Annotated in this window: 50 protein-coding genes and 2 pseudogenes (1 of these 52 only partly in view); 27 read left to right on the top strand and 25 right to left on the bottom strand. The window is 71.2% G+C overall.

What is annotated here, in order from left to right; genetic code table 11:
* The 16 genes from H305_RS0102295 to H305_RS0102220 form a co-directional block, all read left to right on the top strand.
* A protein-coding gene (locus H305_RS0102295) for an ABC transporter ATP-binding protein (RefSeq protein ID WP_028798981.1) crosses the window boundary here: on the top strand, positions 1-959 show its 3' portion. The gene continues 79 nt to the left of window position 1, outside the view; only the last 959 of its 1,038 coding nucleotides appear in the window; its start codon lies beyond the left edge, outside the window; its stop codon occupies positions 957-959.
* A 37-nt stretch (positions 960-996) separates the two neighbouring features.
* Positions 997-2,196 carry an ABC transporter substrate-binding protein gene (locus H305_RS0102290; protein ID WP_028798980.1) on the top strand — a complete coding sequence of 400 codons (1,200 nt, stop codon included), beginning with the start codon at positions 997-999 and terminating at the stop codon, positions 2,194-2,196.
* A 9-nt stretch (positions 2,197-2,205) separates the two neighbouring features.
* The gene (locus tag H305_RS0102285) at positions 2,206-3,096 is read left to right on the top strand and encodes an ABC transporter permease (protein ID WP_028798979.1); all 891 of its coding nucleotides are present in this window, start codon (positions 2,206-2,208) and stop codon (positions 3,094-3,096) included.
* Positions 3,097-3,106: 10 nt separating this feature from the next.
* Positions 3,107-3,922 carry an ABC transporter permease gene (locus H305_RS0102280; protein ID WP_028798978.1) on the top strand — a complete coding sequence of 272 codons (816 nt, stop codon included), beginning with the start codon at positions 3,107-3,109 and terminating at the stop codon, positions 3,920-3,922.
* A gap of 66 nt (positions 3,923-3,988) precedes the next feature.
* On the top strand, positions 3,989-5,146 hold the full coding sequence (locus H305_RS0102275; RefSeq protein ID WP_028798977.1) for an NAD(P)/FAD-dependent oxidoreductase: 1,158 nt from the start codon (positions 3,989-3,991) through the stop codon (positions 5,144-5,146).
* Complete coding sequence (locus H305_RS0102270) at positions 5,143-5,442, top strand: (2Fe-2S)-binding protein (RefSeq protein ID WP_028798976.1); 300 nt, start codon at positions 5,143-5,145, stop codon at positions 5,440-5,442. The genes H305_RS0102275 and H305_RS0102270 overlap by 4 nt, the downstream gene beginning before the upstream one ends.
* Positions 5,435-6,928 carry an NAD(P)/FAD-dependent oxidoreductase gene (locus H305_RS44235; protein WP_078628832.1) on the top strand — a complete coding sequence of 498 codons (1,494 nt, stop codon included), beginning with the start codon at positions 5,435-5,437 and terminating at the stop codon, positions 6,926-6,928. Before H305_RS0102270 ends, H305_RS44235 begins: the two co-directional genes overlap by 8 nt.
* 134 nt (positions 6,929-7,062) lie before the next feature.
* Positions 7,063-7,971 (top strand): dihydrodipicolinate synthase family protein, encoded by a 909-nt coding sequence (locus tag H305_RS0102260; RefSeq protein ID WP_028798975.1) that lies wholly within the window; start codon positions 7,063-7,065, stop codon positions 7,969-7,971.
* A gap of 22 nt (positions 7,972-7,993) precedes the next feature.
* Complete coding sequence (locus H305_RS0102255; protein ID WP_028798974.1) at positions 7,994-8,995, top strand: proline racemase family protein; 1,002 nt, start codon at positions 7,994-7,996, stop codon at positions 8,993-8,995.
* A gap of 107 nt (positions 8,996-9,102) precedes the next feature.
* Complete coding sequence (locus H305_RS0102250) at positions 9,103-9,792, top strand: GntR family transcriptional regulator (protein WP_028798973.1); 690 nt, start codon at positions 9,103-9,105, stop codon at positions 9,790-9,792.
* Positions 9,793-9,901: 109 nt separating this feature from the next.
* A complete protein-coding gene (locus tag H305_RS0102245; RefSeq protein ID WP_199791319.1) occupies positions 9,902-10,900 on the top strand; it encodes a LacI family DNA-binding transcriptional regulator in 999 nt (332 codons plus the stop codon).
* A gap of 154 nt (positions 10,901-11,054) precedes the next feature.
* The gene (locus H305_RS0102240; RefSeq protein ID WP_028798971.1) at positions 11,055-12,410 is read left to right on the top strand and encodes an ABC transporter substrate-binding protein; all 1,356 of its coding nucleotides are present in this window, start codon (positions 11,055-11,057) and stop codon (positions 12,408-12,410) included.
* An 8-nt stretch (positions 12,411-12,418) separates the two neighbouring features.
* Positions 12,419-13,378 (top strand): carbohydrate ABC transporter permease, encoded by a 960-nt coding sequence (locus tag H305_RS0102235; RefSeq protein WP_028798970.1) that lies wholly within the window; start codon positions 12,419-12,421, stop codon positions 13,376-13,378.
* Positions 13,375-14,250 carry a carbohydrate ABC transporter permease gene (locus H305_RS0102230; RefSeq protein ID WP_028798969.1) on the top strand — a complete coding sequence of 292 codons (876 nt, stop codon included), beginning with the start codon at positions 13,375-13,377 and terminating at the stop codon, positions 14,248-14,250. Before H305_RS0102235 ends, H305_RS0102230 begins: the two co-directional genes overlap by 4 nt.
* 27 nt (positions 14,251-14,277) lie before the next feature.
* Entirely contained in the window at positions 14,278-15,888 is a 1,611-nt protein-coding gene (locus tag H305_RS0102225; protein ID WP_028798968.1) for a glycoside hydrolase family 13 protein, read from the top strand.
* A gap of 58 nt (positions 15,889-15,946) precedes the next feature.
* Positions 15,947-16,180, top strand: a complete 234-nt coding sequence (locus H305_RS0102220) for an IclR family transcriptional regulator domain-containing protein (protein ID WP_028798967.1) — start codon at positions 15,947-15,949, stop codon at positions 16,178-16,180.
* Here H305_RS0102220 and H305_RS0102215 read toward each other — a convergent pair.
* The 7 genes from H305_RS0102215 to H305_RS0102185 all read right to left on the bottom strand — a co-directional run bounded on the left by H305_RS0102215 (position 16,131) and on the right by H305_RS0102185 (position 20,440).
* Positions 16,131-17,066, bottom strand: coding sequence for a PDR/VanB family oxidoreductase (locus tag H305_RS0102215; protein WP_028798966.1), 936 nt, complete (start codon positions 17,064-17,066; stop codon positions 16,131-16,133). The genes H305_RS0102220 and H305_RS0102215 overlap by 50 nt on opposite strands.
* Positions 17,063-17,233 (bottom strand): hypothetical protein, encoded by a 171-nt coding sequence (locus H305_RS53880; RefSeq protein WP_199791318.1) that lies wholly within the window; start codon positions 17,231-17,233, stop codon positions 17,063-17,065. Before H305_RS53880 ends, H305_RS0102215 begins: the two co-directional genes overlap by 4 nt.
* On the bottom strand, positions 17,230-18,294 hold the full coding sequence (locus H305_RS0102205; protein ID WP_028798965.1) for an aromatic ring-hydroxylating dioxygenase subunit alpha: 1,065 nt from the start codon (positions 18,292-18,294) through the stop codon (positions 17,230-17,232). Before H305_RS0102205 ends, H305_RS53880 begins: the two co-directional genes overlap by 4 nt.
* Before the next feature lie 244 nt (positions 18,295-18,538).
* Positions 18,539-18,745, bottom strand: coding sequence for a hypothetical protein (locus tag H305_RS44230; RefSeq protein ID WP_037762002.1), 207 nt, complete (start codon positions 18,743-18,745; stop codon positions 18,539-18,541).
* Between the two features lie 89 nt (positions 18,746-18,834).
* Positions 18,835-19,158, bottom strand: coding sequence for a hypothetical protein (locus H305_RS44225; RefSeq protein WP_234020599.1), 324 nt, complete (start codon positions 19,156-19,158; stop codon positions 18,835-18,837).
* The gene (locus tag H305_RS0102190; protein ID WP_037761999.1) at positions 19,155-20,147 is read right to left on the bottom strand and encodes a metallophosphoesterase family protein; all 993 of its coding nucleotides are present in this window, start codon (positions 20,145-20,147) and stop codon (positions 19,155-19,157) included. The genes H305_RS44225 and H305_RS0102190 overlap by 4 nt, the downstream gene beginning before the upstream one ends.
* Positions 20,144-20,440 (bottom strand): cupredoxin domain-containing protein, encoded by a 297-nt coding sequence (locus H305_RS0102185; RefSeq protein WP_028798963.1) that lies wholly within the window; start codon positions 20,438-20,440, stop codon positions 20,144-20,146. Before H305_RS0102185 ends, H305_RS0102190 begins: the two co-directional genes overlap by 4 nt.
* Before the next feature lie 881 nt (positions 20,441-21,321).
* Between H305_RS0102185 and H305_RS0102175 the strand changes: the two genes are divergently transcribed.
* From H305_RS0102175 to H305_RS0102150, 6 genes are all read left to right on the top strand, one after another.
* Positions 21,322-21,924 (top strand): sigma-70 family RNA polymerase sigma factor, encoded by a 603-nt coding sequence (locus tag H305_RS0102175; RefSeq protein ID WP_078628830.1) that lies wholly within the window; start codon positions 21,322-21,324, stop codon positions 21,922-21,924.
* A 25-nt stretch (positions 21,925-21,949) separates the two neighbouring features.
* Positions 21,950-22,738 carry an anti-sigma factor family protein gene (locus H305_RS0102170; RefSeq protein WP_028798961.1) on the top strand — a complete coding sequence of 263 codons (789 nt, stop codon included), beginning with the start codon at positions 21,950-21,952 and terminating at the stop codon, positions 22,736-22,738.
* Positions 22,739-23,717: 979 nt separating this feature from the next.
* Positions 23,718-24,152 carry an ATP-binding protein gene (locus tag H305_RS44220; RefSeq protein WP_234020598.1) on the top strand — a complete coding sequence of 145 codons (435 nt, stop codon included), beginning with the start codon at positions 23,718-23,720 and terminating at the stop codon, positions 24,150-24,152.
* Positions 24,149-24,754: a hypothetical protein gene (locus H305_RS0102160; RefSeq protein ID WP_234020597.1), complete on the top strand. Its 606-nt coding sequence runs from the start codon at positions 24,149-24,151 to the stop codon at positions 24,752-24,754. Before H305_RS44220 ends, H305_RS0102160 begins: the two co-directional genes overlap by 4 nt.
* An 804-nt stretch (positions 24,755-25,558) precedes the next feature.
* Complete coding sequence (locus H305_RS0102155) at positions 25,559-27,610, top strand: phosphocholine-specific phospholipase C (protein ID WP_028798959.1); 2,052 nt, start codon at positions 25,559-25,561, stop codon at positions 27,608-27,610.
* 52 nt (positions 27,611-27,662) lie between these two features.
* Positions 27,663-28,517, top strand: coding sequence for a phospholipid scramblase-related protein (locus H305_RS0102150; protein ID WP_028798958.1), 855 nt, complete (start codon positions 27,663-27,665; stop codon positions 28,515-28,517).
* Positions 28,518-28,678: 161 nt separating this feature from the next.
* Here H305_RS0102150 and H305_RS0102145 read toward each other — a convergent pair whose 3' ends face one another.
* Together H305_RS0102145 and H305_RS44215 are read right to left on the bottom strand one after the other, a co-directional pair.
* A complete protein-coding gene (locus H305_RS0102145) occupies positions 28,679-29,635 on the bottom strand; it encodes a hypothetical protein (protein ID WP_028798957.1) in 957 nt (318 codons plus the stop codon).
* Positions 29,632-30,603: a phosphatase PAP2 family protein gene (locus tag H305_RS44215; RefSeq protein ID WP_078628829.1), complete on the bottom strand. Its 972-nt coding sequence runs from the start codon at positions 30,601-30,603 to the stop codon at positions 29,632-29,634. The genes H305_RS0102145 and H305_RS44215 overlap by 4 nt, the downstream gene beginning before the upstream one ends.
* Positions 30,604-30,886: 283 nt before the next feature.
* Here H305_RS44215 and H305_RS0102135 point away from each other — a divergent pair, with 283 nt between their 5' ends.
* Positions 30,887-31,504: a TetR/AcrR family transcriptional regulator gene (locus H305_RS0102135; RefSeq protein ID WP_028798956.1), complete on the top strand. Its 618-nt coding sequence runs from the start codon at positions 30,887-30,889 to the stop codon at positions 31,502-31,504.
* A 182-nt stretch (positions 31,505-31,686) separates the two neighbouring features.
* On the opposite strand, the gene H305_RS0102130 is transcribed toward H305_RS0102135, so the two are convergent.
* Genes H305_RS0102130 through H305_RS44210 form a run of 3 tightly spaced genes read right to left on the bottom strand, consistent with a single transcriptional unit; the run spans position 31,687 to position 35,158 of the window.
* Entirely contained in the window at positions 31,687-32,616 is a 930-nt protein-coding gene (locus tag H305_RS0102130; protein ID WP_028798955.1) for a DUF2510 domain-containing protein, read from the bottom strand.
* Between the two features lie 54 nt (positions 32,617-32,670).
* The gene (locus tag H305_RS0102125) at positions 32,671-33,825 is read right to left on the bottom strand and encodes an anhydro-N-acetylmuramic acid kinase (protein ID WP_028798954.1); all 1,155 of its coding nucleotides are present in this window, start codon (positions 33,823-33,825) and stop codon (positions 32,671-32,673) included.
* A 4-nt stretch (positions 33,826-33,829) separates the two neighbouring features.
* On the bottom strand, positions 33,830-35,158 hold the full coding sequence (locus H305_RS44210; RefSeq protein WP_051370322.1) for an MFS transporter: 1,329 nt from the start codon (positions 35,156-35,158) through the stop codon (positions 33,830-33,832).
* Between the two features lie 260 nt (positions 35,159-35,418).
* Here H305_RS44210 and H305_RS0102115 point away from each other — a divergent pair, with 260 nt between their 5' ends.
* Positions 35,419-38,085: an ATP-binding protein gene (locus H305_RS0102115; RefSeq protein ID WP_028798953.1), complete on the top strand. Its 2,667-nt coding sequence runs from the start codon at positions 35,419-35,421 to the stop codon at positions 38,083-38,085.
* Between the two features lie 47 nt (positions 38,086-38,132).
* Here H305_RS0102115 and H305_RS49980 read toward each other — a convergent pair whose 3' ends face one another.
* The 7 genes and pseudogenes from H305_RS49980 to H305_RS52020 form a co-directional block, all read right to left on the bottom strand.
* Positions 38,133-38,294 carry a hypothetical protein gene (locus tag H305_RS49980; protein ID WP_324608083.1) on the bottom strand — a complete coding sequence of 54 codons (162 nt, stop codon included), beginning with the start codon at positions 38,292-38,294 and terminating at the stop codon, positions 38,133-38,135.
* Positions 38,291-39,433 carry a 3-oxoadipate enol-lactonase gene (pcaD, locus tag H305_RS0102105; RefSeq protein ID WP_028798952.1) on the bottom strand — a complete coding sequence of 381 codons (1,143 nt, stop codon included), beginning with the start codon at positions 39,431-39,433 and terminating at the stop codon, positions 38,291-38,293. The genes H305_RS49980 and pcaD overlap by 4 nt, the downstream gene beginning before the upstream one ends.
* Positions 39,430-40,776, bottom strand: a complete 1,347-nt coding sequence (pcaB, locus tag H305_RS0102100) for a 3-carboxy-cis,cis-muconate cycloisomerase (protein WP_037761995.1) — start codon at positions 40,774-40,776, stop codon at positions 39,430-39,432. The genes pcaD and pcaB overlap by 4 nt, the downstream gene beginning before the upstream one ends.
* Positions 40,773-41,336 (bottom strand): protocatechuate 3,4-dioxygenase subunit alpha, encoded by a 564-nt coding sequence (pcaG, locus tag H305_RS0102095; RefSeq protein ID WP_028798950.1) that lies wholly within the window; start codon positions 41,334-41,336, stop codon positions 40,773-40,775. The genes pcaB and pcaG overlap by 4 nt, the downstream gene beginning before the upstream one ends.
* Positions 41,333-42,109, bottom strand: a complete 777-nt coding sequence (pcaH, locus tag H305_RS0102090) for a protocatechuate 3,4-dioxygenase subunit beta (protein WP_028798949.1) — start codon at positions 42,107-42,109, stop codon at positions 41,333-41,335. Before pcaH ends, pcaG begins: the two co-directional genes overlap by 4 nt.
* 13 nt (positions 42,110-42,122) lie before the next feature.
* A pseudogene (locus tag H305_RS49975) lies at positions 42,123-42,278 on the bottom strand (3-oxoadipyl-CoA thiolase); the annotation flags it as partial.
* Positions 42,279-42,285: 7 nt separating this feature from the next.
* Positions 42,286-42,492, bottom strand: a pseudogene (locus H305_RS52020) (CoA-transferase); the annotation flags it as partial.
* Between the two features lie 349 nt (positions 42,493-42,841).
* On the opposite strand from H305_RS52020, the gene H305_RS0102080 reads away from it, so the two are divergent.
* Positions 42,842-43,306 carry a MarR family winged helix-turn-helix transcriptional regulator gene (locus H305_RS0102080; protein ID WP_028798947.1) on the top strand — a complete coding sequence of 155 codons (465 nt, stop codon included), beginning with the start codon at positions 42,842-42,844 and terminating at the stop codon, positions 43,304-43,306.
* 29 nt (positions 43,307-43,335) lie between these two features.
* Here H305_RS0102080 and H305_RS0102075 read toward each other — a convergent pair whose 3' ends face one another.
* Together H305_RS0102075 and H305_RS0102070 are read right to left on the bottom strand one after the other, a co-directional pair.
* Complete coding sequence (locus tag H305_RS0102075) at positions 43,336-44,340, bottom strand: DUF3048 domain-containing protein (RefSeq protein WP_028798946.1); 1,005 nt, start codon at positions 44,338-44,340, stop codon at positions 43,336-43,338.
* Positions 44,341-44,684: 344 nt separating this feature from the next.
* Positions 44,685-45,755 carry an ATP-dependent DNA ligase gene (locus tag H305_RS0102070; RefSeq protein WP_028798945.1) on the bottom strand — a complete coding sequence of 357 codons (1,071 nt, stop codon included), beginning with the start codon at positions 45,753-45,755 and terminating at the stop codon, positions 44,685-44,687.
* 74 nt (positions 45,756-45,829) lie between these two features.
* Between H305_RS0102070 and ligD the strand changes: the two genes are divergently transcribed.
* Complete coding sequence (ligD, locus tag H305_RS0102065) at positions 45,830-46,846, top strand: non-homologous end-joining DNA ligase (RefSeq protein WP_028798944.1); 1,017 nt, start codon at positions 45,830-45,832, stop codon at positions 46,844-46,846.
* 60 nt (positions 46,847-46,906) lie between these two features.
* Here the strand turns inward: ligD and H305_RS44205 are convergent, their stop codons facing one another.
* The 3 genes from H305_RS44205 to H305_RS0102050 form a co-directional block, all read right to left on the bottom strand.
* Entirely contained in the window at positions 46,907-49,003 is a 2,097-nt protein-coding gene (locus H305_RS44205) for a HEAT repeat domain-containing protein (protein WP_037761991.1), read from the bottom strand.
* 100 nt (positions 49,004-49,103) lie between these two features.
* Positions 49,104-51,329, bottom strand: a complete 2,226-nt coding sequence (locus H305_RS0102055) for an OmpL47-type beta-barrel domain-containing protein (RefSeq protein ID WP_199791317.1) — start codon at positions 51,327-51,329, stop codon at positions 49,104-49,106.
* Positions 51,329-53,758 carry a ThuA domain-containing protein gene (locus H305_RS0102050; protein WP_028798942.1) on the bottom strand — a complete coding sequence of 810 codons (2,430 nt, stop codon included), beginning with the start codon at positions 53,756-53,758 and terminating at the stop codon, positions 51,329-51,331. The genes H305_RS0102055 and H305_RS0102050 overlap by 1 nt, the downstream gene beginning before the upstream one ends.
* Positions 53,759-54,032: 274 nt before the next feature.
* Here H305_RS0102050 and H305_RS0102045 point away from each other — a divergent pair, with 274 nt between their 5' ends.
* A complete protein-coding gene (locus tag H305_RS0102045) occupies positions 54,033-55,001 on the top strand; it encodes a multicopper oxidase domain-containing protein (RefSeq protein WP_028798941.1) in 969 nt (322 codons plus the stop codon).
* Between the two features lie 333 nt (positions 55,002-55,334).
* On the opposite strand, the gene H305_RS0102040 is transcribed toward H305_RS0102045, so the two are convergent.
* Entirely contained in the window at positions 55,335-56,222 is an 888-nt protein-coding gene (locus H305_RS0102040; RefSeq protein WP_028798940.1) for a hypothetical protein, read from the bottom strand.
* Positions 56,223-56,375: the final 153 nt, after the last annotated feature.

Raw genomic sequence — 56,375 nt, 5'->3', positions numbered from 1 at the left:
ACATCACCGACGGCGAGTTCTTCTCCATGCTCGGGCCGTCCGGTTCGGGCAAGACGACGGTGCTGCGGATGATCGCGGGCTTCGAGACCCCGACCGCCGGCCGCATCGAACTGGCGGGTCAGGAGGTCACCGGCCTCGCCCCCTTCGAGAGGGACGTGCACACCGTCTTCCAGGACTACGCCCTCTTCCCGCACATGACCGTCGAGCAGAACGTCGCCTACGGCCTCAAGGTGCGCAAGGTGCCCAAGCCGGAGCGGCTGGTGCGGGCCCGCAAAGCGCTCGCCGACGTACGGCTCGAAGGGTTCGGCAAGCGACGCCCCGCCCAGCTCTCCGGCGGCCAGCGCCAGCGCGTGGCACTCGCCCGTGCCCTCGTCGGCCGCCCCCGGGTGCTGTTGCTCGACGAGCCGCTCGGCGCCCTCGACCTCAAACTGCGCGAGCAGATGCAGGTCGAACTCAAGGCGATCCAGCGCGAGGTCGGCATCACCTTCGTCTTCGTCACCCACGACCAGGAGGAGGCCCTGACGATGAGCGACCGCATCGCCGTCTTCAACCAGGGCCGTGTCGAACAGGTCGGCACCCCGGCCGAGATCTACGAACGCCCCGCCACCGGCTTCGTCGCGGGCTTCGTCGGCACCTCCAACCTCCTCGAAGGGGCCTCGGCGGAGCAGGTCGTCGGCGCTCCCGGCACCTACAGCATCCGGCCCGAGAAGATCCGGGTCCTCAAGGAGTCCGCCGAAGCCGACGAGCCGGAGCACTCCACCGCCACGGGCACCGTCGTCGAGGTCGTCTACCTGGGCGACTCCACCCGCTTCCTCGTGGACCTCGACGCGGGCGGTCGCCTCACCGCCCTCCAGCAGAACCTGGAGACCTCTTCCGAGGACGTCGCCGCCCTCCGCGGCACCCGGGTCCGGCTCCAGTGGCACCGCCGTCACGCCTTCAAGGTCCCCGACCCCCGCTGACCCCCACGCTCAGTCCCCGTCACGTATGGAGTACGTCGTGCGCCTCACCCGAACCCTCCCCGTAGCCGCCGCCGTCGCGGTGCTCCTCGCGGCCACCGCCTGCGGGTCGTCCGACTCGGGCGGCTCCTCCTCGTCCACCGGACTCAACCCGCCCGACCTGAAGGCGCAGTCGAAGCTCGGCAGGACCGAGGGGCAGGTCAACCTGATCGCCTGGGCCGGCTACGTCGAGGACGGCTCCAACGACCCGAAGGTCGACTGGGTGAGCGACTTCGAGAAACAGACCGGCTGCAAGGTCAACTCCAAGGTCGCGGCCAGCTCCGACGAGATGGTCAAGCTGATGAAGACCGGCCAGTACGACGCCGTGTCCGCCTCCGGCGACGCCTCGCTGCGCCTCATCGCCTCCGGCGACGCGGCCCCCGTCAACACCGGCCTCGTGCCGAACTACAAGAACGTGTTCAGCGGCCTGAAGAACGGCGGCTGGAACTCCGTCGACGGCCAGATGTACGGCATCCCGCACGGCCGGGGCGCCAACCTCCTGATGTACAACACCGAGAAGGTCACGCCCGCTCCGGCCTCCTGGTCCGCCGTCTTCGACGACGCCGCCGCGCACAAGGGCCACGTGACCGCGTACGACTCGCCCATCTACATCGCCGACGCGGCGCTGTACCTGAAGTCGGCCCGGCCCGAACTGAAGATCAAGGACCCGTACGCCCTCGACCAGAAGCAGTTCGACGCGGCCGTCGACCTGCTGAAGAAGCAGAGCGCGAACGTGGGGGAGTACTGGAGCGACTACCTCAAGGAGATCTCCGCGTTCAAGAGCGGGGACTCCGTGATCGGCACGACCTGGCAGGTCATCGCCAACCTCACGCAGGACGAGGGCGCGAAGGTGAAGGCCTTCGTGCCCAAGGAGGGCTCCACGGGCTGGTCCGACACCTGGATGCTCTCCGCCGAGGCCAAGCACCCCAACTGCGCCTACAAGTGGATGGACTGGATCATCTCACCGAAGGTGAACGCCCAGGTCGCCGAGTACTTCGGGGAGGCCCCGGCCAACACGGAGGCGTGTGCCGAGACCAGCGACAAGTCGTTCTGCGACACCTTCCACGCCGCCGACGAGGGCTACTGGAAGAACATCGCCTTCTGGAACACGCCCATCGAGCAGTGCCTCGACGGCCGCACCGACGTCAAGTGCGTCCCGTACGCGAAGTGGGTCCAGGCCTGGACCGAGATCAAGGGCTGAGAGACACCCATGACCTCCACCGCGCAGGCCGCCGGACGGTCCCCCGTCCGGAGGCTCGCCGGGACCCTGCACCGCCGGCCGCGGCTCAGGCTGTCCCTGCTCCTGACCGCGCCCCTGCTCTGGCTCGCCGTGCTCTACCTCGGCTCGCTGGCGGTGCTGTTCGTCTCGGCCTTCTGGACGACCGACTCCTTCACCTCCGAGGTCGTCAAGGTCTGGTCGACCGACAACTTCCACGAACTGTTCACCACGCCGGTCTTCCGGCAGGTGATCCTGCGCAGCGTCGGCGTCGCCCTCGCCGTCACCGCCCTCTGCGCGCTGATCGCCTTCCCGGTCGCCTTCTTCACGGCCCGGATCGCCAGGCCCAGGTGGCGTCCGCTGCTCGTGGTCGCCATCCTCACGCCGCTGTGGGCGAGTTACCTCGTCAAGGTGTACGCCTGGCGGCTGATCCTCTCCCAGGGCGGACTCGCCGACTGGATGCTGGAGCCGTTCGGGCTGAGCGGACCCGGCTTCGGACTTCCCGCGGCGGTCATCGCACTGACCTATCTGTGGCTGCCGTACATGATCCTGCCGATCCACACGGCGCTGGAGCAGCTGCCCGGCAACCTGCTCGACGCGTCGGCGGACCTGGGCGGGCGCCCCGCGCGCACCTTCCGCTCGGTGGTGCTGCCGATGGTGCTGCCGTCCGTGGCCGCGGGCTCGGTCTTCACCTTCTCCCTCAGCCTCGGCGACTACATCACCGTGCAGATCGTCGGCGGCAAGACCCAGCTCATCGGCAACCTCGTCTACTCCAACATCGAACTGAACCTGCCCATGGCCGCCGCGCTCGGCACCGTCCCCGTCGTGGTCATCGTGGTGTACCTGCTCGCGATGCGCCGCACGGGTGCCCTGAGCAGCCTCTGAGGAGCCCGCAGTGCAACTCTCCCGTCCCGCGCGCATCGCGCTGCGCGTCGCCGCCGGGCTCGGCTTCGCGATCATCTACGTGCCGCTCGCCCTCGTCCTGGTCAACTCCTTCAACCCGGACCGCAGCGCGAGCTGGCCCCCGCCCGGCCTCACCACCCACTGGTGGTCGACCGCCTGGCAGAACGAGGGCGCCCGCGCGGCCCTGTGGGTCTCGGTGAAGGCGGGTCTCGGTGCCACCGCCATCGCCCTGATGCTCGGCACGCTGATCGCCTTCGCGGTGGCCCGGCACCGGTTCTTCGGCCGCGACGCGATCTCCTTCGTGGTCGTCCTGCCGATCGCGCTGCCCGGCATCGTCACCGGCATCGCGCTCAACTCGGCCTTCGGCACGGTGCTCGAACCGCTCGGTGTCGGCCTCGGCATGTTCACCGTGATCGTCGGACACGCCACCTTCTGCATCGTGGTCGTCTTCAACAACGTGGTGGCGAGGCTGCGGCGCACCGCGGGATCGTACGAGGAAGCCGCCATGGACCTGGGCGCGAACACCTTCCGTGCCTTCGCGGACGTCACCTTCCCCCTGGTGCGCTCCGCCCTGCTCGCGGGCGGAATGCTCGCCTTCGCGCTCTCCTTCGACGAGATCGTGGTGACGACGTTCACCGCCGGACCCGGCATCGAGACCCTGCCCATCTGGATCTTCAACAACATGACACGGCCTCAGCAGGCCCCGGTCGTCAACGTCGTGGCGGCGGTGCTCGTCCTGCTCTCGGTGGTTCCGATCTACGCGGCGCAGCGGCTGTCGGCCGACACGGCGACCGGGAGCAGGATCTGAGGGTGCCGTGGGGATCCTCTCCACGGCACCCTGTGTGCGCATAGAAGTATGTGACATAGTACTGGTGTGGCCAAGCCATTTACCTGCGATGTCGTGGTCGTCGGAGCCGGAATGGTCGGCGCTGCCTGTGCGCTGTACGCGGCCCGCGCGGGCCTCGACGTCACCGTGGTGGACCGCGGCTCTGTGGCCGGCGGCACGACCGGCGCCGGCGAGGGCAACCTGCTGGTCTCCGACAAGGAGCCCGGACCCGAACTCGATCTCGCCCTGCTGTCCGGGCGGTTGTGGTCCGAGCTCGCCGCGGAGGACGGACTCGGACCGGCGATCGAGTACGAGGCCAAGGGCGGCGTGGTGGTGGCCGCCACGCCCCGGGAACTGGCCGCCCTGGAGGCCCGCGCGGACGGCCAGCGGGCGGCCGGGGTCAGGGCGGACCTGGTCGCGGCGGACCGGCTGCACGACCTGGAACCGTACTTGGCCCCGGACCTGGCGGGCGCCGTGCACTACCCGCAGGACTCCCAGGTGATGCCCGCCCTGGCCGCCGCCCACCTCGTACGCGCCTCGGGAGCGCGACTGCTCACCGGGCGGACCGTGACCGCGGTGCTGCGCGCGCCGGCCGGACCGGTCCGCGGCGTACGGACCGACCGGGGCGACATCCACGCCCCGGCCGTGGTGAACGCGGCCGGGACCTGGGGCGCGGACGTCGCCGGTCTCGCGGGCGCCCCGCTGCCCGTGCTGCCCCGGCGCGGATTCGTCCTCGTCACCGAGCCGTTGCCGCGCCGGGTGCGCCACAAGGTGTACGCGGCCGACTACGTCGCCGACGTGGCCAGTGACTCGGCCGCCCTTCAGACGTCGCCCGTCGTCGAGGGGACGGCGGCGGGGCCGGTCCTGATCGGGGCGAGCCGCGAACGGGCCGGATTCGACCGCTCGTTCTCGCTGCCCGTCGTCCGGGCAGTGGCCGAGGGCGCGACCCGGCTCTTCCCCTTCCTGTCGGAGGTCCGCGCACTGCGGACCTACCTGGGCTTCAGGCCGTACCTGCCGGACCATCTGCCCGCGATCGGCCCCGACCCCCGGGTCCCCGGACTTCTGCACGCCTGCGGGCACGAGGGCGCGGGCATCGGACTCGCCACCGGTACCGGGCAGTTGATCGCGCAGGTCCTGACGGGCGCGCCACCGGGCCTCGATCTCACCTCGTTCCGGCCCGACCGCTTTCCCGAGGAGGCCGCGTGAATCCGCTGCGACGAGCCGGGGCCCGGCCGGGCCCCGCATTCACCGTCACCCTCGACGGCCGGGAGATCGAGGCGCTGCCCGGCCGGACCGTGGCCGCCACGCTGTGGGCGGCGGGCGTCACGTCCTGGCGCACCACACGCGCCGCGGGTCGTCCGCGCGGCGTCTTCTGCGGCATCGGCGTCTGCTTCGACTGCCTGGTCACCGTCAACGGCCGCCCCAACCAGCGGGCGTGCCTGGTCCCGGTGGCACCCGGCGACGAGATCCGTACGCAGGAGGGCACGGGCCACGATGACTGACCACCCCCGCCTCGCCGTCGTCGGCGCCGGCCCGGCGGGCCTCGCCGCGTCCCTGGCCGCGGCCTCCCGCGGCATCCACGTCACCCTGGTCGACTCGGCGGCACGGGCGGGCGGACAGTTCTACCGCCGGCCCGCGGCGGCACTGGGCGCGCTGCGGCCCCAGGCGCTGCACCACGAACGGCACACCTGGGAGAGGCTGCGCGACGGGCTTGCCGCGGCGGACTCCGTCGAGCACCTGCCGGACCGTCATGTGTGGTGCGTGGAACGGCGGTCCGACGACTTCGTGGTGCACGCCCTGCTCGGCCCCGACGAGCGGGAGTCCGAGTCCGTGCGGGCCGACGCCGTGCTCCTCGCCACCGGCGGATACGAGAAGGTCCTGCCCTTCCCGGGCTGGACGCTTCCCGGGGTGGTCACCGCGGGCGGGGCGCAGGCGATGCTCAAGGAGGGACTCGTGGTCCCGGGACGGACCGCCGTCGTCGCCGGGACGGGTCCGCTGCTGCTGCCCGTGGCGACCGGACTGGCCGCGGCGGGCGTCGAGGTGGCCGCGCTCGTCGAGTCCGCCGACCCCAGGGCGTTCGCCCGCCGGGCCGGGGCGCTGGCGGCCCTGCCGGGCAAGGTCGCCGAAGCCGCCGGGTACACCGCCCGCCTCCTGCGGCACCGTGTCGCGCTCATGCCCCGGCACACCGTGGTGGCGGCCCACGGCGAGCGGCGGGTCGAGGCCGTGACCGTCGCCGCGCTCGACGGCGAGGGGCGGGTCGAGGCCGGCACCGAACGGCGCATCCCGTGCGACACGCTCGCCGTCGGGCACGGCATGCTGCCGCACACCGACCTCGCCGAGTCGCTCGGCTGCCGCGTCGAGGGACTGCGGGTGCATGCCGACGACGAGCAGCGCACCGACGTGCCGGGCGTGTGGGCGGCCGGCGAGACCACTGGTGTCGGCGGCTCGGCGCTGGCCCTCGCCGAGGGACACATCGCGGGCCGCTCGATCGCCGCCCGGCTGACCGGCCGGGTGCCCGACCCGCGGGAGTGGGCGCCTGCGGCGAAGTCCCGCAGGCGCCTGCGGGACTTCGCCGCGCTGCTCGACACCCTGTACGCGCCCTCGGCGCACTGGACGGACCAGGTCACCGACGACACCGTCGTGTGCCGTTGCGAGGAGGTCTGCGCCGGGGAGATCCGCGCGGCCGTCGCGGAACTCGGCGCGGGTGACGTCCGGACGGTGAAGCTGCTCACCCGTGCCGGGATGGGCTGGTGCCAGGGCCGGATGTGCGAACCCGCCGTCGCGGGCCTCGCCGGGTGCGAACACACCGCCGCGCGGCGGCTGTTGGCCCGGCCGGTGCCGCTCGGAGTGCTCGCCCGGGCGGGTGAGCCGCAAGAGGTCCGCGGCGGTGAGCCACGGCAGGTCCGCGACGGCGTGCCCGAGAAGGACCGGGGCGGTGAGCCTCGGGAAGCCCCCGGCGGCGAGCCGGGGGTGGACCAGGGCGGGTGAGCCGCCGTCGGCCGGGGCGGGTCGGTCGCCCGAGGGCCGGCCTCGTGCGGAGCTCCGCCGCCCGCCGGGAGTCCGGCGGGTACCGATGAACCGAGTCAGTGATATGTCACACCGTACCGAGAGAGGACCTGTTCATGACCTCCACCGAGAACCGTCCCTGGCGCGGAGTCCTCGTCGCCACCGCGCTCCCGCTGAACGACGACCTCTCCGTGAACTACGCGAAGTTCGCCGACCACTGCGCCTGGCTCGTCGAGAACGGCTGCGACGGCGTCGTACCGAACGGCTCGCTCGGGGAGTACCAGGTACTCACGCCCGAGGAGCGCGCCAAGGTCGTCGAGACCGCCGTCGCGGCGATCGGCGGGGAGCGCGTGATGCCTGGCGTCGCCGCCTACGGCTCCGCCGAGGCACGCCGCTGGGCCGAGCAGGCCAAGGACGCGGGCTGCCGGGCCGTGATGCTGCTGCCGCCGAACGCCTACCGCGCCGACGAGCGGTCCGTCCTCGCCCACTACGAGGCGGTCGCCGGGGCGGGCCTGCCGGTCGTCGCGTACAACAACCCGATCGACACCAAGGTCGACCTGGTGCCCGAACTGCTCGCCAAGCTGTACGCCGCCGGATTCGTCCAGGGCGTCAAGGAGTTCTCCGGAGACGTGCGGCGCGCCTACCGGATCGCCGAACTCGCCCCGGAACTCGATCTGCTGGTCGGGGCCGACGACGTCCTGCTGGAACTCGCCGTCGCCGGGGCGAAGGGCTGGGTGGCCGGCTACCCGAACGCGCTGCCCGCGGCGAGTGTCGAGCTCTACCGCGCGGCCGTCGACGGCGACCTCGACACCGCGGGCCGGCTCTACCGCCTGCTGCACCCGCTGCTGCGCTGGGACTCACGGGTCGAGTTCGTGCAGGCGATCAAACTGTCGATGGACGTCGTCGGCCGCCACGGCGGCCCGGTCCGTCCGCCGCGCGTCCCGCTGCTGCCCGAGCAGGAGGCCGCCGTGCGCTCCGCCACCGAGCAGGCCGTCGCCGCCGGGCTCGTCCGCGCCCACGGCTGAGCCCCCGACCCCCAGGAGAGCCATGCGCAGCACACTCGTCCTGCACGCCGTCGACTCGCACACCGAGGGCATGCCCACCCGGGTGATCACCGGAGGGATCGGCACGGTCCCGGGCGCCACCATGAACGAGCGGCGGCTGTACTTCCGCGAACACCGCGACGACATCAAACAACTCCTGATGAACGAACCCCGGGGTCACTCGGCGATGAGCGGGGCCGTCCTCCAGCCGCCGACCCGTCCCGACTGCGACTACGGCGTGATCTACATCGAGGTCTCGGGCTACCTGCCGATGTGCGGGCACGGCACCATCGGGGTGGCCACCGTGCTCGTGGAGACCGGCATGGTCGAGGTCGTCGAGCCGGTCACGACGATCAGGCTGGACACACCGGCGGGCCTCGTCGTGGCCGAGGTGGCGGTCGAGGACGGCGCGGCCCGCGCGGTCACGCTCAGGAACGTGCCGTCGTTCTCCGTCGGCCTCGACCGCAAGGCCACGCTCGCCGACGGCCGCACGGTGACCTACGACCTCGCGTACGGCGGCAACTTCTACGCGATCCTGCCGCTGGAGCAGTTCGGCCTGCCCTTCGACCGGGCGCGCAAGGACGACATCCTGAAGGCCGGCCTGTCGCTCATGGACGCCATCAACGCAGCGGGCGAACCCGTGCATCCCGAGGACCCGTCCATCCGGGGCTGCCACCACGTCCATCTGTACGCGCCCGGAGCCACCGCCCGCCACTCACGGCACGCGATGGCGATCCACCCCGGCTGGTTCGACCGCTCGCCCTGCGGCACGGGGACCAGCGCGCGCATGGCCCAGTTGCACGCCCGCGGCGAACTCCCGCTGCACACCGAGTTCGTGAACGAGTCCTTCATCGGGACCAGCTTCACCGGACGGCTGCTCGGCACGACCGAGGTCGCAGGGATTCCCGCGGTGCTGCCCAGCTTCACGGGCCGCGCCTGGATCACGGGAACGGCCCAGTACCTGCTCGACCCCACCGACCCCTTCCCGGCGGGCTTCGTCCTGTGAACCGGACCCCTCGCCGTCGCGGCACCCGCCGCCGCGTAGATACTGGGCCGTAGTACGTGACATGGCACCAGCCGGCGGAGGACGCTCGGCCCGTACGAGGAGAACCCATGGCCGACCGGCGCAGCAGCGCACCCTCCGACCCTCCCGTCCTGCCCACGCTCGGCGGGAAGAGGAGCAGCTACCGCGAGCGCGTCGCCGACGCGCTGCGGGCCGCGCTGATCGCCGGTGAACTGCGCGCGGGAGAGGTCTACTCGGCGCCCACGCTGGCCGCCCGCTTCGGGGTCTCGGCGACGCCGGTGCGGGAGGCGATGCTCGATCTCGCCAAGGAGGGCCTGGTCGACCCGGTGCCCAACAAGGGGTTCCGGGTCACCGCCGTCTCCGAGCGGCAGCTCGACGAGTACACCCACATCCGCTCGCTCGTCGAGATCCCCACCACGGTGGGGCTGGCCGCCACCGCCGACCCGGTGTCCCTGGACGCCCTGCGCCCGGCCGCCCGGGAGATCGTGACCGCGGCGGCGGCCGGCGACCTCATCGCCTACGTGGAGGCGGACACCCGCTTCCATCTGGGCCTGCTGGCCCTCGCCGGCAATGCCCACCTGGTCGAGGTCGTCGGCGACCTGCGTAAACGCTCCCGGCTCTACGGCCTGAACGCCCTGGTCGAGAGCGGCCGTCTGGAGGCGTCCGCGGAGGAGCATCTGGAGCTCCTCGACGCGCTGCTCGCCCGTGACGAGGCCGCCGTGCGCGAGGTGATGACACGTCACCTCGGGCACGTCCGCGGGCTGTGGGCGGCTCACTGAGCAGATCGCCCGCCCCCGCGGGTGACCCCGGGGCCGAGGCGGCCCGGGGCGACCGGCACCCGCCCCCTTTACGCAAGCCGCTTGCATTTCTTGCGCTATTCTTGCGCGCATGACGCGACGACTTGCTCAGGTGGCGAAGAAGGTCGGGGTCAGTGAGGCCACGGTCAGCCGGGTCCTCAATGGCAAACCCGGGGTGTCCGAGGTCACCCGGCAGGCGGTGCTGTCCGCGCTGGACGTCCTCGGCTACGAGCGGCCCACCCAACTGCGCGGCGAGCGCGCCCGGCTCGTCGGCCTCGTCCTGCCCGAGCTCCAGAACCCGATCTTCCCGGCGTTCGCCGAGGTGATCGGCGGGGCACTCGCACAGCTGGGCCTCACCCCGGTGCTGTGCACGCAGACCAAGGGCGGGGTCTCCGAGGCGGACTACGTGGAACTGCTGCTCCAGCAGCAGGTCTCCGGCGTGGTGTTCGCCGGCGGCCTGTACGCGCAGGCCGACGCCCCGCACGACCACTACCGGCAGCTCGCGGACCGCAACATCCCGGTGGTGCTGGTCAACGCCGCCATCGAGCACCTCGGCTTCCCCGGCGTGTCCTGCGACGACGCCGTGGCGGTCGAACAGGCCTGGCGGCACCTCGTCTCGCTCGGACACGAGCGGATCGGCCTCGTGCTCGGACCCGCCGACCACATCCCCTCGGGCCGCAAGCTGGCGGCGGCGCGGGCACTGGCCCCCGATCTGCCCGACGAGCACATCGCCCGCGCCATGTTCTCGATCGAGGGCGGGCACGCGGCGGCCTCCCGGCTCATCGACCGCGGGATCACCGGTTTCATCTGCGCCAGCGACCCGCTCGCGCTCGGTGTCGTCAGGGCCGCCCGGCGCAAGGGGCTCGACGTGCCGGCGCAGGTGTCCGTCGTCGGCTACGACGACTCCGCGCTCATGAACTGCACCGAGCCGCCGCTGACCACCGTCCGCCAGCCCATCGAGGCGATGGGCAGAGCGGCCGTGGAACTGCTGAACGCGCAGATCGGCGGGACCAGCGTCACTCCCGAAGAGCTGCTGTTCGAGCCGGAGTTGGTGGTCCGAGGTTCCACCGCGCAAGTGCCCCGCCACTGAGAGCACGTGGCTGTCGAATAATTACAGATTATGCGCGAGATCTTGCGCCGTAATGTCGGTGGTGCTTGAGTGTGCGGCGCCAGACACGGACGCCGCACCCCCTCGGGTGCGGCGCCGTGGGCCTTCCCTGCGCCTGCCCAAGAGGGGTCCACCGATGAGAAGTCCCGGGTTCCGCCGCACCAGCACCACGCTCATGGCCTCCGCCCTCGCCCTGACCGCGATCACGGCCTGCGGCTCAAGCGACGACGACGGATCCGCGGGTGGCAAGACGCGCATCACGGTCAACTGCATGCCGCCCAAGAGCGCCAAGGTCGACCGTTCGTTCTTCGAGGCCGACGTCAAGGCGTTCGAGAAGGCCAACCCGGACATCGACGTCGTCACGCACGACGCGTTCCCGTGCCAGGACCCCAAGACCTTCGACGCCAAGCTCGCGGGCGGTCAGATGGAGGACGTGTTCTACACGTACTTCACCGACGCCAAGCACGTGGTCGACGTCAACCAGGCGGCCGACATCACCACTTACGTCAAGGAGCTCAAGAGCTACAGCACCATCCAGCAGCAGCTGCGCGACATCTACACCGTCGACGGCAAGATCTACGGCGTTCCCCGCACCGGCTACTCGATGGGCCTCATCTACAACAAGAAGCTCTTCGCGCAGGCGGGCCTCGACCCCGATAAGCCCCCGGCGACCTGGGAGGAGCTGCGCGCCGACGCCAAGAAGATAGCCGCGCTCGGCAAGGGCACCGTCGGCTACGCCGACTACAGCGCGCAGAACCAGGGAGGCTGGCACTTCACCGCCGAGCTCTACTCGCAGGGCGGTGACGTGGTGAGCGCCGACGGCAAGAAGGCGAACATCGACACTCCCGAGGGCAAGGCCGTCCTGCAGAACCTCAAGGACATGCGCTGGAGCGACAACTCCATGGGCAGCAAGCAGCTGCTCGTCATCAACGACGTGCAGCAGATGATGGGCTCCGGAAAGCTCGGCATGTACCTCTCCGCCCCGGACAACATCCCGATCCTGGTGAAGGAGAAGGGCGGCAACTACAAGGACCTGGCGCTCGCCCCGATGCCGGGCGGCAAGGGCACGCTCATCGGCGGCGACGGCTACATGTTCAACAAGAAGGACACCCCGGCGCAGATCAGGGCCGGCCTGAAGTGGCTCGACCGCATGTTCCTGACCCCCGGCAAGGGCTTCCTCGGCGACTACGCCCGCGCCAAGCAGAACGACGCGCCGGTGGGCCTGCCCGAGCCGCGCCTGTTCACCGGCGCCGCCGACGCGAAGGACCAGGAGGTCAAGAAGGCCAACGCCAACGTCCCCGTCGAGAACTACCAGGCCTTCCTCGACGGCAACCAGAGCCTCCAGATGAAGATCGAGCCGCCGCAGGCCCAGCAGATCTACTCCGTCCTCGACGGCGCCGTATCCGCGGTCCTCACCAAGAAGGACGCCGACGTCGACCAGCTGCTGAAGGACGCCTCCGGCAAGATCGACTCCATCCTGGCCCGGGGCTGACCGCTTCCATGAAGACCGCATCGAAGCCCGCGGCACCCCCTTTGACCGTACTCGGCGTGCCGCAGGGGGAGCCGCGCCGGACCGGGGGACCGTGGCGCCGGCGCCTGGCCGAACAGTCGCGGGCCTACGCCTTCCTGATCGGCGGACTGCTCTGCTTCGCCCTGTTCTCCTGGTATCCGGCGATCCGTGCCGTGGTGATCGCCTTCCAGAAGTACACGCCCGGTTCCGGCGGCGAATGGGTCGGAACCGCCAACTTCACCCGGGTCTTCCACGACCCCGAGTTCAGCGCGGCCTGGCGCAACACCCTGACCTTCACGCTGCTCGCTCTGCTCATCGGCTTCGCCGTCCCCTTCCTGACGGCGCTCGTGCTCAACGAACTGCGGCACGCGAAGGCCTTCTTCAGAGTCGTCGTCTATCTGCCGGTGATGATCCCGCCGGTCGTCAGCGCACTGCTGTGGAAGTGGTTCTACGATCCCGGGGCCGGCCTCGCCAACGAGGCGCTGCGGTTCGCGCACCTGCCCACGTCGAACTGGTCCAACGGCGCCGACACCGCCCTCGTCTCGCTGGTGATCGTCGCCACCTGGGCCAACCTCGGCGGCACCGTCCTCATCTATCTCGCCGCGCTCCAGAGCATCCCCGGCGAGCTGTACGAGGCGGCGGAGCTGGACGGCGCGAACATCTGGCAGCGAGTGCGCCATGTGACGATCCCGCAGACCCGGTTCGTCATCCTGATGCTGATGCTCCTCCAGATCATCGCGACCATGCAGGTCTTCACCGAGCCGTTCGTGATCACCGGCGGCGGCCCGGAGAACGCGACCGTCACGGTGCTCTACCTGATCTACAAATACGCCTTCCTCTACAACGACTTCGGAGGGGCGTGCGCCCTGAGCGTCATGCTGCTCGTGCTGCTCAGCGTCTTCTCCGCGGTGTATCTGCGGCTGACGCGCTCCACCGGGGAGGACACATGAGCGTACGTACGCTGGTCTCGCCGCTCACCCTGGCCCGTCCGCGCGGCCGGGCCGTCTACTGGACCGTCTTCACTGGCGTCGTGCTGCTGTTCGCGCTCGCCTTCCTCTTCCCCGTGTACTGGATGGTGACCGGCGCCGTGAAGTCGCCGGACGAGGTGGTGCGCACCCCGCCGACCCTCGTACCGCACGCGTGGCACCTGAGCGGCTACACCGACGCCTGGGAGCTGATGGACCTGCCCACCCACCTGTGGAACACGGTGGTGCAGGCCACGGGGGCCTGGCTGCTGCAGCTCGTGTTCTGCACCGCGGCGGCGTACGCCCTGTCCAAACTGCGGCCCGCCTTCGGCAGGGTGATCCTCGGCGGCATCCTCGCCACCCTGATGGTCCCCGCGCAGGCGTTCGTGGTCCCGAAGTACCTGACCGTCGCGGACCTGCCGCTGATCCACACCAGCCTGCTCAACGACCCGCTCGGCATCTGGCTGCCCGCCGTGGCCAACGCCTTCAACCTCTACCTGCTCAAGCGCTTCTTCGACCAGATTCCGCGAGACGTCCTGGAGGCCGCCGAGATCGACGGCGCCGGACGTCTGCGCACGCTGTGGTCGATCGTGCTGCCGATGTCCCGTCCCGTCCTGGGAGTCGTGTCGATCTTCGCCCTGGTCGCCGTCTGGCAGGACTTCCTGTGGCCGCTGATGGTCTTCTCCGACACCGGCAAACAGCCCATCAGCGTGGCACTCGTCCAGCTGTCCCAGAACATCCCGCTGACCGTCCTCATCGCCGCGATGGTGATCGCGAGCATCCCCATGGTCGCGATGTTCCTGGTGTTCCAGCGGCACATCATCGCCGGGATCAGCGCGGGCAGCACGAAGGGCTGACGACACCCCTCCAGAAAGGCATTCACCGTGGGACAGCCTTCCCCTGCCCGCACGCGCAGCGACTGGTGGCGCTCCGCCGTCATCTACCAGGTGTACGTCCGCAGCTTCGCGGACGGCGACGGCGACGGCACCGGAGACCTCGCGGGCGTGCGCGCCAGACTGCCGTACCTCGCCGAACTCGGCGTGGACGCCCTGTGGTTCAACCCCTGGTACCTCTCACCGATGGCCGACGGCGGCTACGACGTCGCCGACTACCGTGCCATCGACCCGGCCTTCGGGACGCTCGCCGAGGCGGAGAAGCTCATCGCCGAGGCGCGGGAACTCGGCATCCGCACCCTCGTCGACATCGTGCCCAACCACGTCTCCGACCAGCACCCCTGGTTCCGGGCCGCCCGGGCCGCCCCCGTCAAAAGCCCCGAACGCGAGCTGTTCCACTTCCGTCCCGGACGCGGCGAACACGGCGACATCCCGCCCAACGACTGGCCGTCCCAGTTCGCCGGCTCCGCCGAACCCGTCTGGACCCGGCTCCCCGACGGCGACTGGTACCTCCACCTGTTCACCCCCGAGCAGCCCGACCTCAACTGGGCGCACCCCGCCGTCCGTCAGGAGCACGAGGAGATCCTGCGCTTCTGGTTCGAGCGGGGCGTCGCGGGCGTGCGCATCGACTCGGCCGCGCTGCTCGCCAAGGACCCGGAGCTGCCCGACTTCGTCGAGGGCCGCGATCCGAACCCGTTCGTCGACCGCGACGAACTCCACGACATCTACCGCTCCTGGCGCGCGGTCGCCGACGCCTACGACGGCATCTTCGTCGGCGAGGTCTGGCTGCCCGACACCGAGCGCTTCGCCCGCTACCTGCGCCCCGACGAACTGCACACCGCCTTCAACTTCTCCTTCCTGTCCTGCCCCTGGGACGCGGCACGGCTGCGCACCTCCATCGACGAGACCCTCGCCGAGCACGCCCCGGTCGGCGCGCCGGCCACCTGGGTGCTGTGCAACCACGACGTGACCCGCACCGTCACCCGCTACGGCCGCACCGACACCGCCTTCGCCTTCGCCACCAAGGCCTTCGGCACCCCGACCGACCTGGCCCTCGGCACCCGGCGGGCGCGGGCCGCGGCCCTGCTCTCGCTCGCCCTGCCCGGCTCCGTCTACCTCTATCAAGGCGAGGAACTCGGCCTGCCCGAGGTGGAACTGCCGACGGCCAGCATCCAGGACCCGATGCACTTCCGCTCGGGGGGCACCGACCCGGGCCGGGACGGCTGCCGGGTGCCGCTGCCCTGGACCGCCGGGGCACCGCACGCGGGGTTCGGCGGCGAACCGTGGCTGCCGCAGCCCGCCGACTGGCCCGCCTACGCGGCCGACCGCCAGGCCGAGGACCCCGGATCGATGCTGAGCCTCTACCGCGCGGCGCTCCGCATCCGCCGCGGCGAACCGGGCTTCGGCGACGGACCGCTCAGCTGGCTGCCCGCACCCGACGGGGTCCTCGCCTTCGCCCGCACCGACGGGCTGCTCTGCGTCGTGAACCTCACCGCCGGACCCGTCGCCCTCCCCCCGCACACCCGCCTGCTGCTGGGCAGCGGCCCGCTCGACGCGGACGGGCTGCTCCCGCAGGACACGGCGGTCTGGCTGCGCGCCTGAGGCCGCCGGACGGCGCACCGCTGCCCCCGCACCCCCACCTCGAAGGGATCTCGCCATCGTGGACCAGGAGTGGGAGGAGGGGCCGCGCTCGGTCGCCGCCCCGGTGCGCGGCCGGGACGGCGGGGTGGCGGCGGCCGTGAGCATCCCCGTGCACGCCGGCCGCAACTCCGTCGAGGCCGTCCGCCGCGACCTGCTGCCGCACCCGCCGGCCACGGCGGCGGCGATCGAGGCCGACCTGCGGATCACAGATCCAGCACGAGCCGCTTCCCGCGGCAGCGCGACACACAGATGAGCATGGTCTCGCCCGCCTCCCGTTCCGCCTCGGTCAGTACCGAGTCCCGATGGTCGGGCACCCCCTCCAGGACGTCGGTCTCGCAGGTGCCGCACGTGCCCTCGGCGCAGGAGTACAGCACCTCGACCCCGGCCGCGCGCACGGTGTCGAGGACGGACACGTCCGGCGCCACGACGAGCGTGCGCCCCGAACGTCCGAGGACCACCTCGAACTCCGTGTTCCCGCCAGGCCCCGCTTCCCTCGGACGGAAGCGCTCGACACGCAGCAGCCGCGGGGGACAGCGTTCCTGTACCGCGTCGAGAAGCGGCTCCGGGCCGCAGCAGTAGACGAGCGTGCCCGCGGGCAGAGCGTCCAGCACCGGCCCGAGGTCCAGCAGTCCGGTCTCCTCCTGGGGCGCGATCCGTACCCGGTCGCCGTACCGGCCGAGCTCCTCGACGAACGCCATCGACGCCCGGGTCCGCCCGCCGTACAGCAGCGTCCACTCCGCGCCGGCCGCCTCCGCCGCGGCGAGCATCGGCAGGATCGGTGTGATGCCGATGCCGCCGGCGACGAACCGGTACCGGGGCGCGGGCTCCAGCGCGAAGTGATTGCGCGGTCCGCGCACCCGGACCCGGTCGCCCGGGGCCAGCCGGCCGTGCACGTACGCCGATCCGCCGCGGCCGTCGGCCTCGCGCAGCACCGCGATCCGCCATGTGCCGCGGTCGGCCGGATCACCGCACAGCGAGTACTGCCGCTCCAGTCCCGGCCCGAGCACGACGTCGACGTGCGCGCCGGGCCGCCAGGCGGGAAGCTCCGCGCCGGACGGGTGGCGCAGGGTGAGCGCGAGCACGCCGTCGGCCACGGACTCCCGCAGCCCGACGACGAGTTCGGCTTCGTACAGGGTCATCGCGCGTTTCCTCGGAGGGTGTGTCCGGCGGGGTGGGCGAACATCCACTCCCACATCTCGACCGGGTCGGGCGCGGTGTGCTCGGCGCCGCAGTGACAGGTGCCGTGCAGCAGGTCCGTGCCCGGCAGCCAGTCGATGCGGTAGATCTGCCCGGTGGGACCGGTCACCGGACCCGCTCCACCGGCTTGTCGCCCTCCTCGACCAGCCGGGCGAGGATGCGGCGGGCCGCGAGTCCGCCGGTGTCGATGTTGATGCTGAGCTCCTGATAACCGGCGCGCTCCGAACCCAGCGTCCTCTGGAGCAGGTTGAGCGCGTCCACGTCCTGCATCACGACCCTGTGGTTGAAGTCGTGCAGGAAGGCGGTGACCTCCTCGTCGTCGGGAGCGAAGTCCCGGGAGACCGCCCAGAAGTCGTACACTCTGCCGTCGCCGGACGGCGTGATCGCGTACGTGATCTCGGTGTGGAAGCCGTTCGGATCGCTGCCGTCCGCCTCCGGCAGCATGCCGACCGGTGCGATCCGGCTGTGCAGCAGATACAGGCACGGGGCGTGGTACTCGATGTCCTGCCAGCGGGTGATGCGCCCCTCGATCCCGGTGGAGCGGGCGTAGAAGGGCGGACACTCGGCGTCGTCCATGTGCCGGCCGACCCGCACGATGCCGGCGCCCTCGTCGACCTCGGTGGTGATCGGGGTCTCGGCCACCTCGGGCGTGCCGATGTAGCCGCCGTGCAGATACGTCTCGTGGGAGAGGTCGAGCAGGTTGTCGACGAGGAGGCCGTAGTCGGCGTCGATGGGCTCCATCCCGCGGACCGTGACCCAGCCCGGGGAGTCGAGGTGCCGCGCGCGCGGGATCGTCCCGGCGTCGGCGAGCGCGGGGTCGCCGATCCAGACCCAGATCAGGGAGTCCTGTTCGACCAGCGGGTACGAGGCGACCCGGGCCGTGCGCGGTATGCGTTTCTGGCCCGGCACGTACACGCAGGCGCCCGTCGTGTCGTATGTGAACCCGTGGTACCCGCACACGATCCGGTCGCCGTCGAGCCGGCTCTCCGAGAGAGGGTAACGGCGGTGCACACAGCGGTCGGACAGGGCGACCGCCGTGCCGTCGTCCTCTGTGCGGTAGAGGACGAGGGGCTCACCGAGGACGGTCCGGCCGAGCAGCTCGCGCCCGACCTCGTGCGAATAGGCGACGACGTACCACTGGTTCCTGGCGAAGGCGGTCATGTGAGGCATGGCGTTCCCGTCCCTGAGAGTGGGGCGCCGTCGCCCCGCGTGCCGTGGTTGGAATCAGGGTCGTGACGCTTGCGGCCACTCGGCAAGGCGGCTTCTGTCAGGCGGAAGGGCTTCCGTAAAATGGCTGTTCAGAGAGTTGGTCTGTCTGTTGGTGGTCGCCGGCGCGGACGTCGGGACTGTCCGGATGGTGCGCAGGTTCACCGCGCGATGTCCCATAGCCGAGGAAGCCGTTCCGTTGTTCCGGTCAGCTCGGTCCCTGGTGGAGCAGGGTGGCCCTTAGGTCGTTCTCGGTGATCTGGTCGGCGGGGCGGTGCAGTGTCCAGCGGTGGGCCTCGCCGTCCATCGGCAGCACGGCGACGACGGTTTCCAGCGGTGGGTAGCCGGGTTCGCTGCAGGTGAGCTGGCGGATAATGACGGCGGTGTCGTTGTCCAGGCCGAGCAGGGCGCGCACGGCATCCCAGCCGCAGCGCCTGCGACATCGGCTTCGCCGCCGTCGAACACACCGTCAACCTAACTGCGCTCTCCGCACCGCCCGCCCGCCTACCCAGAACCAAGGGGTGGTTCAGGTTGCAGGCCGTGTTCGGTGAATCCGAAGACGCCCACGGTGCGTGAGGCGGCGAAGCCGGCGAGGGCGCCGAGCGTGACGCCGGCTGCGGCGGCCCTCAGAAGCAGGGGTGGTGTCCCCATCAGCAGCAGGGCGGCGAGGGCGAAGGAGGCGCCGGCCTGGAGCAGGAACAGGGGACCGATGATGTGGAAGAAGCGGTACTCGTCGACGTAGAGCTGGGCGTGTATGTATCCGCCGGCGGCGAGGGTGGCGGCGCTCGCCGATCGCAGGGTGGGGGCGAGGAGTCTGTGGGTGTTCATGCCAGCCTCTGATCCTTGATGGCCAGTTCGCGGTCGCCTTGGCGGTAGCCGACGGTGCGGATGCCGAGTGCGTCCTTGAGCTGCCGGGCGGGGACGACCTGCGGAGTGGGGGCGGGGGCACGGCCCGGTTTGGGCAGGGGGTAGGCGGTGGTGGTGGCGGAGTGGAAGGTGATGTTGCCGTCTGTCTTGGTGAACAGCTGGTGGACGTGCCCGTTGAGACAGGTGACGGAGGAGAAGCGGCGTAGGAGGGTGATGACCTTGAGGGCGTCATCGGTGCTCCAGCCCCACTGCGGGTACATGGCGAACAGCGGGATGTGGCTGAAGACCACGATGGGGGTGTCCGACGACAGTCCGGCGAGGTCCTTACGGACGAAGTCGATCTGATCGTTGCCGAGATGGCCGAGCTTCTCCAGGCTCAGGGTGTTGACCAGGGCGATGAAGTGCACGCCGTGGGTGTCGAAGCTGTACCAGCCATCGCCGAGCGTGCCCATGCCGAAGGTCTTCCGGTAGGCGCGGCCTGCATCGCCGATGGAGTCGTGCTCGCCCGGTACGGTGAAGACACGGTCTGTCTGCATACCGGTCAGCATCTGCTTGACCTGGTCGAACTGGCCGGCCGTGGACAGGTGGGTCAGGTCGCCGCTGTGCATGACGAAGTCGGGTCTGAATCCGAGCGAGTTGACCTGGTTGATCGCTTCGGTGAATGAGCCGGCCACGTCCGTGTTCGCCGGGCCCTGGAACCCGATATGGCTGTCGGAGACCTGCACGAACCGCAGCGAGCTGTTCGCCGCTTCGGCGGCGCCGGCGGCGGCCATGGAGTTGGTCTCCCGGGAGTCGGCGATGTGGCTGATCACCTCTCCACTGGCCACGGTCAGCACGACGGCGCCGCCGAACCACCCCGCGTGGCGGAGGAGTTGGCGCCGGGACATACCGTGCTCCGTGGTGGGCTGCTCGGCATCGCCGGCCGATGCACTGTCGTAGTAGCCGGTCATCGGGTCACCTCCACGGTGGCGGTCATGAACGGATGGATGGTGCAGAGGTAGGAGTAGGTGCCGGGCTTGGCGAACGTGTAGCTGTAGGTTGCGTGGGCGTTCAGGGCTGCCGAATGCAACGGGCCGCCCGATCCCGCGCTGGTGACGGTGTGGGCGTCGGTGTCCTGATTGGTCCAGGTCACCGTCGTGCCCACTTTGACCTTGAGTGTGGCCGGGGAGAATGCGAAGTTCTTGATCGCCACAGCGTCCCCGGTCATCGGCGCGGCAGCCGCGCCCGTGCTGGGGGGGCTCATGGGCATGCTCATGCTGGGCATCGGCGAGGTGCCGGGAGCGGAGCCCGCCGTGTTCCCCGGTCCGGCGGCACCGGACATCCCGGCCATCTGGTGCTGACCTGGACCGGGAGTGATGGCGCCGGCTCCGGTGGAAGAGGTATGCGACGACTGGCCGCACGCGCTGAGGAGCCCCAACGCGCCGGCGGTGGCGACGGCCAGCCCGGCCGTGCCGCGTGATCGCCGGCCTGGTGTACGAAAGTTCAGGTGCATGGTGTTCGTTCCTCACTGATCAGGCGGAGTTGGGGAATGTGCCGACTGGGCGCACGCAGCCGCAGTGATGTGCGGTGGATGCCGTGGCACGGCCGCGTGCCCCAGACGGAACCTGCGAACGAGCGCTGGTGCTGCCCTTGTGTCGGCCGGTCGCCTCGGCAGGCCCCGCGCTACGCATCCGTCCTCGCGTGCCGCGAAGTCGCAGGTGGCATGCGGCTTCCCTGTCCCGGGCCGCGATTGAGGCTTCGCACGCGTCGAGCACTCCGTAGGACCGTCGTCGTGGTGTGCGCGGGGTGAGTGTGGCCGCTGCCATGAGCGAGTGCGCCGCGTTGGGTATCTCGGTCACCTCTGATCCATCCTTGTCGTGTGGGGAATGGAGGAGGAGTGCCGCGTAAATCGGCTCTTGTCTGGCTCCACGGGCGGCGGGGGCGCCCGGTTCGGAAGATATGCACTTTTTATGACGCTTCTTTGTGATCTTCACAGATCGGCCAGCCACGGGCGCTCCGCTCGCACGGCCTTGCTGGTGTCGTCGGACCCGGCAGCGGGATGCCACCCGCAGCGCTCGCAGAGCGTCATCTGTGCCATGCCGTGCGTTACACGACAAAGCAATACATATGCGCGATGATCGTCTTATGTCCTGGAGTTCCCGAAAACGTGATCAAAGGACCGATCCGGATGACTCCGCGCACCGTGTCTCTGGTAAAGGGACCCTTTCGACCGCAGACGAGGAACTGTTGCGCACTCTGTACGCGGAGCACGCGGGACCCCTCTTCCACTACGTGCTGCGACTGACCTCAGGAGACTGGCAATGGGCGGAGGATGTCGTGCAGGAGACGCTGCTGCGGGCGTGGCAGCATCCCGCCGCGTTCGACCCGGCACGCGGCCCGGCCCGGGCATGGCTGTGTACGGTGGCCCGGCACCTGGTCATCGACGCCCACCGGGCCCGGAAGGCCAGACCGGCCGAGGCCGGCGGCGAGGCGCTGGAGCGAGTCGCCGAGCAGGCTCCGGGCGAGGACGAGATCGAGAAGGCACTGCAAAGCTGGGCGGTGGCCGATGCCATCCGGACGCTGTCCCCGGACCATCGCGCGCTCCTGCTGGAGACCTACTACCGGGGCCGGACCATGGCGGAGGCCGCCCGGGTGCTGGGCGTCCCGCTGGGCACCGTGAAGTCGCGGACGTACTACGCCCTGCACGCCCTGCGGCTGGCGCTGCTGGAACGGGGCATCGAGCCATGACCGTGGCATGCAGGAGGTGGCGACCATGAGCGCGGAGCACGACGCCCTCCGGCTGGCGCTGGGAGGATACGTCCTGGGCACGCTGCCCCCTGCGGAAATGGAACAAGTGCGCGCCCACCTCGCAGGATGCGCCGAGTGCAGGGCGGAACACGCCCAGCTGGCGGGACTGCCCGCGCTGCTGGCGACGGTGACCGAGGCGGAAGCGGCGGGCCAGACGGTGCCGGCGGCCGGCGAGGACCTGGCCGACCGGCTGGTGGCGCGGGCAGCCGAGAGTGCTCAGGGCTCCTCGCCTGCACGGCCCACCGTGCCTGCGGTGCCGCAGGGGCCGCAGGCGGGTGTGCTGGAGAGGCTGCTCCAGCAGGCCGCGGCCCGGCGCCGCAGGACCTGGCGTCTGCAACTGGCCGGTGCCGCCGCCTCCCTGACGTTCATCGCGGCAGCGGTCGGCGGCACATGGCTGGCGGCTGTCGGAACGGTGGGCAGTCAGGCGACGCAGCCTGGGCCGACCGCGCCGACCGCCTGGCGTACCTTCTCCGGAAGCGATCCCGCCACCGGCGTAACCGCCTCGGTGAAGGTCTCGCCCTCTGCCTGGGGCAGTGTCCTGCAGGTCTCCGCCAAGGGGGCGCCCGCCGGAATCACCTGCCGGCTGCAGGCAGTCGGGCCCGGCGGGGCCAGGGCGGACGGCGCGACCTGGCGGGCAGGCGAGTACCCCCCCGGCACCACGATCCCAGGGGCGATTCCCATGTCTCCGGGGGCCATCGAGCACTTCGAGATCGTCGCAGGCGACGGTCAGAAGCTGGTCACGATGCAGGCATGAGGGGCGGGGAGCCCGCCCGACGCGGCGTCGGGCGGGCAAGAGGCGAGCACGCACGGGGCGTCCGGCTGATGGTCATCGAGGAGACCAGTGCTCGTGGCATCGGCCGCAAAGGCGAGCCCGTGGACGCCGTAGTCGACCGACGCCACCACGCCGTAGGGCTCCGGGATCGGCGAGATCGAGACCGTCCGACATGAGCGCCCGGCGGATGCCCGCGGTGGCCCCGGAGGCCGGCATCGAGCCTCTATGGTCAGGGACTGATCGGCACGACGCGCACGGAGGAGGCGGCTCGGTCGCGGGGCTCTGGGCCGCTCCCCGCGCACGGCTGCCCCGGCGGTGACAGAGCGGCGACGCTGCGCCGGGACCCCTCGGCGCGCCCGACGACTCCCGGGAGCCGATCGCCCTCACCGTCGGCTCCCGCGAAACGGGCCGGTCCTCGGCCGAACTTGATGCGTGAGTGCGCCGACAGTGCGTGCACGCCCCCTCCGGGTTGCCGGTGACGGCGCCCTGGGCCTCAGAAGAGCCTGGCCGAGGTGTTCCCCGTCCCCTCGCGCAAGCGGATGTACGGGGTTCACCAGACGGCCCGCGTTCTCGACTCTCCCTCTCTTCCGAAGTCCGTACAGCCCGGAGCGAAGAAGGGGCTCCGCGGGCGCTGAGGCCGTCGCTGCCCCCGGCCGGGCCAAGGCATCTGCACGCCGAGGGCCGAGAAGAAGACCACGGACGTGGGGACTGAGCTGCCAGTGCCCTGCTCGCCGGGTACGGCATCGAGCTCGGACAGAGGCGAGTGAGCTCAGCCCGGCCATCGGCATTGACCTGACCCGCCAGAAGTTGAGCGAAAGGCGCGAAAAACTCGAACCGTTCGGCATGCGCCGCCCGTGGAACTGAATGAGCGCTCCCATGCAGGATCCGGCATACCGACCGCCCCTCGAAGTCGTTGGCGGTCGCCCACTTTCGGGTCTCCGCACATCCACAGAAGAGCCAGATGACCATGTTTGTAACCGATTCCCCCTGCCCGAGCTCGCTGCTCACCCGGCACTGCAGCCAGCAGGCGCTGCTCACCCTGCCCGCGCAGGAGGCGCACGTCTCCGCCGTTCGTCACTTCGCGGCCGATCTGCTGGAGACCTGGAGTGTTCCCGCGAGCGAACGGGACTCCGCCGTTCTCATCGTCGACGAACTCGCTGCCAACGCCGCCCAGTACGGACGCGAGCGCATGACCCTGCTGCTCGTCCTCGACCACGGCACTTTGCACATCGTGGTCAGTGACTCCGGAATGGCCGTGGAGCGCCTTCGCCCCGACATCGCCCCGGACGAACACGGCCGCGGCACCGGCATCGTCCAGTACCTCGCACGGTCGACCGAGGTCCACCAGACGCGCAGCGGACGCGAAGTCCGCGCCTGCCTGAGGTGCTCGGCATGACCGGCCCCGGATCACCCGATGACCCCACCGAGTGGGCCTTCGCGAACCACAAACCGTGCCCCATCGACGGCTGCCTGGGCCCGGCGCAGGTGCTCGTGCCCTCCCCGGCAAACCTGTCGGCCCTCGACCACGGCGACCCCGACCATGACACGGTGCTCTGCAAACGCTGCCTCGGCGTACCGGCGGAGAGCGTGGGGGTCACCCCGAATACCGCCGAGGTCATCGACGCGCCGCCTCCGCACGAGGCGTACGCCAATGCCCCCGACCTGCGCCGCGAGATGCACCAGGTGCTCGCCCTCGGGGCCGAACGCGACGGCCGCCAAGTCCGGACCGTCACCGGCCCGCCGGTCGATGCTACGACCGCCGAACGGGCCTGGCTGCTGCGTAGGGCTGCTCTTATGGACCGGATGGCCCTGGACGGCCCCGGCCCGCTCGGCGCCGCCGCACAAACCGCCGAACAACTCGTGCTGCACGACCGCCGCCATCCCGGCCTGGTGGCCGGCCCGCACCACCCCGACGCGATCACGCTCGACTCCAGCCGCCGCCCCTACGTCCGCCAGGAGTACGCCGCATGGACGGCCGCCGGGCGCCCCGGCACCTGAAGTGACCCCGACCCGAGAGGAACAAGGGCACATGACCCGCGAGGTCATCAAAAGGAACGGTCATGCAGCTGACCGGCGGCGAACTGTGCCCCGCCATACGCCTGATGTCGGTCGAGCTTCCCGTGGGTGTGGTGGCGAAGGGCGACGAATTCCCTTGTGAGGCCGGGCTGCCCGGCCACCTCCTGTGGATTCCCTTCTGCTACGACGAGTGCCGGGCATCCGTAGGTGAAGAGCCCTGCCGGGTCGGGGGGACTGAGTGGTCCGGAAACGAGACAACCGGGCCCGCTAAAACCACGGGTGGTGTCCGGGACCGACCTCCAATCGGTGCCGTCGAATCAGAGTGTTTTCCTCTGACTGCCTCCGCTCGCCTCTGCAACCCGTCCTAGCAGGTCACAGCCTCATCGCCCCCACATGAGCGCAGGTCAGAAAGATGCGCTAGCTGTACCACTGGTTCCTGCCGAAAGCGGTCATGTGAGGCATGGCGTTCCCGTCCCTGAGACGCGGGGCCTCGTCGCCCCGCTGCGCACCGGATTCGTGACGGCCGCCACAGTGCGGCAAGGATTCTTCCGCCAGGCGGAAGGCTTCGTCGCCCGGCTGTCGGCCGGAGCCTTCGGCGGGGTCATGGACCGCTCGGGACGACGGCCTGACGCCCTGTCCGAAACTGTTCGCCTCGCGTACCGCCGACCTTCACATGTGAGCCACGGGGCCCTTCCCTGACGTTTGGTGCTCTTGGAACACTCCAACCGCGCACAATCACTCACTATTCGGCCGACCGGGCCCGTCAGGACAAGAGGTCACCCACTCATGACCCAAGTGAATCGGCGCCGATTCCTTCAACTCGCCGGTGGTACTGCGGCGTTCACCGCGATGTCCGACAGCATCCAGCGTGCTGCGGCGCTGCCCGCCCACCACCGCTCCGGCACGATCGAGGACGTCGAGCACATCGTCGTCCTGATGCAGGAGAACCGCTCCTTCGACCACTACTTCGGCTCGCTGAGAGGCGTCCGCGGCTTCGGCGACCCGCGGCCCGCGACGACGTCGGGCGGCAAGTCCGTCTGGCACCAGTCGGACGGCACCAAGGACGTGCTCCCCTTCCGGCCGGATGCCGACGACCTGGGGCTCGCCTTCATCCAGGACCTGCCGCACGGCTGGAGCGACGGACACACCGCCTTCAACAAAGGCAAGTACGACAAGTGGGTGCCTGCCAAGTCGGCGACCACGATGGCCTACCTGACCCGCGAGGACATCCCGTTCCACTACGCGCTCGCCGACTCCTTCACCGTCTGCGACGCGTACCACTGCTCCTTCATAGGCTCCACCGACCCCAACCGCTACTACCTGTGGACGGGATACACCGGCAACGACGGCAAGGGCGGCGGACCCGTCCTCGGCAACGACGAGGCCGGCTACGACTGGACCACCTACCCGGAGCGCCTCGAAGCGGCGGGGGTGTCCTGGAAGATCTACCAGGACGTCGGCGACGGGCTGGACGCGAACGGCTCCTGGGGGTGGATCCCCGACGCGTACCGCGGCAACTACGGCGACAACTCGCTGCTGTACTTCAACCAGTACCGCAACGCCGAGCCTGGTGACCCCCTCTACGACAAGGCCCGCACCGGAACCGACGCCCGCAAGGGCGAGGGTTTCTTCGACCAGTTGAAGGCCGACGTGAAGGGCGGCAAGCTGCCGCAGATCTCCTGGATCGTCGCGCCCGAGGCCTTCACCGAGCACCCGAACTGGCCCGCCAACTACGGCGCCTGGTACATCGCCCAGGTCCTGGACGCGCTCACCTCCGCGCCCGAGGTGTGGGCGAAGACGGCCCTGTTCATCACGTACGACGAGAACGACGGCTTCTTCGACCACCTCGTGCCGCCCTACCCGCCGCAGTCGGCCGCACAGGGCAAGTCGACCGTCGACGTCGGTCCCGACCTCTTCAAGGGTGACGCGGGTCACGCCGCCGGGCCGTACGGTCTCGGCCAGCGGGTGCCCATGATCGTCGTCTCGCCCTGGAGCAAGGGCGGCTACGTCTGCTCCGAGACGCTCGACCACACCTCGGTCATCCGCTTCATGGAGCGCCGCTTCGGGGTGCACGAGCCGAACATCTCGCCGTGGCGGCGCGCGATCAGCGGTGACCTCACCTCGGCCTTCGACTTCTCCCGCAGGGACACCAAGCCGGTGGCCCTGCCGGACACCGAGGGCTACCGCCCGCCGGACCGCGACCGTCACCCCGACTACGTGCCCACGCCGCCCGCGAACCCGGCGCTGCCGAAGCAGGAGCGCGGCTCGCGCCCGGCCCGCCCGCTCAAGTACGCGCCCCTGGTGGACGGCGCGGCGGACGCGGCGGCCGGCACCCTCACGCTCACCTTCGGCTCGGGCGCCAAGGCCGGTGCCGCCTTCCTCGTGACCTCGGGGAACCGCACCGACGGCCCCTGGACGTACACCACCGAGGCGGGCCGTACGGTCGCGGACACCTGGAACTCGGCCTACTCGAACGGTTCGTACGACCTCACGGTGCACGGCCCCAACGGCTTCCTGCGCACCTTCAGGGGTCCCGGCCGGACGGCGGGCCCCGAGGTCACCGCCCGCCACGTGGGCGACAACCTGGAGCTGACATTCAGCAACAAGGGCTCCGGCACGGTGCGTCTGAAGCTCACCGACGGCTACGGCGCAGGTCCGCGGTCGTTCAAGGTGCGGCCCGGCGCGACCGTGAAGCACACGGTGGACCTGCGGTCGAGCAAGCGCTGGTACGACCTGACGGTGGTGTCGGACGCGGACGCGGGATTCCTGCGGCGATTCGCCGGACATGTCGAGAATGGCCGACCCGGTGTCAGTGACCCGGCGATCGTGACCGTCTGATGGTTGCCCGGGCGCCGGTTGAATTCCGGCCATCTCAGGGTAGTGTGCCCCGGTGACCACGCATTCGAACACTCCTGCAGGTTGGTACCCGGATCCGCACGGGGCGCCCCAGACATTGCGTTACTGGGACGGCTCGCAGTGGACGGACCACACGAATGCGGACCAGCAGGCCCCGGCCGCGCCGCAGGTGCCGCACCAGGCCCAGCCGCAGCAGGGTTACGGCCGGCAGCCCGCGGCCGCACCCGACCCGCGTGTGCAGCGTCAGGTGCAGCAGCAGGCCGGTGTCGCGCCCAACGCCGCCGGTGGCGGCAGCCTGTTCACCGAGCCCGTCCTGGTGGTGAACCAGAAGGCCAAGCTGATCGAGCTGACCAACGAGTACAAGGTCATGGATCAGAACGGCAACCAGCTCGGCGCGGTCACCGAGGTCGGGCAGAGCGCGCTGAAGAAGATCCTGCGCTTCGTCTCCAGTCTCGACCAGTTCATGACGCACAGGCTGGAGATCCGCGACGCCCACGGTCAGCCGCAGCTGCTGCTGACCCGTCCCGCGAAGTTCCTCAAGTCGCGGGTGATCGTGTCCCGTCCGGACGGCTCGCCCGTCGGCGAGATCGTGCAGCAGAACATGTTCGGGAAGATCAACTTCGCGATGAACGTCAACGGCCAGCAGGTCGGCGCGATCAAGGCGGAGAACTGGCGTGCCTGGAACTTCGCGATCGTCGACCACGCGGACAACGAGGTGGCCCGGATCACCAAGACCTGGGAAGGCCTCGCCAAGACGATGTTCACCACTGCGGACAACTACGTCCTGCAGATCCACTTCCAGCTCCCGGAGCCGCTGCTGAGCCTCGTCGTGGCGACGGCGCTGACCGTGGACACGGCGCTCAAGCAGGACTCCCGCGGTCTGGGCTGAGTCCCCTATGCGGAAGGGCGGTCGCGGGAACCCGCGACCGCCCTTCCGTCGTTCCCGGCGCCGGAGGGCGTCCGCCCCCCCCTGAGCCGGAGAGTGTCCGCGCCCCCGGAAGCAGGAACATGTCCTCGTCCGCAAGCGGGAACGTGTCCGCGCCCCCGGAGCTAGAGCGTCGTCAGATGTCCGGAGTTGGGCTGCTTCGGGACCAACGAGGGCTCGTACGCCGCCGGTCCGGACTCCAGCGCCAGCACCGCGGCGACCGGGTGGTCGTCGTCCACCGCGTCGTGGGCCGGAGCCACGGGCTCGGGCGCCGAGCGCGACAGCGTCACGACGCCCCACGCCGCGATCCCCGCTCCGGCGAGCGCCAGCAGCATCCCGCCGGCGCCGCCCTCGAGCCGCTCGCCGAGCAGGGACAGGCCGATCACCACCGCGGCCACCGGATTCGCGAGCGTCACCACGGCGAGCGGAGCGCCGAGACCGCCCTGGTACGCGGTCTGCGACAGGAGCAGTCCGCCCGCCGCGAAGGCCGCCACGAGCAACGCCACCACGATCACTTGGGCGCTGAGCAGAGAGTGCGAGCGGTCCGTCGCCGCCACCGTCACCGTCTGGGTGAGTGCCGACGCGACGCCCGAGGCGAATCCGGAGGCGGTGGCGTGCCGCAGGCCCGGCCGGGCGCCGGGACGGGACAGCCCGCCGATCAGCACGGCCGTCGTACCGGCGACGGCCAGCGCCTCGGGCACGCTCAACACGTCGTCGGGCGCGGGTCCTGACGCCGTGACGAGCAGTGCCGCCAGTCCGATCAGGGTCAGCGCCGTGCCCCTCCACTCGACCGCGCTGACCCGCCGCCCCGCCATGCGCGCGCCGAGCGGGACCGCCGCCACGAGCGTGAGCGCGCCGAGCGGCTGCACCAGGGTGAGCGTGCCGTACTTGAGCGCGGCGACGTGCAACAGCGCGGCGGAGGCGTTGAGCGCGACCGACCACCACCAGGCGCCGCCGGCCAGCAGGCGCAGCGTGCCCGATCCGGCGGACCGGGCGGCGAGCCGCTCCTGGGCGACGGCGGCCGCGGCGTAGGCGACGGCCGAGAACAGGGACAGGACGACGGCGGTGACGGTCGCGTTCATCGCCCCGCCCCCACGAGCTCCGGCAGGTCCGCGACCGGTTCACCGGCGCGCTCCTGGGCGCGTCCGGCGGTCGTCGCCGTTCGGTGCGGAAGAGGGATCACCGCGAGGGCGCCGCCGAGCAGCGCGGTCGCGACGATCGAGTCGAGCCAATAGTGGTTCGCCGTGCCGACGATCACCAGCACGGTGAGCAGCGGGTGCAGGAGCCAGAGCGGGCGCCATCGGGAGCGGGTTGTGGCGATCAGCCCGATCGCCACCGTCAGCGCCCAGCCGAAGTGCAGCGACGGCATCGCCGCGAACTGGTTCGCCATCGAGTCGGTCGCCGGGTGCGCCCCGTACACCGTGGGGCCGTACACCTGACCGGTGTCCACGAGGCCCGCCGCGTCGAGCAGGCGCGGCGGGGCGAGCGGGAAGGCGAGGTGTCCCACGAGTGCCGCGGCGGTCACCGCGGCGAGGATCCGTCGGGCCCACACGTAGTGGACGGGGCGCCGCAGGTACAGCCAGATCAGGAAGGCCGCGGTCGCCGGGAAGTGGACGGTCGCGTAGTAGGTGTTCGCGAGGTGCACCAGGGTGTCGCTGTGCAGCAGCGCGCCCTGGACGGCGCCCTCGCCGGGGAGGTGGACGGCCCGCTCCAGGTCCCATACGTGGCCGGCGTTGCGCAACGCCTCGGCGGTGTGGCCGGCGGCGATCTGGCGGCCGACCTTGTAGACGACGAAGAGGCCCACGACGAGCAGCAGCTCACGCAGCAGCGGCGGCCGGGCCGAGGGTTCGTCGGGCTCCGAGGGGCGGCGCGCCCCGGTCCGCGTGGTGCCCGCGTGCACACGCGGGCCGCCCTTGCGCGGGCGCGGCAGCGCGGCCATGGCGCGCGCGTATGCCCTGGTGGCGGTGCCCCTGGGCACCGCCCGGCGTATGGCCGCGTCGGGCGGCTCCGGTTCCGCGGCGGACTCTGCAGGCTCGGTTCGGGAATTCATCCCCCGGCCCCCTTGCTGACGGTCTTACTGGGTGGTGCGTGGTGAGCCCAGGACAGGATCCACTCGACAGAGAAGTGGGTCCTGTCCAAGGCTCATCGATACGTGAGTGTACCGATACGTTGGTGTACCGATACGGGGGTGTACCGATACGTAACTGTACCGATACGAGGTCGTACCGGTACAGTGGCGTATCGATTAGACTGTGTGAAGCCGACCACCGAGACGAGCCGGATTCCGTCCGGACTCGTCTTGGACCACTCCGGATCCAACGAGGAGAAGAGCCATGACGTCGCAGGCCGCGGACGGACCGGACTCGGTCGTCGCCTCGCGCCGCTCCAAGATCACGCCCGAGCGTGAGCGGGAGTTCTACGACGCCGTGCTCGACCACATCCGGGCCTGCGGGTACGAATCGCTCACGATGGAGGGCGTGGCCTCGAGCACCCGGTGCAGCAAGTCCACGCTCTACCGGCAGTGGCGGACCAAGCCCCAGCTCGTGGCGGCGGCGCTGCGCGCCAACCGCTGTCCGCGCTTCTCCGGCATCGACACCGGATCGCTCGCCGGGGACCTGCGCGCGGCGGCGCGGGCCGCGGGCGAGTGGTCGGGGCGTGACAGCACCCAGCTCCTCCAGGGCCTCGGCCACGCCGTGACACAGGACAGGGAGCTCCAGCAGGCGCTGCGCGACGCGCTCGTCGAACCCGAGGTCGCCGAGCTGAGGGAGATGATCCAGCGTGGCGTCGACCGCGGCGAGATCGCGGCCGACCATCCGGCGCTGGAGTTCATCCCCGCGCAACTGCTCGGCGTGCTGCGGGTGCGCCCCCTCCTGGAGGGCCGGTACGCCGACGAGGCGTATCTCACAGAATTCGTCGAGGCCGTCGTGCTGCCCACACTCGGCCTGACCTGAGACTCAGGTCGCCGTCCGCGGGATGACCGGACGTCGGCCTGTACCGCGCCGCACCGTGGGGACGGGGGCGGCGCGCACCCCCCGGCCGGGTGGGGTTCCCCTTGAGCGGAGGGGCGCTCCACCCGGCCGATCCAAGCCCGCACCGCTCCCGGGACCCGGCGGGGTCCCTGGAGCGGTGGGGGTCACACGGTCCGGCCGTTGCCGCCGGCTCCCGGCGCGGCCTTGATGCCCTCGGTGATCGTGTCGATCACCGACAGCTCGGGCGCCCTGGAGCTGACGTCGATGCCGAAGCGCACCACGACGAGGCTCTTGGGCACCACCGGGGACGGGAAGACGAGCGACTCGACATAGCCGTCGTCGCCCTTGCTCGTCACGACCTTCCAGCGGACCAGGTAGCCCTTCTCGCCCGCCACCGTCACCGCCTTCGAGGCGAGTTCGGTGTGCGAGGTGATCGTGCCGTATCCCTCGCCGTACGACTCCTTGGCGTTCTTGGAGATGTCCTCCTTGGCCGCCGCCTCCGCCGTGGTCGCCTTCAGGCCCTGCACCAGGGCGGGAGCCGAGTAGGCGCCGCCGCGCTGGCAGTTCTGCGAGGTGTCGCCGGGGCACTTGTAGGTGTCCTTCGTGGAGACCGAGGCCCCGGCCTGCATGCTCCGGCCCGTCCAGCCGTCCGGCACCGGGAGACTGATGCCGCTGAGCCCGTCGGTCGCGTAGCCGTCCTCGGTCCGCGGCTGTCCGGACCGGTCGGGGGCCGGTGACCGCCCCCCGGGTCCGCCCTGGCCGTCCCCCGGGCCGTTCGGTTTCGTGGGGCCCTGGGAGTTCGCGCTGCCGCCGTCGTCCTTGGTGAGGGCGTACACGCCGCCGCCGATGCCCGCCAGGACCGCGATCGCGGCTGCGACGGCTATGGCCGTGCGCAGCCCGCGCCGCGGCCGGGACTGCGGAGAGGCCGGGTACGGTCCGGCCGCGGGGTAGGCCGGGGGACCCCAGGGGGCGGCCGATCCGACCGGGCGGGTCTGGTCCGTCCATGTCCTACCGTCCCACCAGCGCTCGGTGGCGGGAGCGTCACTTGTCTGCCCCGGGTCGGGATACCAGCCGGGAGGAGTCGCCTGCGTCATGGTGCCCACCGTATGAGCCCCGGGTGAAAGGCGGATGAGAGGGTGCCCCGGGAATCACTTCAGCACGAGCCGGACCGGCGCCCGGTCGGCGGACGGCGGCAGCCGCAGCCCGCCGCGGCCCGGGGTGATCGACCCGAGCACGCTGGGGTGCCGGGCCCCGGTGCTCGCCGGTTCCGTGCCCGCCAGCCCGTGCAGCGTCAGGAAGCCCAGCACGGCGAAGGCGTACGCCTCCTTGGCGTCCGGCGGGAGCCCCAGCTCGTCGGAGGTGCGCAGCGGCACACCCGGCAGTTCCTCGGCCAGCATCGCAATGAGGGTGGGATTGCGGGTTCCGCCGCCCGAGGCGATCACCTCGGTGGCCCCGACCCCGCGCACCGCTTCCGCGACCGTGCGGGCGGTGAGCCGGGTGAGGGTGGCGATGACGTCCTCGGCGGTGAGCGTCCCGAAACCCGCCAGGGCGTCCCGCAGATAGCCGAGGTGGAACAGTTCCTTGCCGGTCGTCTTGGGCGCGGGCAGCGCGTAGTACGGCTCGTCGAGCAGGCGGCGCAGCAGGGGTCCGTGGACGCTGCCGCGGGCGGCCAGCGCGCCGTCCACGTCGTAGGCAAGGCTCCCTCCGCTCAGTCCCTGGGCTGCCGCGTCGACGAGCGCGCACGCCGGGCCCGTGTCGAAGGCGGTGCCGTTCGGCGCGGTGAGGTTGGCGATGCCGCCGAGGTTCAGGGCGACCGGCGTACCCGGCCTGCCGCGCAGCCACAGCAGGTCGATCAGGCTCACCAGCGGCGCGCCCTGGCCGCCCGCGGCGATGTCGCGGGGGCGGAAGTCGGCCACGACGGGCAGCCCGGTCGCCTCGGCGATCCACGCGGGCTGACCGAGCTGGAGGCTGCCGCGGACCTGCCCGTCCTCGGTCCAGTGGTAGACCGTCTGGCCGTGCGAGGCGACCAACTCGGCCGATCCGTCGCACAGTTCACGATCGGCGCGCACGGCCGCCGCCGCGAAGGACCGCCCGATCAGGGTGTCCAGCCGGCACACATCGGCCAGGCTGGTCGCGGCCGGCGGCAGCGCCGCCGCGAGGGCCTCGCGCAGGTCCGCGTCGTACTGTTCGTCGACGAGCCCGAGCGGGCGCAGGACGAGACTGTCCCCGTCGAGCGTCAGCTCGGCCGCCGCCGCGTCGATCGCGTCGTAGGACGTGCCGGACATCAGGCCGATCACCCGCACCTGATCAACTCCTCTGGATCTCCTGGCCCTTGGCGAGCGTACGCGGACGCCTGCCGAGCGTGGCGAGCGCGAGGACGCTGACGGCGCAGGTCGCCGCCGCGTAGTACCCGGGGATGTCCACGCTCCCCGTCCGTTTGATCGTCTCCGTGATGATGAGCCCCGCACAGCCCGAGAACACCGCATTGGACAAGGCGTAGGCGAGTCCCAGGCCCGTGTAGCGGACGCTCGTCGGGAACATCTCGGAGAGCATCGCGGGCCCCGGCCCCGCCATCAGCCCGACGACGGCACCCGCCACGACTACGGCCGTCCCCTTCACCGCGTCAGACGCTCCCGGGTCCTGAAGGAGGTTGAGCAGCGGGACCGAGAGCACGGTGACCAGGACGGCGCCCGTGAGCATCACCGGGCGGCGCCCCACGCGGTCGCTGAGCAGACCCGCCGGGACGATCGTGGCCGCGAAACCGAGGTTGGCGAGGACCGTGGCGAGCAGCGCCTGCCGGAAACTCGCGTTCAGGCTGCTCTGCAGGTAGGAGGGGAGGACGACGAGGAAGGTGTAACCGGCCGCGGCCCACCCCATGACGCGCGCGGCGCCGAGCGTGATCGCCCGGGCGACCTCGCCGCGCGGCGGCCGCTCCCGCGCTCCCTCGTCCGCCGACTCGCGCCGGAAGGCGGGCGTCTCGTCCAGCCTGAGTCGCAGCCAGAGCGCGCCGAGGCCCAGCGGCAGTGTCAGCAGGAACGGCAGCCGCCAGCCCCACGTCTCCAGCTCCCGCGCGGCCAGGACGGTGGCCAGCAGCGCCGCCACGCCCGCGCCGCCCAGCAGGCCCAGCGCGACCGTGAACGACTGCCACGACCCGTACAGTCCGCGCCTGCCCGGCGGGGCGAACTCCGTCATCACCGAGACCGCGCCGCCGAACTCGCCGCCCGCGGACAGTCCTTGGAGCACCCGCAGGAAGGTGAGCAGCCAGGGGGCGAGGACGCCGACGGTGGCGTACGTGGGGAGCGCGCCGATCAGGGTCGTCGCCGCCGTCATCAGCGTGATCACCAGGATCAGCACGGGCCGCCGCCCGATCCGGTCCCCGAGCCGCCCGAACAGCGCCGCTCCCACAGGACGGAAGAAGAACGCCAGTGCGAACGACGCGTACGTCTTGACGAGGCCCTCGACCTCGCTGCCGCCCTCGGGAGTGAAGAAGCGGGCCGCGATGACCGTCGCGAAGTAGCCGTAGACCCCGAACTCGTACCACTCGATGAAGTTGCCCACGGAGCCCGCGAGCAGCGCTCTGCGGGAGTGCTCGGGCTGCGCGGTGCGCAGGTCCGGGTCGTGCGCGGGGGCGCTCATGCCGGTTCCTCCCGGGGGCGTGCCGGGGCCGGGCGGTCCCGGCCGGAGGCGGAGACTGATGTTGGAAAGTTAGCTTCATTTCCGGGACCGTCGACTGTCAATAACTTTCACACGCGCTGGTGGGCGACCCGTGGCGTCGCCTCCGGAACCCCACCGTCACCCGTCTCGGGAACAGCTCCGCCGAGCCGCCTCCACCGGGGCTTCCGGGCGGCTACGCTCGTTTCCAGCACGTCTTTTGGGTGACCTGGGGAGGTAGCGGGATGACGGAGGCACGACCCGGAGCGGTCGCCTCGGCTTCCCTGTGGGAGCGCGACGAGGAAGTCGCCACCCTCGAAGAGGCGATCGGTGCGCTGCGCGCGGATTCGGCGTCCTCGGGAAGCCTGTTGGTGTTCAGCGGCGAGGCGGGGCTCGGCAAGACCGCCCTCCTCGCCGAGGCGCGCCGGATCGCGGAGAGCAGCGGCTGCGCGGTGTGGTCGGCACGCGGCGGCGAGACCGTCACGTCCGTCCCGTTCAACGTCGTGCGGCAGTTGCTCCAGCCCGCCCTCGTCTCGTTGCTGCCGGAGGAGGCGCGTGAGTACCTCGGCGACTGGTACGACATCGCCGGCCCCGCCCTCGGCATAACGGAGCCGGGCGACCGGCAGCCCGACCCGCAGGGCGTGTGCGACGGGCTCGTCGCCGCGGTGCGACGGCTCGCCAAGCGCGACTGGCCGCTCGTGCTGCTCATCGACGACGCGCACTGGGCCGACCAGGAGACCCTGCGCTGGCTCGCCGCGTTCGCCGAACGCCTCGACGACCTCTCCGTCCTCGTCGTGGTCGCCCGCCGGCCCGGCGGGGTGAGCGGCGAGAGCGCCCGGCTGCTCGACGCCGTCGCCGCGACGGCCCTCCCGATCGCCACACTGAACGCGCTGACCCCGGCCGCTGCCGCCGGACTGACCCGTGCCACCCTCGGGGAACACGCCGACGCGCCGTTCTGCCGCGAGGTGTGGGCGGTCACCGGCGGAAACCCGTACGAGACCGTCGAACTGCTCGCCAAGGTGCAGGACAGCGGCCTGGAGCCCGCCGAGAGCTCCGCCGCCGAACTGCGCGACCTGAACCGCTCGGCCCGTGGCCGCGGGCTCGTCGCCCGCCTCGAAGGACTCGGTATCGACGCCACCCGGTTCGCCTGGGCGGCGGCCATACTCGGTACCAACATCTCCCTCGACCTCGCCGCTCAGCTCGCCGGCATGCAGACCGACGAGGCCCATCGCTGCACCGAACTGCTCGGCGCCGCCCGCATCCTGACCAGGGTCGACCCCGTGAACGGACAAGTGGTCGACGGCGAACTGGAGTTCGTGCACCCGCTCATCGCGACGGCGGTCTACCGCTCCATCCCGGACGCCCTGCGCACCGCGATGCACGGCCAGGCCGCCTGGGCGGTCACCGAGTCCGGGCTCGGCGCCGCCGCGGCCTCCCGCCACCTCCTCGAAGTGCACCCCGACGACGACCCCGAACTCGTCGAGCAGATGCGCGAGGCGGCCCGCGAACACCTCGCCGTCGGCGCGCCCGACGCGGCCAGGCGCTGCCTGGAGCGGGCTCTGGAGGAGCCCCCGCTCCCCGAGGTGCACGCCAGCGTCCTCTACGAACTGGGCTGCGCCACCCTGCTGACCGCCCCCGCCAGGACGATCGGCCATCTGCGCGCCGCCCTCGAACGGCCCGGCCTCGACGACGGCATGCGGGTCGACGCCGTGTTCCGGCTCTCCCAGGCGCTGCTCCACAACGACCAGCTGGAGGAAGCGGTCCGCACGGTCGACGCGGAGGCCGACAGGCTCCCTCCGGGCCCCGCCCGGATGCGGCTCCAGGCCGTCCACTACATGTGGGAAGGCATCCACGCGGGCGAGGAGCGTTCCGGACACTCCCGCGGACTCGCCGAACTCGTCCAGACCTGCACCGGACGCGACAACTCCGAACGCGCGCTGCTGATACTGCGCGGCTTCGACGCGATGACCCGCGGTGAGAACGCGGAGGAGGTCCTGGAGCTGTGCGACCGCGCCCTCGTCAACGGCCGCCTCGCACCGGGCCTCGGCTGGACCGACACCGAGTGGGGCGTCGAACTCCTCCTGATGCTGGGCAGCGCCTACGCGTACGCCGACCGGCTCGACCGTGCCGAAAGCCTCTTCAGCGAGGCGCTGCGCGCCTATGTGAAGTCCGGCTGGAGCGGCGGCCATCAGTCCCTGGCCAACGCCTACCTCGGACTCGCGCACCGCAGGCGGGGCCGCCTCACCGACGCGGAGCACTTCCAGCGCGAATCGCTGCGCCTCGCCGAGCGGGTCGGCCGCGGTCTTCCCCTGTACTGGTCGGCGACCTGCGGGCTCATCGACACGCTGCTCGCCCGCGGCCACGTCCAGGAGGCCGCCGAGATCGCCGAACGCTACGGCTTCGCCCCGCCCTACCCGTCCACGATCGTGCTGCCCGACACCCGCTCGGTGCGCGGCCGTCTGCTGCTCGCCGCCGGCCGTACGAAGGAAGGCGTCAACGAACTGGAGGCGGCGGAGAAGGCCGCCGGGGCGCGTGGCCACCACAACACCGTACTCGCTCCCTGGGCACTCGACCTCGCCCGGGCCCTCGCCACCGAGGACCCGGTACGCGCCGCCGCGTTGGCTGCGGACGCCCGGCGGCAGGCCGAGCGGTTCGGCACCGACACGGCCATAGGCGAGGCGCTGCGCTGTGCGGCGGCCCTGGAGACGGGCCAGCGGGCGGTGCGGCTGGCCGCCCAGGCGGTCACCTATCTGGAGGCCTCCCCGTGCCAGTACGAACACGCGGCGGCCCGCGTCGAGTACGGCATCCTGTCCCGCTCCGTGAGCGAGCTCAACAAGGGTCTGACGCTGGCCCGTTCGTGCGGCGCGAACGGACTCGTGACCCAGGCGGAGCACGCCCTGAGGACCCTGTAGCCCCGTCGGGCGGTGTCGGCGCCCGACCGGACGGCACTCCCGCCCGGTCAGGTGCCGAGCAGTCGCTCCGTCGTCTCCTCCAGCCGCGCGCGGACCTCCGGGTCGTACGCCGCGGCGTGCGCCCGGGACGGCCTCGTCCCGTCGAAGTACCCGCCCGACCCGAGCTCCCGCGTCGCGAGGGCGATCACCCCGGCCGCGCCCGGTGTCACCCTGACCCGGCGGTCCCCTCCGTCGTCTCCTCCTCGGCCAGCACCCGCTGCGCCACCGCGAACGCCGAGTTGGCGGCCGGAACACCGCAGTACACGGCCGTCTGGAGCAGCACGGCGCCGATCTCCTCGGGCGTCAGTCCGTTACGCAGCGCCGCGCGGACGTGCATCGCGAGCTCGCCGTGGTGGCCGTGGGCCACCAGCGCGGTCAGCGTGATCATGCTGCGCTCACGGCGCGCCAGCGTGGGATCGGTCCAGATCTCGCCCCACGCGTACCGGGAGATGAAGTCCTGGAAGCGGTCGGTGAAGAGGGTCTGCCGGGCCTGAGCCCGGTCCACGTGCTCGTCGCCGAGCACCTCGCGACGCACCTCCATGCCGCGCCGGGCACCGCCCGAGAAGTGGGCGCGCAGGGCCGTCAGGACCGCCTCCGGGCACTGCGCGGGTGCCAGGTGGGACGCTCCAGGGATCTCCACGAGTGCGGCACCCGGCACCGCGTCCGCGATCTCCCGCAGATGCGACGGCGGCGTCGCGGGGTCCTCGCGTCCGGCGATCAGCAGCGTCGGCACGGCGATGGACTCCAGCCGGTCCCGGATGTCGAAGGCGGCCAGGGCGTCACAGCAGGCGGCGTACGCCTCCGGGTCGGCGGCACGGTGGTCGGCCACCAGCCGGGGCACGGTGAAGCCGGGCGTGAACCACCGGGCGTCGGCGGTCGCGGCCACCGACGCGAGACCTTCCCGGCGCACCAGTTCGGCGCGTTCCCGCCACGGCTTGGAGCCGTTGAAGTGGGCCGATGAACAGATCACGGCCAGCGAGGAGAGCCGCTCGGGATGGTGCACCGCCAGATGCAGGCCCACCGCACCGCCGAGCGACACCCCGGCGTAGGCGAACCGTTCGATGCCCAGCGAATCCGCCAGTGCCAGCACCGGCGCGGCCAGGTCACCGACCGTCGCACCGGGGTGGACGAGTCCGGCGGGTGAACCCCCGTGGCCGGGAAGGTCCCAGCGGATCACGCGGTGGTCGACGGACAGTTCGGGCGCGACGGCGTCCCACAGGGCGTACGACGTGCCGAGCGACGGTCCGAGGAGCAGCGCGGGAGCGGTGCCGGGGCCCTCGGCGCGGTGATTGAGGAGTGGGTCGGTCAACGTCGCTCCAGAGCACGGTCGGTCAGGGCCCCGGCGGAACCCGTGTAACGAGTGGGGTCCGTGAGGTCGGCCAGGTCGAGGTCCTTGAGATCGGGGGCCTCGCCGAGCACCTCCACGAGCGGCCGCCCTTCGGCGACGGCGCGCCGCGCGGCCGCTGTCAGCAGTTCCTTGGCGCGCGCCCGGCCGAGCACCGGGGCGAGCTCGACGGCCAGCCGCTCGGAGACGATCAACCCGTGGGTGAGGCCGAGGTGTTCACGCATGGTGTCCGCGTTCACCCGAAGCCCCTCCACCAGGCCGACGGCCTGCTCCGCGGCGCCGCCCGCTAGCCGCAGCAGATCGCGCAGCGGCTCCCATTCGGCGTGCCAGGCGCCGGCCGGACGCTCGTCCTCCGCGACCATGGACGCGTAGAGCGTGGCGGCCAGCCCCGGCGCGCGCCGGGCCGCCGCGGCGATCAGCGTGGCCGTCACGGGGTTGGCCTTGTGCGGCATGGCGGAGGAACCGCCGCCCGGACCCTCGGCGAGCTCCGCGATCTCGGTGCGGGAGAGGGTGAGGACGTCCGCCGCCGTCTTGCCGAGGGCGCCCGCGGTGAACGCCAGGGCTCCGGCGAGGTCGGCGACCGGTGTCCGCAGGGTGTGCCACGGCAACGCCGGTTCGGCGAGACCGAGTTCACATGCGTACGCGGCCACCAGGGCCTGCGGGTCCTCGGCGCCGAAGGCGGTGAAGGCGGCCAGGGTGCCGGCGGCTCCGCCCAGTTGGGCGGGCAGGCGGACGCCGGCGAGGCGGTCCCGCGCGTCCAGCAGCAGGGACCGCCACCCCGCCGCCTTCAGGCCGAAGGTCGTCGGCACGGCGTGCTGGGTCAGCGTCCGCCCGGGCAGCACCGTGTCCCGGTGGGTCGCGGCGAGCCGGCCCAGGGCCGTCGCCGCGCGCTCCAGGTCCGCCACGGTCAGGTCCCGGCTGCGCCGGGCGACCAGCATCAGCGCCGTGTCCAGGATGTCCTGGCTGGTCGCGCCACGGTGGACGTACGGCCCGTGCTCCTCGCCGACCGCCGCTGTCAGCCGCGCGACCAGCGGGATCACCGGGTTGCCGCCGTCCCGGGCCGCCCGGGCGACGGCCCGTGCGTCGAGGTCGTCGGCGCGGAGCGCGGACACCGCCGCCGCCGCGGCGGCGGGAACCGCCCCGGAGTCCGCCCAGGCCCGCGTCAGCGCGGCCTCGGCGTCCAGCAGCGCCTGGAGCACGGCGTTGTCCGACGTCGCGGACGACGCGGGGGAGTCCGCCCGGCCCGGGGCGAGCAGCGCCCCCGGGTCGCCGAGGGGTGCCTCCCGCCCGGCGGGTGAGCCGCTCACTGGAACTCCAGGAAGACCGTCTCGCCCTCACCCTGCAGGCGGATGTCGAAACGGTACGTGCGGCGCGTGCCCTCGGTGGCGAGCAGCGTGGCGCGCCGGTCCCGCGGCAGCGAGTCGAGCAGCGGGTCGGCGCCGTCGGCGAGGTAGGCCCGGGTGAACAGGTGGTGCACCAGGCCGCGCGCGAACACGCACACGCTGACGTACGGCAGCCCGGTGTTCCCGGGCGGCAGCGTGCGCAGCGCGTAGTGCCCGTCGGCGTCCGTGGCGACCCGGCCGAAGCCCGTGAAGTCGGTGCCGTTGCGGCCCAGGAAGCCGCCGGTCGAGGGGTCGCGGCGCATCGAACCCGCGGCACCGCCGAGCGAACCGTCGGGGGCGGCCTGCCAGAAGTCCAGGAGGGCGTCGGGAATCGGCTCGCCCGCGCCGTCGAACACGTATCCGTGCAGGGTGATCGTGTCCGGGTGGCCCGGGGGTGCAACCTCCCCGCCGCCGGGGAAGGGCAGGGCGTGGCCGTAGAAGGGGCCGACGGTGTGGGACGGGGTGGGGGGCAACCGCTCGGTCATGCTCGACGGCCTTCCTCGATCCAGGTGGCGGAGGGACCGTCGAGGACGATGTCCCATGTGTAGCCGAGCGAGAACTCGGGCTGGGAGAGGGCGTGGTCGTAGCGGGCGACCAGACGGTCGCGGGCCGCCCTGTCGGTCACTGACCGAAGGATCGGGTCGTAGGGGAACAGCGGGTCGCTCGGGAAGTACATCTGGGTCACGAGCCGCTGGGTGAACGCCGTGCCGAAGACCGAGAAGTGGATGTGGGCGGGCCGCCACGCGTTGGTGTGATTGCCCCACGGATACGGGCCCGGCTTGATGGTCGTGAAGCTGTAGCGGCCCTGGTCGTCCGTCAGGGCCCGGCCCACACCGGTGAAGTTCGGGTCCAGCGGCGCCGGGTGCTGTTCGCGCAGATGGGCGTAACGGCCGGCCGCGTTGGCCTGCCAGATCTCCACGAGCTGGCCGCGCACCGGACGTCCGTCGCGGTCGCGCAGCCGGCCCGACACGGTCATGCGCTCGCCGATCGGCTCGCCGCGGTGCCGGCGCGTCAGGTCGTTGTCGATCTCGGTGATGTCGGTGACGCCGAAGACCGGGCCGGACAGCTCCACCGTCTCGGGGTCGCCGCCGTTCACGGCGACCAGGGGCTGCTTGGGGTGGCGCAGTACGGAACTGCGGTACGGGGGGTAGTCCCGCACCGGATGGTGGCGTACCGGGGCACCCTCGGCGACCGCCTTGTCGTAGGCGTCCTGGAGATCCTTGATCTCGACGTCGATGTCCGACTGAGTGAGTGCCATGGTGGACTTCCTGTCGTTCCAGGGCGAGGGCGAGGCCCTGGCCCACGCCGATGCAGAGGGTGGCGACGCCCGTCCCGCCGCCCTTGCGGGTGAGCTGGTGGGCGACGGTGCCGGCGAGGCGGGCACCGGAGGCGCCGAGGGGATGACCGAGGGCGATGGCGCCGCCCCGCGCGGTTCACCGTTCCGTCCGTCGCGGGCGTCGTGCCCGTCCGCTTCTCGATCTTCTTGTCCGCGGCCTGTTCGGGGGTCGGCGCCAGGACACGCCGGACGAAGATGCCGGGCAGGTGCACCGCGTCGGGGTCGGTCGCGCCCGGCTCGACCGGCTCCTCGACCTCGGTGACGGTGACCCGGCCGGCCATCGCGGCCGGCGGGTCGAAGTCGCGCCTGTTCGGCACACCGTTCAGGCGGAACCCACCGACCGCGAGCGTCGCGCCGTCCGGGACGTCGGCCACCGCCTCCACGGCCGTGGCGACCACCTTGTCCATGCGTGAAGCCTTGTCTCTCCCGAGCGTCCAGCGCCCGAGTTGGTCAGGGCACTGATTATTTCCTTGGGGCTTCGAACACGCTGCCACCCCTGCCGGGGTCCGTCAAGACTCCGCCGATACGTGCAGGTGAGCGTGGTGTCGCTGAGCGAGGCAGGTGTGGAGATCTCCAGGTATTGTTCAGTGCACCAACGAATGTCGATCCTGGTATGGCGCGGTCGGTCGCGCTAACGAAAGCTGAGGAGCGCACATGGCCGCGGTGGATCTCTCCACCCACCCCGGGCACCTGGCCCGGCGCCTGCAGCAGGCGCATCACCTGCTGTGGAACACGATGGTCTCGGAGGAGATCACCTCGCCGCAGTTCGCCGTGCTGAACGCGCTCGTCGCGGAGCCCGGCCTCGACCAGCGCACGGTGGGGGAGCGGGTGGGGCTCGACCGCTCCACCATCGCCGAGGTCATCAGCCGGCTCGGCCGGCGCGGGCTGCTCGACAAGGTGCGCGACCCGCAGGACGGCCGCCGCTTCCTGCTGCGCCTCACGGACGAGGGGATGCGCACCCACCGCAAGCTGACCGTCCGCACCGCGCGCATGAACCAGGTCTTCCTGGCCCCGCTCTCCGCCGAGGAGCAGACCGTGTTCCTCGACCTCATCCAGCGGGTCTCGGACGCCGCGGAGGGGCTCCGCAACCCCTCGGAGCCCCTCGCCGCACAGGGCTGACACCGTCGCCGGGCCCTGAGCCCGCCCGCTCACGCCTTCGCGAACACCACCCAGACCTGGCCCCGGGCGAAGTTCATCGGCGTACCGTCCTTCGTGGTGAACTTGGTGCCGTCCTCCGCGCCGGGGCGCGACCAGTTCACGTCGTAGGCCCGGCCGTCGCGCAGCACCTTCGCCGTGCCCGAGCCCACCGTCTCCGTGTACGGGGTGTTGTTCCCGAGGAAGTCGTGGAACTGGGACTTGCGCACCTTCACGTACTGCACGACCACGGTCGCCGGCGCGACCGTCCTGCCCTCGGCGGTCACGGTCGGCGTCCCGTCCATGTCCACCAGCCAGCGTTTCCTGCTGTCGGACCAGGTGAAGGTGAACCGGGCCGCGGGGTAGCGCACGGTGCGCGAGTTCTCCTCGGTGCCGCCCTGGGGCGCCGCGCCGAAATGGAAACCCGTGGTGAGCGCGTCGCCGCCCGGTGCCGATTCCATCAGTCGCTCCGGGCGCAGGTACAGGTTGTGCGGCACCGGTCTGTCCGCTGCCCGGAAGTACGCGCCGGGCGTGGTGTCCGCGGACTGTGCGTGCAACGGCGCCTTGTCGATCAGCGGCAGCAGCTTGTGCTGCGCCCCGGAGAAGGCGAGCGTCGGCTCGTCGAACTGGCCCAGCAGCTCCAGATCCGATTCGCGTGCGCTGCGGACCGGTCCGACGGCCTTCGGGAGCGTGGTCGCGAAGACCGCCATGAGCCTGCTCAGACCGCCCTCGACCTGTTCCGCGTACACCACGTCGGCCGCGTCGAGGCCGGTCGCCGGCCGGGCCGCACGCACGTTGTCGATCTTCACGGCGAGCACCGGACCGGCACTCTTCAAAACCTCTGGGCTCCGGCTGGCGGTCGGGCTCGGGCTCGGCGTCGGGGCGCGCCCGTCGTCGAGGGCGCCCCCGCCGCGCGCGTGGCCACCCCCGGTGCAGCCCGTCAGCAAGGAGCCCGTCACCGCCGCGGCCAGCAGTGCCGCCGTCATCGCGCCGCGCCGCAGCGGCGCCGTCTGTCGCATGCCCACCGTGCCCACCCAGTCTTGTGTCATCGATTGTGCGTTCATACGTTCATCGATGGCCATACCCGATCGATTCCGATTGTGCGCGTTAAATCAGCTGATCGGCTCAGCGGGGTGGGTGAAAGGCGAGAGAGACGGGCGCGCGAAGCGCGCCGCGGGTCGGCGAGCTGACGGAGTCCGGGATTCCGGGGGCTTGCCGGTGGGGGCGGCGGATTCCGGGGACTCGGGTCGTTGGGCGGGCGGAGCCCGGAGTTCGGGGACCTGCGGTGGGCGGCCGGGTGGATCCGGAGCTGGGGACGGGTGGGCAGATGCCGGACACGGCGGCTCGGGCCGGCGGTCCGAGGTCAGTCCCGCGGCCCGAAGATCTCCGCGAGGTCGTAGCCCACCGGCTCCTCCAGCTGACCGTAGGTGCAGCTCTCGGCGGTCCGGTCGGGGCGCCAGCGGCGGAAGCGGGCCGTGTGCCGAAAGCGCACGCCGTTCTCCATGTGGTCGTACGCCACCTCGGCCACCCGCTCCGGCCGCACCGGCACCCAGGACAGGTCCTTCTTCCCCGACCACCGGCTCGGCGCGCCCGGCAGCCGGGCCGTCTCGTGGGCCGCCTCGTCCGTCCACGCCGCCCAGGGGTGCTCCCCGGCGTCCGCCATCCGCAGCGGCTCCAACTCCTCGACCAGCTCCGCGCGCCGCTTCATCGAGAACGCCGCGCTCACCCCCACGTGCTGGAGAGTGCCCGCGTCGTCGTACAGGCCGAGCAGCAGCGACCCGACCACCGGGCCGCTCTTGTGGAAGCGGTAACCGGCGACCACGACGTCCGCGGTCCGCTCGTGCTTGATCTTGAACATGGCGCGCTCGTCCATCCGGTACGGCAGCGTGAGCGGCTTGGCGACCACACCGTCGAGTCCCGCACCCTCGTACTGCTCGAACCAACGCTGCGCCACCTCGCGGTCCGTGGTCGCCGGGGCCACGTGCACCGGGGCCGTGACCCCGGACAGCGCCCTCACCAGCAGGGCCCGACGGTCGCTCAGCGGGACGTCCAGCAGCGACTCGTCGGCCAGGGCCAGCAGGTCGAAGGCCACGAAGGACGCGGGCGTCCTCTCCGCCAGCATGCGCACGCGTGAGTCGGCGGGGTGGATGCGTTCCGTGAGCGCGTCGAAGTCGAGCCTCCCGTCCCGGGCGATCACGATCTCGCCGTCCATCACACAGCGCTTCGGCAACCGCTCCCGCAACGCGTCCACCAGCTCGGGGAAGTACCTGGTCAGCGTCTTGCCGGTGCGGCTGCCGAGTTCGACCTCCGCACCGTCGCGGAACACGATCGCCCGGAACCCGTCCCACTTCGCCTCGTAGTGCATGCCGGGCGGGATCTTCGCCACGGACTTGGCGAGCATCGGCTTCACGGGCGGCATCACCGGCAGATCCATGCTCCGATTCTGCGCGGTGCCGGGGCCCTTCGCCCGGTGTGCGAGCCCTGCGCCCTGCGCCTACCGTGGCTCGCATGGGCGATGCGGTGGAACTCGAGGCAGCCGGGAGGACCGTACGTCTGTCCAGCCCGGACAAGGTCTTCTTCCCGGAGCGCGGCTTCACGAAGCTGGACCTCGCGCAGTACTACCTCGCCGTGGGCGACGGCATCCTGCGGGCCCTCCGCGACCGCCCCACCACCCTGGAGCGCTACCCGGACGGTGTGACCGGCGAGTCCTTCTTCCAGAAACGGGCGCCCAAGAACATGCCCGACTGGATTCCCACCGCCCACATCACCTTCCCCAGCGGACGCAGTGCCGACGAGATGTGCCCGACCGAGCCCGCCGCCGTCCTGTGGGCCGCGCAGTTCGGCACGCTCACCTTCCATCCGTGGCCGGTCCGCCGCGACGACGTCGACCGCCCCGACGAACTGCGCATCGACCTCGACCCGCAGCCCGGCACGGACTACGCCGACGCCGTGCGCGCCGCCCACGAACTGCGCGCCGTCCTTTACGAGTACGGCGACCTGACGGGCTGGCCCAAGACCTCCGGCGGACGCGGCCTGCACGTCTTCGTCCCCATCCAGCCGCGCTGGACGTTCACCCAGGTGCGCCGGGCCGCCATCGCCGCCGGACGCGAACTCGAACGCCGCATGCCGGACCGGGTCACCACCGCCTGGTGGAAGGAGGAACGAGGCGAAAAGATCTTCGTGGACTACAACCAGACAGCGAGGGACCGCACCATCGCCTCCGCCTACTCGGTCCGCCCCCGACCGCACGCCCCCGTCTCCGCACCCCTGCGCTGGGATGAGGTGGACGACGCCCGGCCGCGCGACTTCGACCTGGCGACCATGCCGGCCCGCTTCGCCGAACTGGGCGATGTGCACGCCGACATGGACGACCATGCCTTCTCCCTGGAAGCCCTGCTGGAACTCGCCGCCCGAGACGAGCACGACCACGGTCTGGGCGACCTGCCGTACCCGCCGGAGTACCCGAAGATGCCGGGCGAGCCCAAGCGGGTGCGGCCGAGCCGGGCCAGGCGGAAGGACGACTAGGTCCTTCTGCCGATTCCCGGCACCGGGCGCCGCGGACCCCGCTGATCCGAACGAAGCCCCCTAGCCGTCGAGCGCTGCGAACGCCGCTTCGATCGTCCGGCAGTCCCTCAGCAGGGCCTCGTCCTCGGCCACGTCGTAGCGCACATGGCCCGTGGTGCCGTCGTTGTTGTGGCGGCGGGGCGAGGCCAGCTCCGCGTGTATCAGCGGGAGGGCGGGAGCGGCCGCCCGGCCCATCTGGGCCAGACAGGCCGCCGCGGCCGGACGGCTCCTGGGCGTGGCCGTCCACTCGTCAAGCAGCACCGGGAGGACCGCCTCGACGTCTCCCGTCACCTTCCACAGGGCCACGGCCGCCGGCGCGTTCGTACCCATGACGGCGAGCTCGCGCAGGCGCGGGGCCAGTGCCGCGCCCGCGGGGCCCAGCGCGCCGATGATGCGCAGGGCGGCCGACCGTCCGTACCAGTGGGTCGAGTCCAGGCCGTCACGGACGACGGGGAGCACCGGATCCGCCTCACCGGTCACTGCCCAGAGGGCCTCGGCCGCGTCCAGCCGGATCTCCGTCGGGGTGCCCTCGTCCATCACCAACTCCCGCAGCCGCGGCGCCGCTTCACCGCCCGCACGGCCGTACCGGGTGAGAGCCTGGGCGGCCGACCAGCGCGCCTGCCGGCCCTGCTCGTCCCCGAGCATCTCGATGAGCAGCTCCAGCGACGAGGCCGGCGCGATGACGCCCAGCGCGTCGATCAGACGGCTCCTGTCGCGGTGGGCTCCCGGCGCGAGCGCGGCCAGACGGCGGTGCAGCACCGGGCCGAGCGGCGCCGCCGCCTCGGCCCCTGTCGCCTTCACCCACCGGGCCAGATGCTCCGGTGTGTCGCCACCCTCGGCCATGACGTCGACCAGCGCCGGCACGGCCCGATCGTCGCCCTGGAACGCCAGCGCCGCCAACGCCCGGCCGTAGAGCGTCCGTTCCCAGCCCTCGGGCTCCCACTCGTCGTCCCACTCCCGCACGCAGACGGCGAGGATATCCGCGACGACATGGGCGATCGGCGCCACGTACGACAGCTCGTTCAGCGCTCGTTCGGACAGGTCAGGTTCCTCCTCCACGAGCTGCCGGGCGAGCAGGGCCACCGGCAGGTCGTTCGGTGCGCGCCAGCCCGTCAGCAGCAGGCCGCTCATGCGGACCGCCGCGACGCGCTGTCCCCAGTCCTGGGAGCACAACTGCCCGTTCAGCAGGTCGAAACGCACATCGGTGCGGTCCCCGAGGGCCCGGTGCAGCTCCTCCAGCAGATCGTCGGCCCGGTCGGCGTCGACGCTCTTGCGGTGCGCCGCCTCCAGGTCCCGCAGATACGACACTATCGTGGGGGTGCGCGGCCGCTCCGGAGCGGGCTCCGGCTCCTCGTCGGACTCGCCGTACCGCGCCTCGTACGCCAGACGCATGATCTCCAGAGCCAGTTCCGCGGTGTTGTCCGGCAGCAGGTCCGGCGCACAGCGGGCCAGTTGCGCGAGCACCGTCATGCGCAGCTGCGGGTCGGCCGTGCGGTCGAGGACGTCCCGAAGGACGGGTCCGGCCTGGGAGCCGAGCGTCTCGGCGTGGTCGACGGCCAGGGTGCCGATGGCGCGTGCCAGGCCGTGGGCGGCCTCGGCGTCGGTCTCGACCGGCAACCGGTCACGCAGGACGGAGAACACCTTCATGGGCTCCGCGTGCAGATGCGCGAGCGCGCCCGGCAGCGCGGCACGCAGCTCGGCGTCGGGATCGTCGAGCAGTTCCAGGAAGAGGTCGGCACGCCCCCGGATCAGCCGCGAGGCGTCGAGGAACGGCTGGATCCACGCGGCGTCCTCCTCCTCGTCCTCGAAGACGCCGCCCAGCTCCTCGGGGTCGGGTTCCTTCTCGCCCGCGATGCTGCGCAGCAGGCGGACGACGGCGTCCCGGTCGGCCACCGTGGCCGTCTCGACCAGCTCGAAGAGGAACGGGATGCAGGCGACCGTGCTGTCGTACACGTCGCCCTGGTGGTGCACCGCGCCGTACATGCCGTCCAGGGCGATGTCGCGGCGGGCCGGGTCGTCGGAGGCGAGGCCCCACAACAGGTCGGGCACGTCCGTGGCCGAGTCGGTGTAGGCGTGGCCCATCGACGCCCAGTCGACCTCTTCGATCCCCGTGAACACACAGACCTCCCCGTCGTCAGCGGCGTACGGCTGCCGCTGATCACAGCATGCCGCACGCCGCTGACAACGGCTCAGGCGGATCCGGGCACCCCGGACCTCCTCACAGCTCCTTGATCCGGATGTCCCGGTAGGAGATCACATCGGTCGTGCTGTGCACCTGGAGCCCGACGTACCCGGAGGCGAACCGCCGGCCGTCCGTGCCCGGGTCGTCCGAGCGCGGCGGATAGAACTCCTGGCCTCCGGTGTTGTCGAACTCGTTGATCAGTACGCCGTTGCGGTAGACCGAATAGTGCTGGTCGACCACACGGATCTCGTAGTCGTTCCAGGTGCCCTTCTGGGTGACGCCCGCACCGGCGAGGCCCACCCGGTCGAAGCCGTAGATCGAGCCCGTCTTGTACATGTCGCCGTCGGGCCGGTCGAGCACCTGCACCTCGTGCCCGTACTCGATGGCGACCCACTCGGGGCGTGACTCCTGTGGGTGGTCGTGGACCCAGGGGAAGCGCACGAGAACACCGGAGTTGGCGTTGCCGGTGCCGGGCGCGTCGTCACGCCACTGGAGCTTCAGCGAGAAGTCGCCGTACTTGCGCTGCGGGAACCACAGCATGCCGAGCCCGCCGGCCGAGGTGCCGGAGGTGATCGACCCGTCCGCGTTCAGCCCGAACGAACCGCCGCCCACCTGCTCCCACTTGGCGAAGGACTCCGGCGATCCGTCGAAGATCTTGCGGTAGCCCTCCGTCTGGCCCGGCTTGCCGATGCCGGACTGCTTGGCGGCCTTGTTGATCCTGTTGCACTCGCGCTGGTCGACGACCCCTTCCTTCAGGAGCCGGTCGAGGACGGTCCTGACGTGCTTGAGGAACAGCGCCTGGGACGTCCATTCCTTCTCGTCCTCGATCAACTCGTTGATGCGGCAGCGGCTTTCGGTGACCCGGTTCGGCACCCCCGAGTCGACCGAACCGACGATCACCGTCGACCGTTCGTCGTACTCGGGGCAGTTCGGCGGGGGCACCCCGCCGCCCGGGGCGACGGTGAAGCTCACGGTCCGTGCCTCGGACGTGTTGCCGGCCTTGTCGCTCGCCCGGTACGCCACCGTGTGCGCCCCGACCCGGTCCACCACGACCGGTGCGGAGTAGGTGAGATAGGGGCCGCCGTCCAGCGAGTACTCGATGGCGGCGACGCCCGAACCACCCTCGTCCGTGGCGCTGACCGTCACCTTGGCGCTCTTCACGTACGCGCCGTCGGAGTTCCTGGTCCCGTCCACGGTCGCCCCGGTCACCGGCGGTGTCGTGTCCGACGCCGGTGGCGCGACCACGGTGAAGTCGGCGCTCTTCTCCGCGGCTGTGTTGCCCGCCTTGTCGGTGGCCCGGTAGCGCACCTGGTGCGCACCGAGCGCGTGCACCATCACGGGCGCCGTGTACGGCTGCCAGCCGCCCGAGTCGACGGCGTACTCGATCGTGTTGACGCCGGAACCGGTGTCGGAGGCGGAGACGGTGACGGTCGCCATGTCGATGTACGCCCCGGCGGAGTCGCGTTCACCGCTCACCGTCGCCGAGGTCTCCGGCGCCGTGGTGTCGTCGGTCGGTGGCGCGACCACGGTGAAGTCGGCGCTTTTCTCCGCGGCCGTGTTGCCCGCCTTGTCGACGGCCCGGTAGCGGACCTTGTGGGTGCCGACCTGGTCGACGACCACGGGTGTGGTGTACGGCTGCCAGGCGCCCGCGTCACCCATCGCGTACTCGATGCGGTCGACGCCCGAACCGGCGTCGGTCGCGCTCACCGCGACCGTGGCCGAACCGACGTACGAGCCCTCGGAGTTCTGCGCCCCGGTCACGGACGCCGAGGTCTCCGGCGCCGTGGTGTCCGAGCCGCCGCCCTCGGTGACCACGAGGATGCCCTGCATCCGCTCGTGGCCCGGCATGGTGCAGAAGAAGCGGTAGCGGCCGGGAGTGAGCGTCACCTCGGCGGTGTGCCTGCCGCCCTGGTCGTCGTTCGGGTTGGCCAGGATGTTGAGCGGGACGTCGTTGTTGTACTCCGGGTCGGACACGTCGAACGTCAGCGTGTGCGGCATCCCGGTGGTGTTGCCGGTCGCCGCGCTGTTCTCGAAGACGATCGTGGTGGCCCCCGCGACCGCGGTCTGCGGCACCGAGGCGTACTGGGTGATGTCGTCGCCCGCGGTCCAGGTGAGGACCTGGGCGGCGGCCTCCTTCGGTGCGTCGGACCGCCCGACGGCGGCTGTCACGGCCGTCGCGGACGTCGACGTCAGCCCGAGCACCATCAGCAGGGACGCCACCAGGGTCGTCCACAGACGTGCCGTTCTTCGTCGTGCGAACATCACTCCGCCTTCCTGGCCAGCCGGCCGGCCGCCGGAGTCGGACCGCCGCCGGTGTAAGTGACCTTCCACAGGGCCGACTTGGTGTCGGAGGTGAAGAAGCCGCGGCCGTAGTCGAGGACGTACAGCGCGCCGTCCGGTCCGAACTTCCAGTCCATGAGGTTCTTGATGCCGTCGTTGCCGACCGGCACGATCTTCTTCAGCGACTCCGAATGCACGGGCAGGCCCCCGTCCCCGGCCGTCCTCGGGTCGGTGAGGACCGCGTTGCGGGGCTGGTCGGAGTCGTAGAAGTCGCCGACGAACCACTTGCCGTCCCAGTAGGCGGGCCACTTGCCGGAGTCGGCGATCGAGGCGTCGTACCGGTAGACGGGCCCGTCCATGGCCGCCTGGCCGCCGCCCTTGAGCCACGGCAGCAGGTAGGTGGCCTCCTCCTGCTTGTACGACGGGACGCCGTGCGCGTCGCGCGTGTAGTCCGGTGCGCCGCCCTGGGGCGAGTACCAGATGTTGTTCCCGGTGACCGGCGGCAGGTTGACGAGCCCGTCGTTGTTCGGGGACTCGTTCTTCGGGTGGTCGCAGTCGTACCAGCCGAGCGGCTTGGTCGGATCGGGCAGGTTGCGGTCCCGGTAGGGCTGCTTGTTGCCCATGCAGTACGGCCAGCCGCGGTTGCTCGCCTTCGTGATGACGGCGAAGGTGTCGTACTTCGCCGGCCCCCATGTGGTCGACGGCGCCCCGGCGTCCGGGCCGACCCAGCCGGCGTACAGGGTGTCGGTCTTCTTGTCGACGGAGATCCTGGCGGGGTTCCTGACGCCCATCACATAGATCTCGCCGCGCGTCTTGCCGCCGCCCTCCGCGGTCTCCTTGCCGGTGAAGAGGTTGCCCTCCGGCAGGGTGTACGTGCCGTCGGGCTCCGGGTGGATCCGAAGGATCTTGCCGTTGAGGTTGTTGGTGTTGCCCGCGGTGCGGCGGGCGTCCGCGAACGACACGCCCTTGTAGTTGGGCTCCGGGTTGTTGCCCGAGTAACCGTCGCTGAAGCGGCTGGAGTTGTTGTCACCCGTCGCGATGTACAGATTGCCCTTGGAGTCCCAGGCCATCCCGCCGCCCGCGTGGCAGCAGCTGTGGATCTGCACCGGCCACTCGAGGAGGACCTTCTCGCTGTTCAGGTCGAGCTTGTCCGTGGCGAGGTCGAGTGTGAACCGGGACACCCGGCGCTCGGCCATCTGGGTGTCGCGGTTGATCTGGGAATGGGGCGTGTAGTGCAGGTACACCCAGCCGTTCTGCTCGAAGCGCGGATCGAGCTCGATGCCGAGAAGCCCCTCCTCGACCTTGATCAGCTCGTCCCCTCCGCCCTTGTTGCCGAACACGGTGAGCGCGCCGGCCAGGGTGACCTTCTTGGTCTTCGGGTCGTAGACGTGGATCTCACCCCTGCCCTTGCCGACGTCGGGGTTGTTCCAGTCGGTGATCACGGGCTGGGAGGAGTCGGCGCCGCCGCGTCCGATGTAGAGGACGCGGCCGTCGGGTGCGGTGACCAGGCCGTGCGGCTCGCCGATCTGATCGTTCTGGCCCGGCTGATTGGGCTGGGTGAGCCGCTCCGCCTTGTAGTTGGAGTTGATCGCCGCCTTGCAGTCGGCCTGCGCCAGACGCGTCGTCCAGAGCAGGGCGCCGCGCAGGTGCGTACGGAAGTCGGTCTCGTCGTACGACGAGACCGTGCCGCCCATACCGGTGTAGAAGGAGCGGCCCCCGTCGTAGTCACGGCACCAGCTCACCGGGTGGTCCCAGCCGTTGGCGCTCGCACCGGGACGGTACGTCGACTCGCGGACCCGGGCCACCGTGTGCACGTCGCCCGACGGGTTCTTGACCCAGTTGAGCCACTGGTCGGGGCGTTTCCACTGGACCGGCAGGTCCTTGGTCGCGGGGTGCTGGCGGTCGCCGACCTCGACGGTGGCACGCTGTACGTCCGTCGGGCCGGTACCGGCCGGGCGGGCCCCGATGAGCCCGGTGAACCAGTCCGAGTACGGCTCCGCGCGGGCCGCGTCGTGGATGCCGACGAATCCGCCGCCCGCCTCCATGTAGGACTCGAGCCCGGCCTCCTGCTCGGGATCGAGCACGTCGCCGCCGCCGGTCAGGAAGACGACGGCGTTGTAGCGGCCCAGTTTGGTGCCATCGGTGAAGACCGAGGCGTCGTCCGTCGTCTCGACCTTGAAGCGCTGTGCGGCCGGGCCGGACAGCCCGATCTTCTCGATGGCCTCGATGCCGGCGTTCACGACCGGTGACTCGTCCCCCGACGCCGCCGAACCGTAGAAGATCAGCACTCGCACATTTGCGCCGCCCGGGGGCGACTTGATGGACATCGTTGTCAGGGACGGGTCCGGGGCCGGGCGGGCGCTCGCGGCGGGCGCGGAGAGCGCCCCCGCGGTGACGGCTCCGGCGGCCAGCGCCGACGCCCAGGCGCGGCGCCTGCTTCTGTGTCTTTTCGCGCCTAACGCTCGTAGGGCTGATGGCTCTTGATGCGATGTGAGCCGCATGTGGTCATCCACTCCTCGTCGGTCACAGCAAACGCCAAGGAAGCTAGACCTCTTTTCGTGGCCCGCCAATAGGTATGACCGCGATTCAACGAACTTTGTCCTGAGTGTGGATAAACGACGGTGGTACGGCTACCGTCTCACAGGTTCGCCTCCGTAAATTCCGTACCAGGGTGGGGAGTTCGGCATGGACCGACGCGGTTTCAACCGGCGGATGCTGCTCGGCGGGGCGGCGGTCGCGACCGCCGCGACATCGTTGTCGGCGGCTCCACGAGCCGTGAGCGCCGCGAACGATGTGCGGACCGCTCCGGCCGGCGGCGAGGTCCGGCACATCAAGCTGTACGCGGAGAAACTCGCCGACGGGCAGATGGGGTACGGCCTGGAGAAGGGCAAGGCGTCGGTCCCGGGGCCGCTGATCGAACTCGACGAGGGCGACACCCTGCACATCGAGTTCGAGAACACCATGGACGTGCCGGCGAGCCTGCACGTCCACGGGCTCGACTACGAAGTCTCCAGCGACGGCACGAAGTTGAACAAGAGCGACGTCGAGCCGGGCGACACCCGCACCTACACCTGGCGCACCCACGCACCCGGCCGCCGCAAGGACGGCACCTGGCGTCCCGGGAGCGCCGGCTACTGGCACTACCACGACCACGTGGTCGGCACGGAACACGGAACGGGCGGCATCCGCAAGGGCCTCTACGGCCCCGTGATCGTCCGCCGCAAGGGCGACATCCTCCCCGACCGGACCTTCACGATCGTCTTCAACGACATGACGATCAACAACAGACCCGCCCACTCCGGCCCCGACTTCGAGGTCACGGTGGGGGACCGCGTGGAGTTCGTCATGATCACGCACGGCGAGTACTACCACACGTTCCACATGCACGGGCATCGCTGGGCCGACAACCGCACGGGCCTGCTGACCGGCCCCGACGATCCGAGCCGGGTCGTCGACAACAAGATCGTCGGTCCCGCGGACTCCTTCGGTTTCCAGGTGATCGCGGGGGAGGGCGTCGGCGCCGGGGCCTGGATGTACCACTGCCACGTCCAGAGCCATTCCGACATGGGAATGGTGGGGTTGTTCCTGGTGAAGAAGACGGACGGGACCATCCCGGGGTACGACCCCCATGAGCACGCCGCGCACGAGCACTAGAGCCGCCGCGCACGGAATGCCAGGGCGGGTCCGGCACGGTTCCTCGCCCACGTGGGTGCTCATGGCATGCCGCGCATCCTGGCCGCCGCCGCTGGTGACGTGTGCCACGACGGTCCGAGTGCGGTCTGCCGTGACGTCGCCCCAGCTGTGGTGGCCGAGCGGTTCGCGAGGGTTCCCGAAGCAACTGCCGCCGCAGGGCGACGAGGGCTCGCCCAGGCCGAGTCCGTACCTCGCGCCGGACATGCCCAGCGCGGGCACGGTGGCCGTCGTCTCGTCGAGCCGCGCCGGAGCCGGCGGACGTCCGCCGAGCAGGATCGGTTTGAAGGCGGGGCCCTAGAAGGCGTCGAGGTCGAACACCGTCCACTCCGCGAACGGTTCCTCCTGGACGTACACGTGCCGGCCCCGGGACACGAGCCGACGACGGCCGAGCGGGCCGCCGTCGGGGCGGACGAGCCGGCCCTCCTCGACGGCGACGAAGTCCTCGTGCGTCAGGCGGCCGACCACGAGGCGGTCGTGTGCGCCCCCGTAGCCGCCGACGAGGGCCGCCCTGCCGGCGTGCACGGCCAGTCCGTGCGCTCCCGAGACCTGGTTCGCGCGGGCTTTCGCCTCGCGTCCGGGAGCGACCTCCAGCAGAGCGAAGTCGGTGTAGGCGCAGGCCCATGCCGAACGGGCCCCGACGTTGAGCGCGTAGCAGTCGCTGATCTCACCGCCGCCCTGCACCGGGCGGTACGACCACAAGGGCTCCCCGGTCTGGCTCCAGCGCCGCAGACCCGGCCGGGCGAGTTCGTCGTCCCCGTACACGCCCTCGTCGAAGTGGCCCACCCACAGGTCACCGCTCTCGTCGGTGAGCAGATGCTCCACTGCGTCGCCCACGCGGAACGTCCACGAGGGGCGTCCCAGGGCGTCGAGGACCTGCACCTGCTCGTCGCCGGGGCGGCTGCGGGCGTCCGCGACGACGAATCCGCCGTCCGGGAGGGCGTCGACCAGCGGGAACCGGGCGCGCAGCGGACCCAGCGGGGTCTCGTAGGGCCGGCCGTCCTCGACCGTGACGACCACGGCGTCGTACGGCTTCGTGTGGCGCCCGGAGGGCGGATCGCCGGACAGCAGCCAGTGCGCGCGGCCGAAGGCGTCGACCGTACTGTGCAGGACGCTCAGGTGCCGGTGGGCGCGGGGAAGCCGGGCGTAGGGAGCCAGCGGGGTGGCCGGGCGGTCAGGCGTCATGGGCCTTTCTCATGGTCATGAGGCGATCCTCGGCCTGCCGCGCACGCGGGCGCAACCGGATTCTCGCGTGGCGCGCGTCCCCGGCCTCGGTGGGGCGGATCCATGCGTGCAGTGGGGTGTTGGGCATCTCGGCTCAGGCTGGTCCACCTCGCG

Source organism: Streptomyces sp. 142MFCol3.1 (assembly GCF_000424945.1).
GTDB classification, from domain to species: domain Bacteria; phylum Actinomycetota; class Actinomycetes; order Streptomycetales; family Streptomycetaceae; genus Streptomyces; species Streptomyces siamensis.
The sequence above is the reverse complement of the archived record's forward strand: the minus strand, read 5'-3'. Positions and strand labels throughout refer to the sequence as shown.

What these genes read in the sequence shown, in the direction of transcription:
- H305_RS0102145 (WP_028798957.1), bottom strand. Translation starts at nt 29,635, where the DNA reads ATGAACGCGACCGTCACCGCCGTCGTCCTGTCCCTGTTCTCGGCCGTC.
- H305_RS0102075 (WP_028798946.1), bottom strand. Translation starts at nt 44,340, where the DNA reads ATGCGACAGACGGCGCCGCTGCGGCGCGGCGCGATGACGGCGGCACTG.
- H305_RS0102175 (WP_078628830.1), top strand. Translation starts at nt 21,322, where the DNA reads ATGTCCTGGAGTTCCCGAAAACGTGATCAAAGGACCGATCCGGATGAC.
- H305_RS44235 (WP_078628832.1), top strand. Translation starts at nt 5,435, where the DNA reads ATGACTGACCACCCCCGCCTCGCCGTCGTCGGCGCCGGCCCGGCGGGC.
- pcaG (WP_028798950.1), bottom strand. Translation starts at nt 41,336, where the DNA reads ATGACCGAGCGGTTGCCCCCCACCCCGTCCCACACCGTCGGCCCCTTC.
- H305_RS0102135 (WP_028798956.1), top strand. Translation starts at nt 30,887, where the DNA reads ATGACGTCGCAGGCCGCGGACGGACCGGACTCGGTCGTCGCCTCGCGC.
- H305_RS0102170 (WP_028798961.1), top strand. Translation starts at nt 21,950, where the DNA reads ATGAGCGCGGAGCACGACGCCCTCCGGCTGGCGCTGGGAGGATACGTC.
- H305_RS44220 (WP_234020598.1), top strand. Translation starts at nt 23,718, where the DNA reads ATGACCATGTTTGTAACCGATTCCCCCTGCCCGAGCTCGCTGCTCACC.
- H305_RS0102230 (WP_028798969.1), top strand. Translation starts at nt 13,375, where the DNA reads ATGAGCGTACGTACGCTGGTCTCGCCGCTCACCCTGGCCCGTCCGCGC.
- H305_RS44215 (WP_078628829.1), bottom strand. Translation starts at nt 30,603, where the DNA reads ATGAATTCCCGAACCGAGCCTGCAGAGTCCGCCGCGGAACCGGAGCCG.
- H305_RS0102080 (WP_028798947.1), top strand. Translation starts at nt 42,842, where the DNA reads ATGGCCGCGGTGGATCTCTCCACCCACCCCGGGCACCTGGCCCGGCGC.
- H305_RS0102190 (WP_037761999.1), bottom strand. Translation starts at nt 20,147, where the DNA reads ATGACCGGCTACTACGACAGTGCATCGGCCGGCGATGCCGAGCAGCCC.
- H305_RS0102130 (WP_028798955.1), bottom strand. Translation starts at nt 32,616, where the DNA reads ATGACGCAGGCGACTCCTCCCGGCTGGTATCCCGACCCGGGGCAGACA.
- H305_RS0102055 (WP_199791317.1), bottom strand. Translation starts at nt 51,329, where the DNA reads ATGTTCGCACGACGAAGAACGGCACGTCTGTGGACGACCCTGGTGGCG.
- H305_RS0102285 (WP_028798979.1), top strand. Translation starts at nt 2,206, where the DNA reads ATGACCTCCACCGCGCAGGCCGCCGGACGGTCCCCCGTCCGGAGGCTC.
- H305_RS0102070 (WP_028798945.1), bottom strand. Translation starts at nt 45,755, where the DNA reads ATGGATCTGCCGGTGATGCCGCCCGTGAAGCCGATGCTCGCCAAGTCC.
- H305_RS0102245 (WP_199791319.1), top strand. Translation starts at nt 9,902, where the DNA reads ATGACGCGACGACTTGCTCAGGTGGCGAAGAAGGTCGGGGTCAGTGAG.
- H305_RS0102255 (WP_028798974.1), top strand. Translation starts at nt 7,994, where the DNA reads ATGCGCAGCACACTCGTCCTGCACGCCGTCGACTCGCACACCGAGGGC.
- H305_RS0102205 (WP_028798965.1), bottom strand. Translation starts at nt 18,294, where the DNA reads ATGCCTCACATGACCGCCTTCGCCAGGAACCAGTGGTACGTCGTCGCC.
- H305_RS0102160 (WP_234020597.1), top strand. Translation starts at nt 24,149, where the DNA reads ATGACCGGCCCCGGATCACCCGATGACCCCACCGAGTGGGCCTTCGCG.
- H305_RS0102240 (WP_028798971.1), top strand. Translation starts at nt 11,055, where the DNA reads ATGAGAAGTCCCGGGTTCCGCCGCACCAGCACCACGCTCATGGCCTCC.
- ligD (WP_028798944.1), top strand. Translation starts at nt 45,830, where the DNA reads ATGGGCGATGCGGTGGAACTCGAGGCAGCCGGGAGGACCGTACGTCTG.
- H305_RS44225 (WP_234020599.1), bottom strand. Translation starts at nt 19,158, where the DNA reads ATGAACACCCACAGACTCCTCGCCCCCACCCTGCGATCGGCGAGCGCC.
- H305_RS0102260 (WP_028798975.1), top strand. Translation starts at nt 7,063, where the DNA reads ATGACCTCCACCGAGAACCGTCCCTGGCGCGGAGTCCTCGTCGCCACC.
- H305_RS0102115 (WP_028798953.1), top strand. Translation starts at nt 35,419, where the DNA reads ATGACGGAGGCACGACCCGGAGCGGTCGCCTCGGCTTCCCTGTGGGAG.
- H305_RS0102040 (WP_028798940.1), bottom strand. Translation starts at nt 56,222, where the DNA reads ATGACGCCTGACCGCCCGGCCACCCCGCTGGCTCCCTACGCCCGGCTT.
- H305_RS0102235 (WP_028798970.1), top strand. Translation starts at nt 12,419, where the DNA reads ATGAAGACCGCATCGAAGCCCGCGGCACCCCCTTTGACCGTACTCGGC.
- pcaH (WP_028798949.1), bottom strand. Translation starts at nt 42,109, where the DNA reads ATGGCACTCACTCAGTCGGACATCGACGTCGAGATCAAGGATCTCCAG.
- H305_RS0102045 (WP_028798941.1), top strand. Translation starts at nt 54,033, where the DNA reads ATGGACCGACGCGGTTTCAACCGGCGGATGCTGCTCGGCGGGGCGGCG.
- H305_RS0102185 (WP_028798963.1), bottom strand. Translation starts at nt 20,440, where the DNA reads ATGAGCCCCCCCAGCACGGGCGCGGCTGCCGCGCCGATGACCGGGGAC.
- H305_RS44210 (WP_051370322.1), bottom strand. Translation starts at nt 35,158, where the DNA reads ATGAGCGCCCCCGCGCACGACCCGGACCTGCGCACCGCGCAGCCCGAG.
- H305_RS0102155 (WP_028798959.1), top strand. Translation starts at nt 25,559, where the DNA reads ATGACCCAAGTGAATCGGCGCCGATTCCTTCAACTCGCCGGTGGTACT.
- H305_RS0102250 (WP_028798973.1), top strand. Translation starts at nt 9,103, where the DNA reads ATGGCCGACCGGCGCAGCAGCGCACCCTCCGACCCTCCCGTCCTGCCC.
- H305_RS0102215 (WP_028798966.1), bottom strand. Translation starts at nt 17,066, where the DNA reads ATGACCCTGTACGAAGCCGAACTCGTCGTCGGGCTGCGGGAGTCCGTG.